The sequence below is a fragment of the Brevundimonas sp. genome, from assembly GCF_046295775.1.
Classification (GTDB): domain Bacteria; phylum Pseudomonadota; class Alphaproteobacteria; order Caulobacterales; family Caulobacteraceae; genus Brevundimonas.
Window position 1 is genome coordinate 1 of the sequence record NZ_JBKBML010000006.1, and the last position, 52,632, is coordinate 52,632.

Here is a 52,632-nt window from a genome sequence, read left to right on the forward strand (position 1 = left end):
AGGAGCACAAATACACTGTTACCGTCGGCCGCTCGCACGGCATCCACGCCGAACCGGTGACTTTTGGCCTCAAGCTGGCCGGCTACCACGCCGAGTTCCAGCGCGCCCGTCGACGCTTGGTCACGGCGCGCGAAGAGATCGCCACCTGCGCCATCTCCGGCGCTGTCGGCACTTTCGCCAACGTCGATCCGGCGGTGGAAGAGTATGTCGCCGACAAGATGGGCCTGGCCGTGGAGCCGGTCTCGACTCAGGTCATTCCGCGCGATCGCCACGCCGCCTATTTCGCCGCCCTCGGCGTCGTGGCTTCGTCCATCGAGCGCCTGGCCACCGAAATCCGCCACCTGCAGCGCACCGAGGTGCTGGAGGCCGAGGAGTTCTTCGACAAGGGTCAGAAGGGTTCGTCGGCCATGCCGCACAAGCGCAATCCGATCCTGACCGAGAACCTGACCGGCCTGGCGCGCCTGGTGCGTTCGGCCGTCACGCCGGCGATGGAGAACGTGGCCCTGTGGCATGAGCGCGACATCAGCCACTCGTCGGTCGAGCGCGGCATCGGGCCGGACGCGACCATCCATCTGGACTTCGCCCTTCACCGTCTGGCCGGCGTGGTCGAGCGGCTGAACATCTATCCCGAGAACATGCAGAAGAATCTGGACCGCCTGGGCGGCCTGGTCTTCTCGCAGCGGGTCATGCTGGCCCTGACCCAGGCCGGGGTGAGCCGCGAGGACGCCTATGCCGCAGTGCAGGAGAACGCCATGAGGGTCTGGCGCGGCGAGGGTCGGTTCATCGACTTCCTCAAGAGCGACGATCGCGTGACCCTTGGGGACGACGACCTCGAGGCCTTGTTCGACCTCGGTTATCACACCAAGCACGTCGACACCGTATTCCGGCGCGTCTTCAGGGCCGAATAGGGCCGGCAAGATGGCGGCGTGTCACGGCGACGTGATCACAATTGTCGCGGTCATGCATCTTTTTCGGCGCTGAGGGGTAACTGCTGCGACGTCGCGATCAAGCCGGCGTTACAGGAGAGAAACACGCCATGAAGATCACCCGCTTCGGCGCCGCCGCCGTATCCACCGCCGCCCTGCTGGCCCTGGCCGCCTGCGGCGACAACAACGAGACGCCCGCCACGGACGCCGCGCCGGCAAATGACATGGCCATGGCTCCGGCCACGACCGATCCCATGGTCGGCGGCGCCGCCATGAGCCCCAGCGACAACATCGTCGCCAACGCCTCCAAGGCCTCGAACCTGACCACCCTGGTCAGCGCCGTACAGACGGCCGGCCTGGTCGAGACCCTGCAGGGTCCTGGCCCCTTCACCGTCTTCGCCCCCGACAACGCCGCCTTCGAAAAGATCCCGGCTGCTACCCGTGAAGGCCTGATGCAGCCGGCGCAGCGTGACGCCCTGCGCGGCATCTTGACCTACCACGTCGTCCCGGGTCGTCTGACCGCCGCCGACATCGCCGCCCAGGCCCAGGCCAATAACGGCGTGGCGACCCTGACCACCGTCCAGGGCGAGACCCTGACCGTCCGCGACGCCGGCGGCGGCCGCTGGACGATCACTGACGGCGCCGGCGGAACGTCTACGATCACCCAGGCCGATGTCGCCCAGTCGAACGGAATGGTGCACGTCATCGATACCGTGCTGATGCCCGAGTAAAACTCGGTTGCAACCAAACGCCCCCTGATGGGTTTTCAGGGGGCGCGAGACGCAAATCCCGGGACCCCTTTTCCCCCCAAGGGCGAACGGAAGAAGGGCCGCACTTCCCCGAGTGCGGCCCTTTTAATTTGTCCGAAATCGTGTGTTGGAAAGCGCCTATTCGCCTGCGCGGATCGAATCCCGGGCCATGGAGGCGAACTCGTCCATCTTGGACAGGATTTCGCCCTCGGACACGCTCAGGCCCGAGCCCTTTATGTCGCCGGCGATCTTGCGGAACACGTCGTCGTCGCCCGGCTGCTCGAAATCGGCGCGGACCACGGCGTTGGCGTACTGCTCGGCGCTGTCGGCCGACAGGCCCATCTTCTCGGCGGCCCAGAGACCCAGCATTTTGTTCCGGCGCGCGATAGCCTTGAACTCCTGCTCTTGATCGAGGGCGAACTTGGCTTCGAAGGCCTTTTCCCGATCGTCGAAGGTGGTCATAGGCGTCATAGGCTCCGCATCGGCGCCCGGTCTCGGCGCCGCCGCCGTCTATAGACCGCTGCCGTCCGAACGCAACACGTTCCGTTATCCGCCGGTAAGCCTTTGGGCTTGCGTGTCGTTTGTGTCGCGTGCGCCCTTCGGCTAAGAAGGCGGCAATCCATTTCAGCGTCGACCGATTCCGAGATCGCGCCGCCCGGACCTTCCTCCGGCCGCGCGTTTTTTGTTTCTGGCAGGCGCGCCCACCGCTCCCCCGGGGCTACGATGAACGTCAAGCGCAAGAAGATCTACGAAGGCAAGGCCAAGATCCTTTACGAAGGACCCGAGCCCGGCACCCTGATCCAGTACTTCAAGGACGACGCCACCGCCTTCAACGCCCAGAAGAAGGCGACGCTGGAAGGCAAGGGCGTCATCAACAATCAGATCAGCGAATTCATCATGTCGCGCCTAAACGGCATCGGCGTGACGAACCATTTCATCAAGCGGCTGAACCTGCGCGAGCAGCTGATCCGCGAGGTCGAGATCATTCCGCTGGAAGTCGTGTGCCGCAACATCGTCGCCGGCTCAATGAGCCAGCGCCTGGGCATCGAGGAAGGCACGCCCCTGCCCCGCTCGATCATTGAATTCTATCTCAAGAAGGACGAGCTCGGCGACCCGATGGTCACCGAGGAGCACATCACCGCCTTCAATTGGGCCTCGACCCAGGAGCTGGACGACATGCTGGCCATGACGGTTCGCGTGAACGACTATCTGTCGGGCATGTTCGGCGCCGTCGGCATCACCCTCGTGGATTTCAAGATCGAGTTCGGCCGGGTGTGGGAGAACGACTTCGCCCGCGTCCTGCTGGCCGACGAGATCAGCCCCGACAGCTGCCGTCTGTGGGACGCCACGACCGGCGAGAAGCTGGACAAGGACCGCTTCCGCCGCGACATGGGCAATGTAATCGAGAGCTATACAGAGGTCGCGCGCCGCCTGGGCATCATGAAGGGCATGCCGACCGTCATCCAGGGAGGACTGCACTGATGGCCCCCATTCCTGCCAAAAAGGTCAAGGTTCACGTCTTTCTCAAGCCCGGCGTTCTGGACGTGCAGGGCAAGGCCGTCGAAGGCGCCCTCCAGGGCCTGGGCTGGGCCGGTGTCGCCAACGCCCGCGTCGGCAAGCTGATCGAGTTCGACCTGACCGGCGCCGAAGACCCGGCCGCCGAGGCCAAGCGCATGGCCGAAACCCTGCTGGCCAACACCGTCATCGAATCCTACCGGATCGAGGTCGAGTAGGGCCATGAAACGGCTGATGAAGCTGTTCGTCGCCCTGTTCGTCATCATCGGCGTGGCGGTTTTCGCCACCGCCATGGCAGGCGGTCTGATGGATGACAGCGCCTTCACCGAACAGGCGCAGGGCCACTAGTCGCCGAGGTCGGTCTCGTCGGCGTCGTAGCCCAGAAGATCCCCCGGCGCGCATTCCAGCACGAGGCACAGCTTGGCTAGGGTGTCGAACCGCACGCCCCTGACCTTGCCCGTCCTGAGAAGACTCAGCTGGGTCTCCGAGAGCCCTATCCGCTCACAGACGTCGCGCGCGCGCATCTTGCGCCGCGCCAGCATGACATCCAGCGTCACGCGCACCGGCATCAGACGAAGGCCTCGAGTTCGCCGCGCAGGGCCCGGCCGCGCCGCGCCAGAAGTATCAGCACGGCGCCCACGGCGGCGAGGGTCAGATTCTGAACCGTGTAGTTCAGCGTCACCCCGCGCGCTTCCAGAAAGCCGTTGCCGATCAGATGCAGCATCATGGGCTCGAACAGCCACGAGGCCCAAGCGCCCAGCAGCAGGCCGCCGCCAGTCCAGCTCATCGCGCGCGTCATGGCCGGATCGAAGTCGCGACCGCGATCCACGGCGGCGAACACGGATGTGGTCGCCCACAGGGCGAACAGAAACAGGGCCGGCGCCACAAGCCGCACCGCTAGCGCCTCCCACGACCCGTGCGTGTCCGTCGCCACCCTGGCGATCATCAGTCCCCCGACCACGAGCACGCCCCCTCGCACAAGCCGACTCCCAATTCGCGACGCCATCTAAAACCCTCCTGATTAAGTCGAAGAACAATTATTTTATGTTTTAATTAAATTCAAGCCCACGATCAGTTTTTCGCGCCGTTGGGCGACTCGCCTCCGATCTGGGCGTTACAGTGAGGCCGCAGCCCAAGGAGACGCAGATGGCCTTCACCCTGACCTCGACCGATTTCAACGACGGCGGCACGCTTCCCGACGCCCAGGTTCAAGCCAAGGGCAACAGCTCGCCGCATCTGGCGTGGTCGGGCGCGCCCGAAGGGACCAAGTCTTTCGCCATCACCTGCTATGACCCGGACGCGCCTACCGGTTCGGGCTTCTGGCACTGGACGGTGGCCAACATTCCAGTCGACGTGACCGAGATCCCGGCCGGCGGCCCGGTCCCGGCCAGCGCGGTCGAGGGCCGAACCGACTATGGCGAGCCCGGCTTCGGCGGCGCCGCCCCGCCCCCCGGCCACGGCCCGCACCGCTACATCTTCACCGTTTTCGCGGTCGACACCGAGAAGCTGGACGTCACGCCCGACAACTCCGGCGCCGTGTTCGGCTTCAACCTGCACTTCCACACGCTGGCCAAGGCCTCGATCACGGCGACCTACGAAAACAAAGGTTGATCGCCGACAGGCCCATGGGCGGTTGAAGCGTTTGCGCGCGGCACTATTTTGCAGCGCAGCAATTCCCGCATTTCTCGTCTGAAAGCGCCGCCCATGGCCGACGCCTCCTCCTGCCTCGACCCCGTCGAGTGCGGCGCTCCGCCCGCATCTCGCTCGCCCGCCCGCATTGCCCTGGTGCTGGCGGTGCTGGGCATGGGCGGGTTCGCCATCGGCGTGACCGAGTTCGCGGCCATGAGCGTGCTGCCCGCCTTCGCCGCAGGCCTGGGCGTCGATGAGCCGACCGCCGGCCATGTCATCAGCGCCTACGCCGCCGGCGTGGTGGTCGGCGCGCCGATCCTGGCGGTGCTGGGCGCCCGCGCGCCGCGCTGGCTGCTGCTGATCGGCTTTATGGCCCTGTTCGCCGTCGGCAACGGGCTCAGCGCCCTGGCTCCCACCTATGAGTGGATGCTGGTGTTCCGCTTCCTGTCGGGCGTACCGCACGGCGCCTATTTCGGCGTCGCCGCCTTGGTCGCCGCATCCCTGGTGCCGTTGAGATTGCGCAGCCGCGCGGTCTCGACCACCCTGCTTGGTCTGACCATCGGCACAGTGATCGGCGTGCCCGCCGTCAACGCCATCAGCCAGGCGCATGGATGGCGCTGGACCTTCGCCATCGTCGCGGGTCTGGCCGTCCTGACCATGAGCCTGGTCGCCATGTTCGCCCCGCGCGATCCCGCCCACCGAGACGCCACGCCCCTGCGCGAACTCGGGGCCCTGAAGAGCGGGCAGGTCTGGCTGACGCTGGGCGTCGGCGCGATCGGCTTTGGCGGCCTGTTCGCCGTCTACGCCTATCTGGCCTCGACGCTGACAGCGGTGACCGGCGCCGCGCCGGAAGTGCTGCCCTGGGTCTTCGGTGTCTTTGGTCTAGGCATGGTGGCCGGCAACCTGGTGGCGGGCTGGGCGGCGGATCGGTTCGGCATGCCGGCGGCCGGGGGCCTGCTGTTGTGGAGCGCCTTTGCGCTGGCGCTGTACCCCTTCGCCGCGCCACATCTGTGGGCCATGTTCGTCGTCGTCTTCCTGATTGGCGGCGGCGGCGGCCTGGGCTCGGTCTTGCAGACCCGGCTGATGGACGTGGCCGGCGACGCCCAGACCCTGGCGGCGGCGCTGAACCACTCGGCCTTCAACTTCGCCAATGCGCTGGGGCCGCTTATGGCCGGCATGGCGGTGGCGGCAGGCTGGGGCTGGGTTTCGACCGGCTGGGTCGGCGTGGGCCTGTCGCTGGCGGGCTTCCTGATCTGGGTTGTGGCTTGGCGCACCGGGCGGCCGTCGCGCACGGCCTGACATCGCCCGCGAGAGGTGCTAGACGCCCGCCCATGAGCGCAGCCGTCATCGTCTTCCCCGGTTCCAACTGCGATCGCGACTGCAAGGTCGCCGTCGAACGCTCGACCGGCGAGCGGGTCCACATGGTCTGGCACGCCGAGACCGAACTGCCCGACGACCTGGACCTGATCGTCCTGCCCGGCGGCTTCTCCTACGGCGACTATCTGCGTTGCGGCGCCATGGCGGCCCAGGCTCCTATCATGCAGGCGGTCAAGAAGGCCGCCGACGACGGCGTGGCCGTGGTCGGGATCTGCAACGGCTTCCAGATCCTGTGCGAAGCCGGCCTGCTGCCCGGCGCCCTGTTGCGCAACTCGGGCCTCAAATACGTCTGCAAGCCCATCAGCCTGACGGTCGCCAACGGCCAGACCCGCTTCACCTCGGGCTATCAGGGCCAGCGCGAAGTGATCATGACCCAGGGCAATGGCGACGGAAACTACTTCGCCGACGCTGAGACCCTGGCCCGGCTGGAGGGCGAGGGACAGGTCGTCTTCCGCTATGTCGACAATCCCAACGGCTCGGTGGCCGACATCGCGGGCATCCAGAACGCGCGCGGCAATGTGCTGGGCATGATGCCCCACCCCGACCGCGCCTTCGAGGCCGAACTGGGCTCCGTCGACGGCGCGACGCTTTTTCGCAGCATCTACGCGGCTGCCTGAAGCGACTGTTTTTCGGCCGCGCGCTAAGGCTCAGCCCTCTTCGTCTTCGCCTTGAACGGCGGTGTTGCGGTCCAGGGCGTCGTCCTCTTCCTCGCCCGGCTCTACGTCCTCGGTCACCACGCCGCCCGGCTCGCGCTGGGCGGCCAGTTCGCGGGCGCCGACTCCCAGGCCCTGTTCGATCGCCAGATTGGCGTCGACGGCGTCGGTTTCCAGGGCGGTTCCGTCCTGCGGGCGTTCGGTGTCGGCCATGATGTCGTCCTTTCGAAATCGAGACCTTCTGAACCGCGCGCCGCCGCCCCGGTTCCGTCGCCGCCGTTGAACCTCGCGCCCGCCCATGCGTAGTGAGGGCGAAGCTTCGCCGGAGACCCCAATGTCGTCTATCGTTCGACCCAATCCGCGCCAGCGGACCCGCCGCCTGCTGGTGCTGGTCGCGGCCGTCTTCGCCATCATGGTTCCCGTCGCCCAAAACCTGGCCGGGTGGGGCCTGACCCAGGCCGAGTTCGCCGCCGACGGCGATTCGACCCTGCGCGTGGCCGGTTACGCCTTTTCGATCTGGGGCCTGATCTATCTGGGCGTCATCGCCTACGCCCTTCGCCTGATGCTGCCGCAGACCGGCGAAAGCCCGCTGATCGGCCACATGGCTTTTCCGTCCATCGTGGCCTTCTTCGGCATCGGCATGTGGATCATCGTTGCGGCGCTGAACCTCAAGGTCGCCAGCGTCGGCGTGATCTTCGCCTCGCTGCTGGCTTTGCTGATCCCGCTGCTGCTGGCGTCGCGGGCTATTCGGTCGCTGCCCCTGCGAGATGGAGATCGGCTGTTCCTGGCCTGGCCCCTGGCCGCGCTGGCCGGCTGGCTGACCATCGCCGCGCCGCTGAACCTGCTGACCACCGCCACGGCCCTGGACGCCCTGCCGGCGATGCTGTCACCGACCGCCTGGGCCATTCTGGCCATCGTCGCGGTCGTGTTGGTCGCCCTGGCCGTGACCTGGGCGCTGCGGCTGATGGCCTATCCCCTGCCCATTGCCTGGGGCTTGATCGGCGCCTTCGTGGCCGAGCAGGAGCGCAATCCCACGGTCGGCTTCACCGCCCTGGCCGCCGCCGTGCTGCTGATCATCGGCGCGGTCATGTTGGTGTTCCGCCTTCAGCGCGGCGTCGACCGCGCCCGCTGAGCGAGGGGGTCAGACCCCCTCGCCGTCCTCTCCCTCTCCACTGTCTTCGCTCGCCTTCTGCAGGCGTTCGGCCAGAGCCGCGGCCCCGGCGTCGTCCGCGGCGATCTCGGGCGCGTCGTCGTCTTCGGGCGTGGCGGCGGGGTCGAAGGGCTGATCGGTCATGGCGCGTCTCCTGTTGTCGCCCTCGACAAGCGCGCACCGCGCCCGATGTTCCACGCCGAGGCTGACAGACGGCCCCGCGACGGCTAGAAGCGCGGCCCATGAGCGCGCCCGAAAAATCCATCGCCGAACTCGCCGCCGAATACGGCCTGGCTCCCAATGAGTATCAGGTCCTGCTGGACAGACTGGGCCGCGAGCCCAACCAGGTCGAACTGGGCGTCTTCTCGGTCATGTGGTCCGAGCACTGCTCCTACAAATCCTCCAAGACACAGCTGATGAAGTTCCCCGTCACGGGACCGCGCGTCATCTGCGGCCCGGGCGAGAACGCCGGCGTCATCGACATCGATGACGGCGACGCCTGCATCTTCAAGATGGAGAGCCACAACCACCCCTCCTACATCGAACCCTATCAGGGCGCGGCGACGGGCGTGGGCGGCATCATGCGCGATGTCTTCACCATGGGCGCGCGCCCGGTGGCCCTGCTGAACGCGCTGCGCTTCGGCGATCCCAGCCACGAAAAATCCAAGCGTCTGGTCAAGGGCGTGGTCGCCGGCATCGGCGGTTACGGCAACTGCGTCGGCGTGCCGACCGTCGCGGGCGAGACGAACTTCCACAAGGGCTACAACGGCAACATCCTGGTCAACGCCATGTGCGTCGGCCTGGCTCGCGCCGACGAGATCTATTACTCGGCCGCGCCGGAAGCCGGTCATGACGTGGTGTACTTCGGCTCCAAGACCGGCCGCGACGGCATCCACGGCGCGACCATGTCCTCGACCGAGTTCGACGACGAATCCGAGTCGAAGCGCCCCACCGTCCAGGTCGGTGATCCGTTCGCCGAGAAGCTGCTGATCGAGGCCACGCTGGAGCTGATGGCGTCGGGCGCCGTGGCCGCCATTCAGGACATGGGCGCGGCGGGCCTGACCTCGTCTTCCGTCGAAATGGCGGGCAAGGGCGGCGTCGGCGTGGAGCTGGACCTGGACAAGGTGCCTCAGCGCGAAACCGGCATGACCGCCTATGAGATGATGCTGTCGGAAAGCCAGGAGCGGATGCTGGCGGTCCTGAAGCCCGGCCGCGAGGCCGACGGCCACCGCATCTTCCAGAAGTGGGGCCTGGACTTCGCCGTCATCGGCAAGACCACCGACACCGGCCATCTGGTCCTCAAGCACCACGGCGAAACCGTCTGCGACGTGCCCCTGGCCCCGCTGTTCGACGACGCGCCGCTGTACGACCGGCCCTGGACGCAGCCCGAACTGCATCCACGCCTCGCCCCCGCAGACGTGCCCGCGCCAGAGAGCTGGGCCGACGCCGTGCTGAACGTCGTCTGCTGCCCCGACATGGCCTCCAAGCGCTGGATTTGGGAGCAGTACGACCGCCACGTCATGGCCGACACCCTGCACGACTCGGCCACCGGGGCCGACGCCGGCATCGTGCGCGTCCACGGCACCGACAAGGGCCTGGCCGTCACCTCGGACTGCACCCCCCGCTATGTCCAGAACGATCCCTACGAGGGCGGCAAGCAGGCCGTGGCCGAGGCCTGGCGCAACCTGACCGCCGTGGGCAGCCGTCCCGTCGCCATCACCGACAACCTGAACTTCGGCAATCCGCAGCGCCCCGAGATCATGGGCCAGATCGTCCGCGCCACCGACGGCATGGCCGAGGCCTGCCGGGCGCTGGACTTCCCCGTCGTGAGCGGCAACGTCAGCCTCTATAACGAGACCAACGGCGTCGCCATTCCGCCGACCCCGACGGTCGGCGCCGTGGGCCTGCTGCCCAACTATGACGTGGCGGCCGGCTTCGGCGGCCTGGCCGAGGGCGAGGTCCTGGTCCTGATCGGCGAGACCCACGGCGAACTGGGCGCCAGCCTGTATCTGCGCGAGGTGCTGGGCCGCGAGGACGGCGCCCCGCCCCCTGTCGACCTGGCCCTGGAACGCAAGACCGGCGACTTCGTGCGCGACCTGATCGAGAGCGGCGACCTGACCTGCGTGCACGACCTGTCGGACGGCGGCCTGATCGGCGCGGCCGCCGACATCGCCCTGGCGTCGGACGTCGGCGTCGAGCTGGACGCCACCAGCGCAACCCACGCCCACATCTTCCTCTTTGGCGAGGACCAGGCCCGCTATCTGGTCGGCGTCTCGGACCCGACCGACCTGATCGCCCGCGCCCAGGCCGCCGGCCTGCACGCCTCGGTCGTCGGCCGCGCCGTCGGCCGCGACTTTTCGTCCGGCGAGCTGTTCCGCATCCCGCTGGATCATCTGCGCGAGATGCACGAAAGCTGGATGCCGAACTGGATCGAAGGATGACCATGCGCCGTCTGCTTCTGACCGCCGCCCTGCCCCTGATGCTCGTCGCCTGCGATGGCGGCGGTGATCCCGTTCAGCAGGCCCTGCGCGACGCCTCGGCCGAGCGCCAGGCCGCGACGGTCACCGATGGCGAGATCTCCGGCCCGGCTCCGGTCGACCACGCCGCGATGGGGCATGGCGCGGCCGGCGGCCCCACGCCCGGCGACCAGGCCTTCGCCGCTTCGGAGGCCGAAATGCACCGCCTGATGGCCGAGGCCTCGGGCGAGACGGTGGACCAGTCCTACATCGCCAAGATGATCGCCCACCATCAGGGCGCCGTCGCCATGGCCGAGGTCGCGCTGCGCGACAGCCGCGACCCCGAAATCCGCCGCATGGCTCAGGCCGTCATCGACGCCCAGACTCGCGAGATCGCCGAAATGCGCGCCTGGCGGCCGGCCGGCTGAGCCAACCCAAGTGAAGGTCGCCGTCGTCCTGCCGATCGGCGCTCGCTTCTCCGTGACGCAACCGAACTCCATGGAGACCGTCGTCCGCACCCTGGCGGCGGCCGATCCTACGGATTTGCGTATCTTCTGCGACGAGGGGGCGGAAGATCACGGCGACCTGCCGGTCCACCCCCTGCCGGCCCAGGGCCGGATGGGCGTGCTCGCCAAGGCGCTGCGGGCCTTCGCTCCTGACATCATCGAATGTCATCAGCAGTCACCCCAGGCGGTTGAGCTGTCCCGGCGCTTCCCGACGACGCCGGTGACCCTTTACCGTCACAACGCCGCCAAGGCCCCGCGCAGTCCGATCGATCGCTGGCGGCACAACCGCCGCTATGACCAACTCGCAGGCCTGATCTTCGTCAGCGAGGCCAGCCGGCGACAGTTCCTGATCGACTTTCCGCGTCAGGCCGCCAAGGCTTATGCGATTACCAACCCCATAGACGCCGCCCTGTGGACCGCCGCGCCGGAGGACCGCGACCCGCTGATCGCCTTCGCCGGGCGCGCCATGCCGGAAAAGGGCGTGGATCTGCTATGCGCCGCCCTGCCCTTGGTGCTGGACCGCCACCCTGACTGGCGCGCCGTCCTGATACTGAATGACTGGCAGGCCCACGCCGCCTGGGCCGCGCCCCACCTGACGCCGCTGGAGCGGTTCGGCGGCCGGGTCGAAGTCCTGCGTTCCGCGCCTCTGGCCGAGGTGCAGCAGTGGATGAAGCGCGCCGCCATCGCCCTGACCCCGTCTGTCTGGGATGAGCCCTTAGGCCTGACGGCGCTGGAGGCCCATGCGGCGGGCGCGGCCCTGATTTCGTCCGGGCGCGGCGGCCTTCGCGAAGCCAGCGGCCCGCACGCCCTCTATGTCGATGATCTGACACCAACAGCTCTGGCCGAGGCGATGGAAGCCCTGATTCAGGATCCCGCACGCCGCCTGGCCCTGGCCAAGGCCGCCCAGGCCCATGTCCTGAGCGATCACACGCCCCAGCGCCGTTTGGCCGAACTGCGCGCACTGCGCAGCCGCCTGATCGGCGCGTCTTGAGGCTTAGACGACCGGCACCGCCTGGCTCAGGCGGCCGCCCATGCGGATCGGCTCGACCCGCGTCGCCAGGCCCGTCCTGTCGTCGGTCTCGACATAGACGCCGCAGATCGTGGCTGGTCCTGAAGCAGGCGTATAGCGTCCGCCGGAAATCCGCGTGGTGAAGCGCCGCAGCGGCTCTTCCTTCTCGTTGCCGATGACGCTGTCATAGTCGCAGCACCCGCCGGCGTCGGTCTGATAGGCCGTGCCGCCCGGCAGGATCTGGCAGTCAGCAGTCGGCACATGGGTGTGGGTGCCCACCACCAGCGACGCCCGGCCGTCGCAGAAATGGCCCATCGCCATCTTCTCGCTGGTGGCCTCGCAGTGCATGTCCACGATGACGGCGTCGGCCACGGCGCCCAGGGGCGCGGCGGCCAGTTCGCGCTCCACGGCGCCGAACGGATCGTCCATCGGGTCCATATGCACCCGGCCCAGCACGTTCATGACCAGGACGGTGCGGCCCGTGTCCGTCTCGAACAGATTGGCGCCGGCGCCCGGCGCGTCCATCAGGCGGGGATAGTTGGCCGGGCGGATCAGGCGCGGCTCGCGCACGATATAGGTCAGGGCCTCGCGCTGGTCCCAGCTGTGGTTGCCCAGCGTCAGGCAGTCGGCGCCGGCCATGAACAGCTCGCGCGCCGTATTCTCGGTGATGCCGAACCCGCCCGCGGCGTTCTCGGCGTTGACCACCACGAAGTCGAGCTTCAGGTCCCGCTTAAGCCCCGGCAGGTGGTCGCTCAGACCATCCCGCCCCGACTTGCCGACCACATCACCGAAAAACGCCAATCTCATGGGAAGGCGGTATAGCCGGTCTCGGTCAGAACGCCATGCAGGCGGATGTCATGCGCCTCGATCTCCAGCCGCTCGACCCGCTGACCCGCGTAAGCCAGACCTATGCGGGCGATCTCCGGCAGGGCGGCGAAAGTCCGATCGTAATAGCCCCCGCCCTGCCCCAGCCGCCCGCCCGAGCCGTCGAAGGCCAGCAGCGGCGTGACGATCAGATCGGGGATGACCGTGGCCGCCAGCGGCAAGGGCGCTGGACAGCCCGCCTCGTCCATCTCCAGCGGCTCGCCGGGCGACCAGGCGCGAAAGACCATCGCCGCGTCGCGCTCAATCACCACCGGCAGACACAGCGTCCGCCCCGTGGCCAGGAGCGCCCGAGCCAAGGGCTGCGGGTCCATCTCCGACCCCATGGCGCGATACAGGGCCACCCAGGCGCCTTGGGGCAGGTCGCCGGCATGATCCGCCAAGCGCTCGCCCGCCAACGGATCCGCCGCCGCCAGCCGCTTTCGCAGGCCGCGCATCTCCGCACGCAGTTCGGATTTGGAGGTCATGAGATTGTGGTGACGCACCAACGGCCGTCCCTCAAGCCGCGAGCGACCGCGTCGCGAGCATAGGGACCAGAAAAAAGGGGTTGGCGGCGCCGCAAGAACCGTGGAGGACTGTTCAATCCTCTCGACCTGGGTAGCCAGGTGGGCGCCGTGTGCCCAGGCCCTCGAGCCCAGTCAGGGACAGCTCCCTTCGAGTGAATTAAGGTCGCGAGGATAAGTCGCCTCCGACGAGAGCCGCAGCAGGACCCGCCACCTGACAAGATAGGCCTTCGCAGGCCCCCGCTCAATGGGTCAGCCGATCAGCACCCGCGCCGCCGCACGGGCCTCGTCGGTGATCTCGGCGCCGGACAGCATGCGGGCGATCTCTTCGCGCCGCGCGCCCTCGTCCAAGGCATCGACGGTGGTGTGAGTCTGGCCGTCGCGATCGGCCTTGCGGACCTTCCAGTGGGCATGGCCCCGCGCCGCCACCTGAGGGCTGTGGGTCACGACCAGGACCTGGGCTCCGCGCGACAACCGCCCCAGCCGGCCGCCCACCGCCTCGGCCACCGCGCCGCCGACGCCCTGATCGACCTCGTCGAAGATCATCACCGGTTGACGCTGGTCCTCGCGTCCCGCCAACGCTGCCTTCATCGCCAGAGCAAAGCGCGCCAGCTCCCCGCCCGAGGCCACGGCGTCCAGCGGGCCGAAGTCCTGGCCCGCGTTGGTGGCGATCTGGAAGCGGGCGGTTTCGACCCCCTGCGGCCCGCGCCGGCCGTCGGCCACGGGCTCCAGCGCCACGCGGAACCGCGCGCGCTCCAGCTTCAGAGGCGCCAGTTCGGCCATCACGGCCTCGGTCAGCCGTTCGGCGGCCGCCTCGCGGCCCGAGCTCAGCATCGCGGCCGCCACGTCATAGGCCTCGGTCGCTGCGGCTGTGGCGCGGGCCGCCTCCGACAAGGCGTCCTCGCCGTCCTCGATCAGGCGCAACTGCTCGCGGTAGCGCAGGCGCAGGGCCGGCAGGGCGGCCACGGTCGTGTTCAGCTTGCGGGCGGCGGCGCGCAGAGCGAACAGCCGCTCCTCGGCCTTGTCCAGCCGACCAGGCTCGAAGTCGAAGGCGTCTGCGGCCGCGTCCACGGCGGCGACCGCCTCGGTCGCCTCGACCAGGGCGCGATCCACGGCCTCGGCAGCGGCGCCCAGGCGCACGATCACCGGGTGGTCGGCTTCGGCTCCTGCCTGAACCGCGCGCTGGCGGGCGTGTTCGACGGCTCTCAGCGCGGCGGCCAGTTTCTGGCTCAGCTTGTCGCCGCCCAGCGACTGGCGCGCATCGGCGAGGTCGGCGATGCCCTTTTCGGCGGCGCCCAGAATGGCCCGCTCGCCGGCCAGCTCGGTCTCTTCGTCCTCGCGCGGGTCCAAGTCGTCCAGATCGGCCAGATTCAGCGCGATCTCCTGGGCGCGAGCGCGGGCGTCGGCCGCCTGGGCCTTCAGCTCGGCCAGCTTCGCCTCCGCCGCCTTCAGCCGCTCGGCCGCCTGGGCCACGCCCTTCAGCTGCGGCTCGAGCCCGCCATAGGCGTCCAGCAGGCCGCGATGGGTTTTCCAGTCCAGCAGGCCCACGGTCTCGTGCTGGCCGTGCACTTCGACCAGCTGCGCCCCGATCTCGCGCAGCACTCCGACGCCGGTCGGCTGATCGTTGACGAAGGCGCGGCTGCGGCCGTCGGCGGACACCACCCGGCGCAGGATCAGGTCCTCGCCCGGCCGCACCTCGACGCCGCGCTCGCTCAGCAGCTCGATCAGGTCGGGATCGTCCGGCGCCTCGAACACGGCCGTGGCGGTTCCCTGACGCGCCCCGGCCCGCACCAGGCCCGCGTCGCCCCGCCCGCCCAGCGCCAGGCCCAGCGCGTCGAGGATGATCGACTTGCCCGCCCCGGTCTCGCCGGTCAGCACGGTCAGACCGCCCTGAACCTCCAGGTCCAGAGCGTCCACCAGCACGATGTCACGGATGAATAGGGCGGTCAGCATGGGGCGCGGTGATTCGAGTACCGGCCCATCCTAGCTATGTTCAGCCCGGAATGATCCGACGCAGCCAGCTTTCGCGCTGTCCGGTCGGCGCCACCTCGGGCGTCTGCCCGCGCTGGGCCAGAAGCGCATAGGCCTCGGCGTACCAGGGGCTGCCCGGATAGTTGTGGCCCAGCACCGCGCCATTGCGCGTCGCCTCTTCGGTCAGGCCCATCATCAGATTGACCTCGACCAGGCGATACAGGGCCTCTGCCGTATGCGACGTGCGCTGGAAGTCCTGATTGTCGATCACCGCCTTGTAGCGGTTCACGGCCGCCAGGGGCTGGTTGGCGCGCTGATAATAGCGGCCGATGTTCATTTCCTTGCCGGCCAGCTGGTCGTTGACCATGTCGATCTTGACGCGGGCGTCGGTGGCGTAAGGGGTGCCGGGATAGCGGCGGATCACGTCGCGCAGCCCCAACAGGGCCGCCTCGGAATAGGCCTGGTCGCGACCCACATCGACGATCTGCTCGAAGTTGCAGACCGCGCGCATGTAGAAGGCGTAGGCCGCCGAGGGATTGCCCGGGAACAGCTGGATGAAGCGGTCGGACGCGGCGATGGCGTCGGTGTAGGCCCCATTCTGATAGTGGGCGTAGATCTGCATCAGGATCGCCCGACGCGCCCATTCCGAATAGGGGTGCTGTCGTTCGACTTCCTGGAAGTAATCGACCGCGTCGGACCAGCGCCGGCTCTCCAGCCGCTGATAGCCGGTATTGTAGAGCAGCTCGACCGGACGCTCTTCGTAGGCCAGCTTGGTCCTGTTGCGCGTGCCCGAACAGGCCGAGACGCCCATGACGACGACCATGGTCAGAACCGCGACCGAAACGACGGACTTGGAAGAGCGCAAGCGAGAACCTCGTGACCTGTCGCCGGGACGCCTCCGACGATGAGCGGCGATCTCTAGCACCGCCGGGACGATCACGCCAAGGCGGGCGGAAAACCGCGCCGCGCGGGTGGACGTCGCCCCGGCCGCTGCATAAAGAGCGCCGCAGGAAGAGCTCACCGTCATTGGCAGCGATGACGGCGAAAGGATGACCGGCCATGAAACTGCTCGCAGGCAATTCCAACCGGACCCTGGCCCAGGCCATCGCCGATCATCTGGACATGCCGTTGACGCGCGCTCAGGTGAAACGCTTCGCCGACAACGAGGTCTTCGCCATGATCGAGGAGAACGTCCGCGGCGAGGACGTCTTCGTGATCCAATCGACCTCCTATCCGGCCAACGACAATCTGATGGAGCTGCTGATCATGATCGACGCCCTTGTGCGGGCGTCGGCCAAGCGGATCACGGCGGTGATGCCCTACTACGGCTATGCGCGTCAGGATCGAAAGACGGACGGGCGCACGCCGATCTCGGCCAAGCTGGTGGCCAATCTAGTAACACGCGCGGGCGCAGATCGGGTTCTGACCATGGATTTGCACGCCGGTCAGATTCAGGGGTTCTTCGACATCCCCACGGATAATCTGGTCGCCACGCCGGTTCTGGCGCGCGACATCAAGCAGCACTACGCCAAGGGCGCCGAGCTGATGGTGGTGTCGCCCGACGTCGGCGGCGTGGTGCGCGCACGGTCTCTGGCCAAGCGCCTGGACGCGGATCTGGCCATCGTCGACAAGCGCCGCCCCCGTGCGGGGGAGAGCGAGGTCATGAATATCATCGGCGACGTCGAAGGCCGCCGCTGCATCCTGTTCGACGACATCGTGGATTCCGGCGGCACCCTGGTGAACGCGGCGCGCGCCCTGATCGATCGCGGCGCGGTCGAGGTTTCGGCCTACATCAGCCACGGCGTCCTCTCGGGCCCGGCGGTCAGCCGCGTGGCCGGCGGTCCGCTGAAGGAACTGGTGATCACCGACTCCATCGAGCAGCCTGACGAAGTTTTGAACTGCTCAAAAATCCGTCGCGTTTCAGTGGCTCCGCTGATTGGAGAAGCTATCCGTCGGATCGCGAACGAAGAATCGGTCTCGAAGCTGTTCGATTAACCATCGAATAACCATTCCGGCCGCGATATAAGCGCCTCTATCAAGTGCCCGGCGCGGCCGCGCCGAGATTACCTATGAGGGACGCCTCCATGCGCCACGAAACGCTGCGCCGCGGTCTTACCGCAGCCGCCTTCGCCGCCGCCGCCGTGCTCGCCGCCTGCTCCACGCCGGAGCCTGAAGCGCCCCCCGCACCGCCGCCGCCGCCGCCGCCGCCCGCCGTGTCGCTGAACGACAGCGTGGCGCAGGCCGCCTCAATATACGTCACCTTCATGCGCGAGGCGCGCACCCTGTCGGCGCCGTTCGCCGATGCGGAATCCATCCAGTCCGCGCTGCGCAAGGGCGCAGCCTATGACGCGCCGCAGCTGTCGCGCGGCATGATCGCCTATGGCGCCATTCTAGCCCTGCAGTCGCCGGAGTTCGTGGCCGGCGTGCGCACCTATGCGGCCGATCCGACCCAGCGTCAGGAGATCGTCAACCGGATCATCGCCGACCCCGCCTACGCCGCCACCTTCCCCGGCGCAGCCTCGGCCGCAGGCCTGATCTCGGACGTTCTGGGCGGCGACGCCATCGCCATGACCGCCATCGCCGAGGCGATCGAGAACGACGCCTATACGATCCAGGAGCGCAACGACCCTCGCCGGCGCTGGGCGATAGCGCACGTGGCCAACCGCGAGGATCGCCTGGCGCGCGTCAAGGTCCTGTCGGAAGACGACCTGCTGCCCTCGGCCGAGGAATCGGCGCGCCTGTTCGCCGCGGCTCACAGCGGAACGGGTCTTGGCGTGACATCGGCCACCGGAGCCCCGCCCTATACGCCGGCCACGGTTCGTTCGCTGGCCTTGGCGGCTCTGGCGGCGCTTGGCGCGGCCGGCGACAACGCGCGGGTCAACACCGACGCCCTGCAGGTCGAGCTGAACAGCGAATCCTGCCTGACCATGTCCAAGCTGATGCTGTTCCAGTGCCTGGCGGCCTCGCGTCCCAGTTATGAGGACATCTTCTGCGCCGGCCGTCACGTCGCTCGCGATCTTGGAACCTGCGTGGCCCAGGCCGCCGGTCCGGCGCCGACCCGTCTGCAGCCGATCAGCGTGACGCTTCCGACCGCCGCCGTGGCGTCCGCCGCCCCGGCCACGCCTGCGCCGGCGGCGAACTGAGCGCGTATCTGGGCGGGGCGGTTGCGCCCCGCCGCTGATGCGTGTAATAGCCCGCGCTCTTGAATTCGAGGGTGAACACCCCGCCGCGCGGGCCCTTTCGTTGGCGCGGCGTTTTCTGTTGTTGAGGCGAGCCAGATGGCCGAGATCATTCTGAACGTCGACGTCCGTGACGGCGTAGGCACCGGCGGCGCCCGCGCCGCGCGTCGCGCCGGCATGGTGCCCGGCATCCTGTACGGCGGCGACAAGGCCCCGGTGGCCATCTCGGTTAACGAGAAGGACTTCCGCAAGAACCTGTACACCGGCAAGCTGCTGGGCCACCTGGTCACGCTGAAGTACGGCGACGAGACCCAGCCGGTCATCGCCCGCGATGTGCAGTTCGATCCGGTCTCGGACCGTCCGATGCACTTCGACCTGATGCGCGTCGACGAGAAGCAGACCATCAAGATCGAAGTGCCGGTTCACTTCATCAATCAGGATGAGTGCAAGGCTTTCCGTCAGGGCGGTTCGCTGGAAATCGTTCGCCACACCGTCGAGATCTCGGTCCGCGCCGACCACATTCCGGAAGACCTGGTCGTCGATCTGGCCGGCCACAAGCTGGGCGATTCGATCCGCATCTCGGACATCAAGCTGCCCAAGGGCGTCGAGCCGACCATCACCGACCGCGACTTCATGATCGCCTCGATCAAGGTCTCGTCGGCCGCCCTGTCCGAAGCCGCCGACGAAGCCGCCGACGCCGAGGCCGCCGAGGCTGAAGCCGCCGCCGCCGATGAAGTGCCCGCCACCGAGCAGGCCGACGGCGAAGAGGCCGCCGCCGAGGGCGAAAAGTCCGAAGGCTGATCGCCCGAAGGCTGACTGTTTCGAGACGGCCCCTCCGGCGACGGACGGGGCCGTTTCTTTTTCGGAGGGGCCATGATCATCATCGCCGGCCTGGGTAACCCCGGCCCGAAATATCAGAACAACCGCCACAACATCGGCTTCATGGCGGCTGACGCCATCGCCGACCGCTGGCGCTTCGGCGCCGCGCGCGCGAAGTTCCAGTCCGTCGTGGCCGAGGGCGAGGTCCAGACGCCCGCTGGCGCGCAGCGCGTCCTGCTGATGAAGCCCCAGACCTATATGAACGAGAGCGGTCGCGCCGTCGGCGAGGCCGCGCGCTTCTACAAGGTCGATCCCTCGCAGGTGATCGTCTTTCACGACGAGATCGACCTGGCGCCCGGGCGTTTCCGCATGAAGCTGGGCGGCGGGGCTGCCGGTCAGAACGGCGTCCGGTCGCTGATAAGCCAGCTGGGGCCTGATTTTCGCCGCGCGCGCATGGGAATCGGCCATCCGGGCGAGAAACACCTTGTCATGCCGCACGTGCTGGGCGACTTCCATAAGGCCGAGCTTGGTTGGCTGGAGGCGATGCTGAACGCCTGCGCCGACGCCCTGCCCTTCGCGGTCGCCGGCGACGACGAACGCTATCAGGCCGAGGTCATGCGTCTGGCCCCGGCCCCCAAATTCAGTCCGCGCCAGGCCGCGCGCGGCGAGTGACGACGAGGAGCCGATCGATGTCCCTGTCCCGTATCCTGCCTGTCGCCCTGGCCGGTCTGGCCCTGTCGGCCTGCGGTCGCGACGCCGCGACGCCGACGACCGAGCAGGACGTCGAAAAAACCGGCGCCGCCGTAGCCGTCACCGAGGCCTGGTGCCGCCCCACGCCGAACGGCGTCGCCGTCGGCGCCTGCTATGTCAGTCTGACCGCGCAGAGGAAGGACCGTCTCGTAGACGTCCGCTCGCCCGTCAGCGATGACATCCAGATCCACGAGATGCGCACCGAGGGCGACATGATGCGGATGGGCGTCCTGCCCGACGGGCTTGAGCTGCCCGCCGGCCGCACCGTGACCCTCCGCCCCGGCGCTGAGCACCTGATGCTGATGGATCTCAGCCAGCCCCTGGCGGCCGGCGAGACCGCCGAACTGACGCTGGTGTTCCAGAACGCTCCGGACGTCACCGTCCAGGCCCAGGTCCGAGAGCCGGTCGCGCCCGCGCCGGCGGCGGTTCCTGCTCCCGCGGCCTGACGCCCGACCATAGATCACACCGGCCGCCGCAGCGGCTTCAAGGAACACCATGGCTCTGAAAGTCGCGATCGTCGGCCTGCCCAACGTCGGCAAGTCCACCCTGTTCAACGCCCTGACCAAGACGGCGGCGGCCCAGGCGGCCAACTATCCGTTCTGCACGATCGAGCCGAACACCGGCGACGTGGCCGTGCCCGAGGCGCGACTGAACGTGCTGGCCGAGATCGCGGGCTCCAAGGAGATCATCCCCGCCCGCATCACCTTCGTGGACGTCGCCGGCCTGGTGCGCGGCGCGTCGAAGGGCGAGGGCCTGGGCAACCAGTTCCTGGCCAACATCCGTGACTGCGACGCCGTGGCCTTTGTCGCCCGCTGCTTCGTGGACGACGACATCACCCACGTCGAGAACCGCATCGATCCGATCGCCGACCTCGAGATCATCGAGACTGAGCTGATGCTGGCCGACCTGGAGAGCCTGGAACGTCGCCGCGTCCAGACCGAGAAGCGCGCCAAGGGCGGCGACAAGGAAAGCCAGCTGAATCTGAAGCTGATCGACCTGGCCCTGGCCCAGCTGAACGCCGGCAAGCCCGCGCGTCTGGCCGAGGTGTCCAAGGAGGACCGCAAGGCCTGGGACATGCTGCAACTGCTGACCGCCCTGCCCGCCCTCTACGTCGCCAACGTCGAGGAGGCCTCGGCCGACAAGGGCAATGAACTGTCAGCCCAGGTCGCCGAACGCGCCAAGGCGGACAACGCCGAGACGGTCGTGATCTCCGCCCAGATCGAGTCGGAGATCGCCGTTCTGGACGACGCTGAACAGGCGGAGTTTCTGGAGACCCTGGGCCTGGAGGAGCCGGGCTTGAACCGCCTGATCCGCGGCGCCTACAGCCTGCTGGGCCTGCAAACCTACTTCACCGTAGGCCCCAAGGAAGCCCGCGCCTGGACCATTCCCGTGGGCGCCACGGCCCCCCAGGCGGCCGGCGTGATCCACACGGATTTCGAGAAGGGCTTCATCCGCGCCGAGACCATCGCCTATGACGACTATGTCGCGCTGAAAGGCGAAAGCGGCGCCAAGGCCGCCGGCAAGATGCGCGCCGAGGGCAAGCCCTATGTCGTCAAGGATGGCGACGTCCTACACTTCCTCTTCAACACCTGAAGCCTGCGGCCGCCGCCGCTATCGCTTGGGCGCGGCCGTGATCCGGGGAGTGTCAGCCAGGGTCGTACAGCGGGTCAGGGCGACCTGGCGGCGGCCCCGGTCCAGGTAGGTGAGGGTCATGGTCTGATCCTCGACCACCATGCGCACGCGCTCATTTGATGTTTGGCCCTCGGCCACGCAGCTCAGAGCGGCCTCATAGCCGCCGTCGCGCTGATCGATGCGCGTGATGTCGCAGCTGTTCTCATAGCCCTCGAACCGCGTCGTGCTGATCTCGATGGGATGCTGATCCCCCTGCGGCGCAGCGCACCAAGCGACATCCGCCGACCAGCGCCCGACGAAGTTGGCCGGCCCGGCGCCCGGCAGGTTCGCCGGCACCGAGGAGGGACCGGCCGATGGCGCGGTCGATCCCCGTTCAAGCGGACGAGCAGGCTCGGTCGGCGGATTGACGTCGGTGCGCTCGCCGCAGGCGCCGGCAAGCAGCAGAATGGACAGGGCGGGGATAAGCGATCTCATCCTTGCCGAACGCCTGGGATCGACGCCGGTTCGCCCTACCGGCGCGCCTCGTCCGAGCGTGCCCGCACCTGACCGAACTCGGACGTCGGCTTCCAGCCCGGCCAGTCGCTGCTGTTGGCCAGTTCCAGGCCCAAGCGATAGAACAGCGTCAGGTTCTCGACTGCCGAGGTCAGGTCCCAGTCGGCCGACCACTCGTCACTGGGACGGTGATAGTCGGCGGCGAACTTGGCCTGCCAGGCCGCCAGGCCCGCCTCGCGTCCGCCCTCGACCCAGTCCACGCCGTGCCACGGCATCAGGGCCGGCACGCCGGCGCGAGCGAAGGGGAAGTGGTCCGAGCGATAGTAGAAGTTCTGCTCCGGCTGGCGGTCGTCGGTGACGTAGCGGCCTTGCGCCTCCGCCAGCACGGCCAGCCGGTCCTCCAGCTCGTTCTGGCCCTTGCCGAAGATGGCCACGTCGCGGGTCGAGGGCGACAGGGGCAGCATGTCGATGTTGATGTTCGCCACCGTCGTCTCCAGCGGCCAGACCGGATCGGCGGCATAGGCGTAGGCGCCCAGCAGGCCCATCTCCTCGGCCGCCATGTGGGCGAAGACGAAGCTGCGCTCGGCCGGCCCGGCGGCCTTCAGCTGGCGCGCCATCTCCAGCACGCCGATGGTGCCCGAGGCGTTGTCCCAGGCGCCGTTGAAGATCTTGTCGTCGCCGGGCGCATCCTCGTTGACGCCGACGTGATCCCAGTGGGCAGAATAGACGATGCTCTCGTTCGGCCGCGCCGTGCCGGGGATGCGGGCCAGCAGGTTGTGGGTACGCAGGCTGTCGATGGTCTCGGCCGTCGCGACCGACAGGGTGACCCCCTCGAGCGCCGTCGCCTTGAACTGGCCCGACGCCGCCTGGGCGCGCAGAGCCGCCAGGTCCAGCCCCGCGGCCGCGCCCAGCGCCTGCGCCGTGTCGCGGTTGATCGCGCCCGTGAACTCCAGATCGGCCGCGCCCGGCGTCATGGTGCGCTGGCGAGCGTTGAACTGGGCCTGGCGCGTCCAGGCGGCGTCGCCCGCGCCCGCGTCGACCACGGTGATGACGCCGACGGCGCCCCGGCGCTTGGCCTCATCGGCCTTGTAAGCGGCGGACTGATAGTTGGTGGCGTAGGCGCCGTTGAACAGCTCGCCGTCAGGCTCGCCCGCCAGGACCAGGACGATCTTGCCAGTGACATCGACGCCGCCATAGTCGTCCCAGTTGCGCTCGGGCGCGCTGATCCCATAGCCGGCGAAGATCAGGCCGGCGTTCTCGATCGCGGCGCGGCCATCGTTCGATACGGCCCGCAGATTGATGTCGGCGCCCGGCGTCAGGGCCTTGGCGGCGCCGTCCGGTCCGCTCCAGCTGGCCGACGTCGAGCCCTCGACGGGGGTGAAGCGTTTCAGGTCGATGGGCTGCAGCCACTGACCGTTCGGGCCGCCGGGCTCGAGCCCCATGGCCTCGTACTGGGCTTGCAGGAACGCCAGCGTCTTGCGCTCGCCCTCGGTGCCCGGATAGCGGCCCTGAAAGTCGTCGGCGCTGATGGTGCGGATTTCGTCGCCAATGCGCTGGGCCGAGAAGTCCTGGGCCGAGACCGCGCCGGCGGCGAACAGCAGGGCGACGGCGGCGGCGCCGGCGCTGAGACGGCGGGCGAAGGTGGTGCGGGGCATGACGTCGGTCTCCGGGGCGATAAGCGGCCGCAAACCTTCTAGGGCGAGGCCGCCTGACCCCGCCCCTTACTTTTTCGTCATGTTCGCTCTTGGATCAGCGGCGTGCGGCGGCGCTGACCTCACGCGCCGGGCCGAACTCCGAACCCGGCTTCCAGCCCGGCCAGTCACGGCTGTTGGCCAGGGCCAAGCCCAGGTCGTGGATCAGTTGCAGATCCTCGACCTGCCCGCTCAGATCCCAGTCGGCGGACCATTCGTCGGCGGCCTGATGATAGCGGTTGGCCCCGTATTCCTGCCGCGCCGCCTGGCGCTGGGCGATCGGCTCGTCACGGAAGTCGCCCGCCGATCCGGTGTAGGCCATAGGCACGCCTCGCTTGGCCAAGGGGAAGTGGTCCGAGCGGAAGTAGCCGCCGCCCGCGCCGCTGTCGGGCGCGACGGTTCGACCCTGCGCCGCCGCGGCCGCCGCGACGCGCTCGTCCAGTTCGCTCTGGCCCTGGCCCACGGAGCTGACCGACACGGTGCGGCCGTAGACATTCATGGAGTCGACGTTGAAGCCGCCCGCGGTCGTCTCCAGCGGATAGATCGGGTTGGCGGCGTAATATTCCGAGCCCAGCAGGCCGCTTTCCTCGGCGGTGAAGCTGATCATCACAATCGATCGCTCGGGACGCGGCCCGGCGGCGAAGACACGGGCCAGCTCCAGCAGGCCGGCCGTGCCCGTGGCGTTGTCCACCGCGCCGTTGAAGATGCGGTCGCCGGTCTCGTCGGGATCGCCCACGCCGATGTGGTCCCAGTGGGCGGTGTAAAGAATGGTCTCGTCCGGATGAGTACGGCCCGGCAGGCGGGCGATGACGTTGCGCGTCGTGATCTGCGAGGTGGCCACGTCCATGCTGGCGTCCAGCGTGGCGTTCGCCAGGGCGACCGGCTGGAAGTCGCGGCTGCGCGCCTGGACCTTCAGCTGCTCGAAGTCCTGGCCGGCGCGGCGGAACAGTTCGACCGCCAGATCGCGCTGGATCCAACCTTCCAGCGGAATCCGTTCGGCCGAGGCGTTCTGGCGCAGGATGTCGAACTGCGGGCCCGACCAGGAATTGTTGACCGTCTGCCACCCGTAGGAGGCCGGGGCCGTTTCATGGACGATCAGGACGCCCGCGGCCCCCTGGCGCGCGGCTTCCTCGTACTTGTAGGTCCAGCGGCCGTAGTAGGTCATGGCCCGGCCGTTGAAGGTGTTCAGCTCGGGCTGTTCGAAATCGGGGTCGTTGACCAGGACGACAAGGATCTTGCCCCGCATGTCTTGGCCCTTGAAGTCGTCCCACTGGCGCTCGGGCGCCTTCACGCCATAGCCGACGAAGACCAGCGGCGCGTTCGTCAGATTCACCGAGGCGCCCGGCAGGCGGGTCGAGAACACGGCCTCGCGGCCCTGGGTCAGGTCCTGTGACCAGCCGCCGACCGTCAGACGACCACGCGCGTTCGAGGAGGTGAAGCGGTTCAGCGTCACGTCCTGGGTCCAGCCGCCATTCTCGCCACCAGGCTGGAAGCCGGCCGCCGCGTACTGTTCGCTCAGATAGGCGACCACCTTGTCCTCGGCCGGCGTGGCGATGCCGCGGCCCTCGAAGCTGTCGTCGGACAGGATGCGGGCGTGCTCGGACAGGCGTGCGGCGTCGAAGGCGGGCGACTGGCCCGATCCGGGGCCGGTGGCGCAGGCCGCCAGCAGCAGACTGGACGCCAAGGCGGCGACGGTGAAACGCATGAGGACCCTCACGGACGGCGAAGACGAGGCTGCGACCCTAGCCCGTTTTCCTCCCCTGTCGATGCGCTACGGGCACGAAAAACCCGCCGGAGCGGGCTCCGGCGGGTTGATCGTTCAGCGGTCGGGGTTGGCTAGTGCGCCACGCCCTTCCAGATGCGGCGGTAGCTGGCGTAGGTCAGGCCCGCGAACAGGAACAGGAAGATCAGCACGCCAATCCCGGCCTGCTTGCGCTCGACCATGCGGGGCTCCGACGACCAGGCGATGAAGGCGGCGACGTCCTTGGACATCTGATCCACGGTGGCTTCGGTCCCGTCGTCGTAGGTGACCTGACCGGCCGCAAGCGGATTGGGCATGGCGATGAAACCGCCGTAGGGGACGGGGCCCTCGCCTTCCCAGAAGGGCGTCATGTCGCCAGCCATATAGGGATTGTAGTGCTGGCCAGGGGCCATCTGCAGGCCCGCGGGCGGGTCAACATAGCCCGACAGCAGCGAGTAGATGTAGTTGGCGCCGTCATGGCGCGCCTTGGCCATGACCGAGAGGTCCGGCGGATGCGCCCCGCCGTTCGCGGCGGCCGCGGCCGTGGCGTTCGGATAGGGGTTGGGGAAGCGGTCAGCGGTCGTGCCGTCGCGCATCATGGCTTCGCCGGTCTCGCTGTCGATGTCAGCGATCTGGGCCTCGGCCGCCAGGGCCTTCACGACCGGGTTGTCGTTCGGGTTCGGGTAGCTGGAGTTCCAGAACGGCCCGTGCTTGTCGCCCAGGTTGCGGAAATACAGCATGTCCATGCCGTGGCAGGACGCGCAGACCTCGCGATAGACCTTGTAGCCGCGCTGCAGCTGGCCCTGATCGAAGGTGCCGAAGGGACCTTCGAAGCTGAAGCCGGCGTGACGCGGGTGCTTGGCGGCGCCGGCGGCCATGGCCGGGGCCGAGACCGCCAGCACGCCGGCGGCGGCCACGAGGGAGACGATGATCTTGCGCATGGTCGAAGCGGTTTTGGTGACAGTCATCGCGCTCAGACCTTCTCGGCGGCGACAGGGTCGGAGCCCGGCAGGACCGGCTCGGATATGGTCGCGGGTATCGGCAACGGTTTCTCCCTCAGTCCGACCACCGGCATGATGATCAGGAAGAAGGCGAAGTAGTAGATCGTCAGGAAGCGCGTGGCCCACAGATAGGTGTTCAGGTCGCCGTCGATCAGGGTGAAGGTCGTGAAGTTGCCGATCACCGGGGCGTCCGGCAGCTGGGCTCCGCACCAGCCGAGGCCGAAGCAGACGAACAGGAAGATGATGAAGAAGGTCTTCATCGTCGGCCGGTAGCGCATCGAACGCACCTTGGACGTATCCAGCCAGGGCAGGATGAACAGCACGCCGATCGCCGCGAACATGGCGACCACCCCGCCGAACTTGTCCGGCACCGCGCGCAGCACCGCATAGAAGGGCAGCATGTACCACTCGGGCACGATGTGCGCCGGCGTCTGCAGCGGGTTGGCCGGGATGTAGTTGTCGGCGTGGCCCAGGGCGTTCGGCATGAAGAAGACGAAGATCGCGAACAGGATCAGGAACAGGATGATCGCGAAGCCGTCCTTGACCGTGAAGTACGGGTGGAACGGGACCATGTCCTTCTTGGCGCGATCCTTGGGGATCAGGATGCCGACGGGGTTGTTCTGACCGGCGTGGTGCAGGGCCCACAGGTGCAGCACCACGCAGCCGGCGATGACGAACGGCAGCAGATAGTGCAGCGAGAAGAAGCGGTTCAGCGTGGCGTTGTCGATGGCCGGGCCGCCGCGCAGCCAGATCAGGATCGGCTCGCCGACGAAGGGCACCGCCCCGATCAGGTTGGTGATCACCTCGGCGCCCCAGAAGGACATCTGACCCCAGGGCAGAACGTAGCCAAGGAAGGCGGTGGCGATCATCAGGAAGAAGATCAGGCAGCCGACGATCCAGATCATCTCGCGCGGCGCCTTGTAGGAGCCGTAGTACAGCCCCCGCAGCATGTGCAGATAGACCGCGATGAAGAACATCGAGGCCCCGTTGGCGTGGACGTAGCGGATCAGCCAGCCGCCGTTGACGTCACGCATGATGCGCTCGACCGAGGCGAAGGCCATGTCGACGTGCGGCACATAGTGCATGGCCAGAACGATGCCGGTGACGATCTGCGTCACCAGGCACAAGGCCAGTATGCCGCCGAAGGTCCACCAGTAGTTCAGGTTCTTGGGAGTCGGCAGCGACATGTAGTCGGCGCCGAAGCGGACGATCGGAAGACGGCTGTCCAGCCACTTCTCGACGCCGGTCTTGGGAACGTAGGTGCTCTCGTGATCGCTCATGTGTCTCGCGTCCGTCCTCAGCCGATCCGCACGCGGGTGTCGGAGACGTAGTCGTAAGTCGGAACCACCAGGTTCAGCGGCGCGGGGCCTTTACGGATCCGGCCCGAGGCGTCGTAGTGCGAGCCGTGGCAGGGGCAGAACCAGCCGCCGAACTCGCCGGCGTTGAAGGTGGGCACGCAGCCTAGGTGGGTGCAGGAGCCGATCACGACCAGATAAGGCTCGTGGCCGGGCTTGGTGCGGGCTTCATCGGTTTCCGGCGGGCTGCCCACGGCGCCTTCGGCGGCGACACGCTGAACCTCGGCCGGGGTGCGATAGCGCACGAACACCGGCTTGCCCTGCCACTTCAGAACGACCTGCTGGCCTTCCTGGACCTTGGTCAGGTCGAATTCGATCGACGCCAGGGCCAGGGTGTCGGCCGCCGGGTTCATCTGATTGATCAGCGGCCAGACGGCCATGGCGCCGGCGCCGACGGCGGCGGCTCCCGCGGCGATATGAATGAAGTCCCGGCGCGTGGCTTCGGGCCCTTCGCCTTCAGGATGAACGACCGATTCGGCCACGTCTCACCTCATCAACGCCGTGGAGGCGTCGAAAGGGACGCCTGCCGGAACGGCACGAAACATCTGCGGACCTTGCTGGAGCACCGTCCCGGCCCGCGCCGCGCCCATCAATGCAAGCGGCTGACGCCACTTGCGAAACGGTCGCAATTTAGGCCGCGACAAGCCCCCGGGCCGCGCGTATGAGGGCCTTAGAATGCGTCTCGCCCTTTTTCAACCGGCCATTCCCCAGAACGTCGGCGCCTGCATCCGTCTGAGCGCCTGTTTCGGGGTCGAATTGAACATCATCGAACCCACCGGCTTCGCCTTCGACGACCGGGCGATGAAGCGTGCGGCGCTGGATTACGGCCCCTTGAGCCATATGCGCCGCCATGCGGACTGGGACGCCTTCCAGCGCGATCGCGGCGCGGGGCGGCTGGTGCTGTTCACGACGCGCGGCGCCGTGTCGCTGCCCGACTTCGTGTTTCAACCCGACGACGTGCTGCTGTTCGGCCGCGAGGATGCGGGCGCGCCCGACCATGTCCACGAGGCCGCCGATGCGCGGGTGGTGATTCCCCTGAGGCCCGAGGCGCGGTCGCTGAACCTGTCGGTCAGCGCCGGCATCGCCCTGTTCGAAGCCCTGCGTCAGACCAGCCGCCTGCCAGGCTCATAGCCGGCTGACGCTGATCCCCTGAACCGTCAGGGCTGCGGTCAGTTCGCCCACAGCCTCTTCCACCGCCGGCGCGTCGCGTCCGCGCACCACCAGCTGGGTCCCGATCTCGCCGACCGAGCCGTGGCCGAACGGGTAGCTGCCGAAGCTGAGGTCGCGCCGCGCGCGCGCCGCCTGGCCCAGGACGTCCGCCACCGCCCCCTCGCCCACGCCCGCCACACGCAGCGTCACGGCGTGCACTACCGCGCCGGTGCGCAGACGCGGAGCTACGTCCTCGAGCATGGCCTGCATGATCTTGGGCACGCCCGCCATGACGAAGACATTGCCGATCTGGAAGCCCGGCGCGTCGGTCACCGGATTGGCGATCAGCGTCCCGCCCTGCGGAATGCGCGTCATGCGACGCCGCGCGACGTTGAAGTCGTCGCCATAGCGCCGCTCCAGGATGGCCACTGCCTCGGGATGTTCCGGCAGGGCGACGCCAAAAGCCTTGGCAACGCAGTCGGCGGTGATGTCGTCATGCGTCGGCCCGATGCCGCCGGTGGTGAAGACATAGTCGTGGGCGGCCCGTAGGGTGTTCAGCGCCTCGACGATCTGACCTTCGCGGTCGCCGACGACGCGGGCCTCAAGCACGTCGATCCCCAGGGCGCCGAGGAAGCGGGCTAGGGTGCTCAGATTGGTGTCCTGGGTGCGGCCGGACAGGATTTCATCGCCGATGATCAAGACGGCGGCGGTGGGCGGTGCAGACATGCCGAACCGATAGCCTAGTCCTGCGGCCGCGTCGCCGGGGTTGAGCTTCCGTGCTAGACTGACCATCTGACGGGGCTTCGCCGCCCGCCAAAAGCCGCCCCGAGAGCCGATATGTACGAGAGCCAGGATCTGGACACCGAGACCTTCACCCGTTCGCACGCCATCCGCGTCCATGACGCCGAGGGCTTCGAGGGCATGCGCCGCGCCGGCCGCCTGGTGGCCGAGGCGCTGGACATGATCGCCGCCCACGTTCAGCCGGGCGTGACCACGGGCCAGATCGACGACCTGGTGCGCGAGTTCACCCTGGACAACGGCGGCCTGCCCGCCTGCCTGGGCTACAAGGGCTATGAGAAGACCGTCTGCACCTCGATCAACCACGTCGTCTGCCACGGCATTCCCGGCGACCGCGTCCTGAAGGACGGCGACATCGTCAACATCGACCACACTGTCATCGTGGACGGCTGGCATGGCGATTCCAGCCGGATGTATGCGGTCGGAAACATCAATGCGCGGGCCAGGAAGCTGGTCGACGTGACCTATGAATCCCTGCGCCTGGGTCTTGAGCAGGTGAAGCCCGGAAACACCTTCGGCGACATCGGCTACGCCATCCAGAAATACGTCGAAGCCCAGCGCATGAGCGTGGTGCGCGACTTCTGCGGTCACGGGATCGGCCGGCTGTTCCACGACAGCCCCAACGTCCTGCACTACGGCCGTCGCGGTGAGGGCGCGGTGCTGAAGCCGGGCATGTTCTTCACCGTCGAGCCGATGGTGAACCTCGGCAAGCCGGCGGTGAAGGTGCTGTCCGACGGTTGGACGGCGGTCACTCGCGACAAATCCCTGTCGGCCCAGTGCGAGCACACCATCGGCGTCACCGAAGACGGCATCGAAATCTTCACCGCCTCGCCGGCGGGACTATTCCGCCCGAACTGATCCGCGCCCCTTGATCTCTGTTCGGTCCGCAACGCAATGTTGCATCGGATCGGATGCTCGCCTGCGCGAGGACCGCGCGGGAGAGGGATTTGACGGACATTGCGCCCAGGACGCCGCCCCGCCATTCCGGCCACCGGGACCGGCTGCGTGAGCGGGCGGCCAAGGGCGGGCTGGACGCCCTGCCCGACTATGAGCTGCTGGAGCTGCTGCTGTTCCGTAGCGTGCCGTACAAGGACACCAAGCCGCTGGCCAAGGATCTGCTGGCGCGCTTCGGCGGGTTGGAGGGGATAGGCGCGGCCAGCCACGAAGCGGTCGAGGATCAGGTCGCGCGCTCGATGGGCTATCAGCCCGGCAAGGCGACGCGCGCCGTTGCGCTGGATCTGCAGCTGATCTTCGACGTCACGCGGCGCATCGCGCGCGAGCCGGCGGCCAAGCGGCCGGTGATCTCCTCGTGGAGCGCGCTGGTGGCCTATGTGCGCGTCGCCCTGCAGCACGAACCGCGCGAGCAGTTCCGGTTGCTGTATCTGGACCGGTAGAGTGTGTTCTACAGAACGATTGAAGGCTCTGGATGCGACTGGACGGCCTCTTTGCCCTCCCCAGTCAGCCGCTGCACTTCATCGGCCGAACCAAGGATCACGGCGACACGCTCATGAAGACTGCTCGGCACGACATCCAAAACAGAGCGATCCCCCGTCGTGGATAGGCCACCCGCGCGTTCAATCAGAAGAGCCATCGGGGCACCTTCATAAAGCAGCCGCAACTTGCCGGGCCTAAGCGGTTCTCGGCGGTCCCAAGGATAGAGGAAGACTCCCCCCCGCATCAGGATGCGATGAACGTCGGCCACCATCGAACCCACCCAACGCATATTGAAATCTTTGCCCCGAGGCCCCTCACGCCCCATCAAGCACTCGCCAATGTAATCCTGCGTGGTCGTTGACCAATGTCGTTGATTCGACATGTTTATTGCAAATTCCCTTGTCTCAAAAGGAACCGAAATATCGCTCTGAGTCTGAGTCCAGACGCCGTGGGCATCGAGCGTGAAAGCTACAACCGCGTCGGTTATCGTCAGGACGAGTTCGGTTTGAGGGCCATAGATGGCGTAGCCTGCTGCCAGTTGGTGTCGGCCCGACCGGAGGAAGTGGGCAAGGTTAGGAACCTCCAAGATTGGCGCATCCATTATCGAGAAGATGGTGCCGACCGACACGTTCACGTCGATATTGCTTGAGCCATCGAGGGGGTCGAAGAACACCAGCACCCCGCCCGTTCGGCCAGTGGTTTGGATAGACTCCCTCTCCTCAGAAGCAAAGCCAGCAACCGAGGGAGATGAAGTGAGAGCCTTTGCGATAACCTTGTCCGAAATCACATCAAGCTTCTGCTGGGCTTCGTCTTGAATATTCACGCCACCAGCCAGACCACGATGGCCGTTCAGCATCCCCAGCCGGATGAGCGCGCTGATCTCCGCACAGGCAGCGGCGATATCGCGGATCGCGTCGCCTACGTCAGAGCGTTGGCAGGTATGATCGAGGTAGGATTGCAGAGAAACGGGAGGTGCCATACCCGCAGGCTATACGGCCCGCTTCAAAAAGTCTGGAGCCGCGACCCATTTTGGGTAGCGAGACGACCAGAGATGGGGATGAAAACGTCTCGCTGATCGCCCGCCGCCATTTTAGAGAAGGTGCCTATGACCATCCTTCTCTACATTCTGGCCGCGTTCGCAGAGATCGCGGGATGCTTTGCCTTTTGGGCATGGCTCCGTCTCGACAAGTCCATTTGGTTGCTCGCGCCGGGGGTGGCTCTCCTCGTTCTGTTCGCCTACCTGCTCACCCGAGTTGAGGCCGACATGGCGGGTCGAGCCTATGCCGCCTACGGCGGGGTCTACATCGTCGCGTCGCTGGCATGGCTCTGGATGATTGAGGGCGCCCGTCCTGACCGCTGGGACGTGCTTGGAGCCGCCCTCTGTCTTGTGGGGGCCGGGGTGATCCTGTTCGGCCCCAGAGGCTTGGTGGCGCACTGAAGAGGGGCGCAGCCGCGCCACCGGTCATCGTCGTTGATCGGGATCAGGGCCAGATAATCATCTGAACGGCGACAGCGATCAGCAGGAAGCTCACGACCCGTTCGAACAACACTTTGGGCATCTTCTCGACGACGCGCTTGGCCGCCCAAGTGCCCGCGAACATCGCCGCGCCCATGCCCAAGGCCAAGGGCCAGAACGCGCGCCCCAAGCTCAACTGCTGCTGGTAGATCGCGATCTTGGTCAGGTGAATGCCGACCGCCGTGACGGCCTCGGTCGCGATGTAGGCGACGGGAGGAAGACCGAGGGACAGGAAGATCGCCGCGCCCAAAGGCCCTGCGCTCCCGACGACACCCGACAAGAAGCCGACCCCGGCGCCGCCTATGATCAGCACCGGAGGACTGGCGCGGAACTTCAGCACACCCGTCAGACGAAGGCCGACGAACAGTAGGATCGCAATGCCCACAAAGCGCACGATCAAAGCCGTAGGCAGTTCGGCGAAGACTAACGCACCCAACCCGGCCGCCGGGATCGCCGCGCCGAGGAACAGAGCCGCTGGCCGCCATTCGATGACCCGCCAGCCCAGCCCAACGCGCGACAGGTTGCCGATGATCTGGGCGACGGTCAGCATCGGCACGGCCTGTTCGATCCCGACTGTGCGGGTCAGAAGCGGCAGCAGCAGAAGCGCGCCGCCGAACCCTGCGGCACCGGAAATGGCAGCAGCGAAAAAAGCCCCTACAAGGAGGAACGCGACCATCAGCATTGGGTCTGATCGGCTTCAAACGATGTCGAAGCGACTTCACACATCCCACCCCTTTAGGAGAAGGTCGGGTTGCCGGATACAAAGTGGCACAATTTCCGCGAGGGCAGCTTGCTATAGCTGTCGCCCACGGGAGCGGCAGTGATGGCTCCCGGCTACCACCTATAGCACCCACAAAATCCGGCGGCACTATATGGACCGTTAGTGTGCGATTTACGGAACTTGTTTTTGCTCTCTGAACGAGTGATCCTCCATCTCGCACTTGCGTAATCGTTGTGATGCGGGCAAGTAGCCCGACATCACCTCGGACACGCTTCCTGTTCGCAGTAGGGCGGTGGCTATCCTGACCGCCAATCCGTCAGGAAATCGAGCCGCGATGCGGCTCATCCAGATGAAAACTCAATGTCCATTATTGCTTCCGCGCGCCAGCAATGGCTCGCTAATCCTCGTCGCGAACTGCTCGCCGGGACCGTCGTCGCGCTGGCTCTGATCCCAGAAGCCATCGCCTTCTCCATCATCGCTGGCGTTGATCCGGCGGTCGGTCTCTACGCCAGCTTCATCATCGCAGTGACAATCTCGTTCGTGGGTGGACGCCCTGCCATGATCTCGGCAGCTACCGGCGCGATGGCCCTTCTTATGGTCACGCTGGTTCGTGACCATGGCGTAGAATACCTCTTCGCCGCGTCGCTTCTAACTGGCGTCTTTCAGATCATCGTCGGGCTTCTCAAACTCGGACGCTACATCAAGTTCGTCTCACGTTCGGTCATGACCGGGTTCGTGAACTCACTGGCAATCCTGATCTTCCTCGCCCAGCTTCCCGAACTCATCGGCGCGAACTGGCAGACGTTCGCGCTGGTAGCGGCCGCGCTCGCCATCATCTACGGCCTTCCGAGGATCACGAAAGCCGTGCCATCGCCTCTCGTCGCCATTGTGCTCTTGAGCGGGTTCGTCATTTGGAGCGGCCTCGATGTTCGCACTGTCGGCGACATGGGTCAGATGCCCTCTGCTCTGCCAACCTTCCACATCCCAGCCGTGCCGCTGACGTGGGATACGTTCATGATCATCGCGCCGATCTCGGCGACGTTGGCATTCGTCGGTCTATTGGAAAGCCTCCTGACGGCAAATCTGATTGACGACATCACTGACACGCCTTCCGACAAGGATCGTGAGACGCGGGGCCAAGGCATCGCAAACATCGCTTCTTCGCTGTTCGGCGGCATGGCTGGCTGCGCCATGATTGGCCAATCCATCATCAACGTCACTTCCGGCGCGCGCGGCAGATTATCTTCGCTGTGGGCTGGCCTGTTCCTTCTGTTCCTGATTCTCGTCCTTCAGGATTGGGTCGCCCAAATCCCAATGGCCGCGCTCGTCGCCGTCATGATCATGGTCGCTATCGGCACCTTCGACTGGGGTTCAATCAAAAGTCTCTGCTCAACGCCGATCCAATCGTCGGTCGTCATGATCGCGACAACGGCGACCGTCGTGGCGACGCACGACCTCTCCAAGGGCGTGGTGTTGGGCGTCCTACTGTCTGCGATCTTCTTCATGCGGAAGGTGGGAAAGACCATAGTGGTTGAGAACATCCCAACCGACGCCGAGGGCGTGCTTCGCTACCGCGTTCTCGGTCAACTGTTCTTCGCATCCGCTGATGTGTTCACCGCAGCATTCGAACACCACGGCCATCCTGTGGAAGTCGAGATCGACATGACCGGAGCGCACCTTTGGGATTTGACCGGTGTGGCGGCCGTGGACAAAGTTGTGTTCCGATACCGGCGTCAGGGTGCCGTCGTGAATCTCATTGGGATGAACGAGGCGAGCCAGACTTTGATCGACAAGGTTGGCAAGCACGACAAGGGACATCTACCTGACGGTGTTGGCGCACACTGATGGACGCTATCAGTCCAGCATCTGCGAAGCGGTTTCAGATAGTCGTTTCAGGTCTTGCCGCGCTGCTGCGGGAGGATCGCCGAATCGTTCGGGTTGCTCTGGCGGATCGGAAGCGACCCACGGCGGTCCGAGGTCTTAGTCTGGAGACCGGGAGGCTGCTGGATTGCGCTGGGGGTTTCGATGTCATCATTCTTGATAGCGATGCCGCCCGGCGGCTCCCCGCCGAAAGCCTCGGTATCCTTGTCCCCCTTCTCGACCATGACGGGTTGATCGCGATCCGAATGCGAACCTCGCTTTTCCCGTTCATCCGACGACTCAAGCTTCGGCGGTCAGATGACATAGGCGCAAACCCGTTTCTGCGCGGCTTGCCTCGATCAGAGGCTATCCTTCAACAAGCTCGTTTTCATTCGGCGATGCTTCAGGTGAAGGTAGATAGAATAAGGACCGAAGGGTGGTTGATCGGAAGTCGCGCGCCGCTCCGAGATGATCGCTTTAGGGATCACATCGGGCGGGTAGCAACTGACTATCTAAAGGTTGTCGGCCCAATCGTAGGAGCCGTCCACCTTCCCGGTTGGTAGCTTAGCACAGTGCTTGTTAACCGTGTTCGGGGTGATCGACTTGGACCGCAAGAACCAGCTGATCCTGGACGAGGTGCAGAACCGCGGCACGGTCGATCATGCGCCGGTCTATCCGCGCGAAGTGGTGCGCCGGGCGCTGGAGCTGTCGGCCAGCTCGCTGATCCTGGTGCACAATCACCCGTCGGGCGATCCCACGCCCAGCCGCGCCGACGTGGACATGACCAAACAGGTGGTGGAGGCCGCGCGGCCCCTGAACGTCACCATCCATGACCATCTGGTCGTCGGGCGCGACGGGGTGGCCAGCTTCAAGCAGCTGGGCCTGATGTGACGGTGTAGCCGGGCGTTAAGGTTTACGGCCCATGCTGGGGCGAAACTTCGCCGCACCTCGACGAGCCGCCCCATGCCCATGTCCGCCGAGACGCTTCGCGCCCACCTGGTCGAGGCCTTTCCCGACGCCGAGATCGAGATCACCGACCTGGCCGGGGACGGCGACCACTATCGCGCCCGCATCGTGTCCGAGGCCTTCGCCGGCCTGCCCCGCGTGCGCCAGCATCAGAAGGTCTATGCCGCGCTGAAGGGTCAGATGGGCGGAGAGTTGCACGCCTTGGCGCTGGAGACCCTGGCCCCTGCGGGAGGAAACTGACATGCGCTATCGCCCACTAGGCGCCTCTGGCAACGCCGTCTCCAACCTGACCCTCAGCCTAGGCGCCCACACCCTGGCGCGCGGTCCCGGCGCGGCCCGAGAGTTGATCTATTGCGCGCTGGAGGCTGGCATCAACAGCTACCGCCTCGAAAGCGCAGACCCGGTGCTGGCGGAGGTGGTCGGCCAGGCGCTGTCGAACCTGGACCGCAAACTGGTCGGAGTCAGCCTGACCCTGGGGCGTGGCGACGGGCGGCGCGGGCCCCAGCGCGACTTTTCCGCCGAGGGCATGACCGCCGCCATCGACCGGGCCCTGCATGTTTCCGGCCTGGGCTGGATCGACATGGCCCTGCTGGAGGAGCCGGGCGAGGATGAGTTGCCGCAGTCATCCCTGAACGCGCTCAAGGCCCTGCGTGCGACCGGACGCGTCCAGTTGCTGGGCGTGTCAGGCGAGGGCGAAGTCATGGACGCCTATGTCTCGACCGGCGCCTTCGACATCCTGGCGACGCCCTACCACGCCAACTCGGACTGGCGGATTCGCTCGCGCATCCGCGCGGCGCGCGAGCGCGACATGGCCATCTTCGCCTACGATTATTTCCCCGAAAGCCTGTCCAGCGAGAAGAAGGCGCTGGAGGCCGCCGGCGGCAAGAAGAAGCGCGGCCTGTTCGGCTTTGGCGGCGGAACCAAGAACGATCCGCTGGCCGGCGCCGGCACCTTCGCCTTCCTGCACCGGACGCCGGGCTGGACGGCCGAAGAGATCTGCCTGGCCTACGCCATGACCGAGCCCTCCATCGCCAGCATCATCATCGCCGCCGACAACGCCGAGCGGCTGAACGCCCTGGCCGCCGTGCCCGAGCGCGACATGCCCCCCGGCCTGGCCGCCCAGGTCGAAATGGCCCGCGTCGGAAAGGCCGAGAAGGCGGCTTAAGGTCGCTTGCGCCTTGACCCGGCCATAGGAGCTTCCTAGCTGACGGCCTTCTGCAAAGAGGCCCGCCCCATGACCGATCAAGCCGCCGCCGATCCCGTCCACGCCTTCATCGGCCAGACGGTCGCCGAGCACGACGTCGTCCTGTTCATGAAGGGCACGCCCGATTCGCCGCGTTGCGGCTTCTCCTCCCTGGCTGTCCAGATCCTGGATCACGTCGGCGCGCCCTTCGTCGGCGTGGACGTGCTGCAGGACGAGGCGCTGCGCGAAGGCGTGAAGAGCTTCACCGACTGGCCGACCATTCCCCAGCTTTATGTGAAGGGTGAGTTCGTCGGGGGCTCCGACATCGTGCGCGAGATGTTCCAGGCCGGCGAGCTTCAGGCCCTGATGGCCGAGAAGGGCGTGGCCCTTGGTGAAGCCTAAGCAGGGCGAGGTCTGAGCCGCGCCATGGCACGCACTCAGCTGACCCCGCCGGACGACCGCGAGGTCTTCGTCGTCCCGCTGGACGTGCGGCCCGAGCACATCGACGACAACGGCCATGTCAACAATGTGGTCTATGTCGGCTGGCTGCAGCAGGTCGGCACGCAGCACTGGAACGCGCGCTTCGACGAAGCGACGCGCACGAAGTGGTCCTGGGTCGCCCTGCGCCACGAGATCGATTACCTGCGCGGCATTGCGCCCGACGCAACCGGCGTTGTCGCCCGCACCTGGGTCGGCACGCCCCAGGGCCCGCGTTTCAATCGCTATGTGCGCATCGAGGACGGCGAAGGCCGTCTGTGCGCGCAGGGCGTTTCGGAGTGGTGCCTGGTCGACGCCGCCACCCTTCGCCCCGCGCGCATCCCGCCCGACATGGTCGTGGCGTTCAGCCGATAGACGGCGTTCAGGACGCGGCGGGCAGCCGGATCGGATTGCGGATGCGCACCGCCTGGCCGGCGTCCAGACCCAGTTCTTGATAGGTCCAGCTGATCACCGCGCCGTCCGCGACCAGGGCCTTGCACAGGTCCGGCGAGCGGCGCTTCAGCGTCAGTTCGGCGGGATCGCCGTCCTGGATCGCCACTTCGAAGGTCGAGGTTTCAGTGCAGCCGTTGGAATCGACCCGCACCGACAGCCCACGGCCGTCAAAGGCGACCGAACGGATGGCTTCCAGCGGCTCGGCCGCGACCGTGGCGGCGTCCCCGCCCGAGCGGACCGTGATCTTCTCGCCTGCCTCGTTGGAATAGATCACGCAGCCGGCCAGCAGGGGCGCGAGCGCGCCCGCCAGGACCAGCCCCTTGAGCGCCGCCTTCACCGGGGCGCTTCCGTCGACGACGAATGGATCACCCGCGTGGTGGGCTTTTCGCTGGAGATGATGATGCAGCCGCTGAGCAGCGGCGCGGCGATGGCGAGGGCGATGACGAAACGAACCATTGGATGTGTCCCCTTTGTGGCTTGGCCATAAGCTGCCTTCCCGACCGGCAGGGTTCACGTGAATAATCGGAAAGGCGGATGACAAATCGGCAAGGATCGCCCTTGCGCCGATCTGCAACAGACATAGCTACGCTCGATCCGAATGCATCGATTGGTGATCGCCGATGAGCCTGCTGTTCTCGCCCCACACGATGGGCCCCCTGACCCTGAAGAACCGGATCATGGCGGCGCCCATGTGCCAGTACTCCGCCGTCGACGGCGTGCCCCAGCCCTGGCACGCCCAGCACTGGGGCCGGCTGGCCCTGTCAGGCGTGGGCCTGGTGGTTATCGAGGCGACGGGCGTCGAGGCCGCCGGGCGCATCAGCCCCGCCGACACCGGCCTGTGGAACGACGAGCAGGAAGCGGTCTACGCCCGGCTGATCCGCGATCTGCGGACCTACAGCGACACGCCGATCGGCGTGCAACTGGCCCACGCCGGCCGCAAGGCCTCGACCACGCCGCCGTGGATCGATCGCGGCCGGGCGCTGACCGCCGAAGAGGGAGCCTGGGAGACCTTCGCCCCGTCGGCCGTGGCCTTCAAGGACGACTGGCACACGCCCACAGCCCTGGACGAGGCCGGCATGGAGCGCGTCGTCCAGGCCTTCGTGCAAGCCGCCAAGCGCGCGGAGCGGGCCGGCTTCGACGTGGTGGAGCTGCACGCGGCCCACGGCTATCTGCTCAGCGAATTCCTGTCGCCGGTCTCGAACCAGCGGGAAGACGAATACGGCGGCTCGGCCGAGAACCGCATGCGCTTCCCGCTGCGGGTGGCCCAGGCGCTGCGCGACGCCTGGCCGCGCGACCGGGCGCTGGGCGCGCGGTTCAACGGCTCGGACTGGGTCGAGGAGGGCGTGTCGGCCGATGAGGTCCATACCTTCGCCCGCGCCCTGCACGCCATGGGCTATGACTATCTGCACCTGTCCAGCGGCGGCAATGTCGCCACGGCCCAGATTCCGGGCCGCGAGCCGGGCTATCAGCTGCCCTTCGCCGAGGGGGTGAAGCAGGCCGTGCCCGAGGCGACCGTGGTGGCCGTCGGCATGATCGCTGATCCGCATCAGGCCGAGGCGGTGCTGCAGGCGGGTCAGGCCGACATGGTCGCCGTCGCCCGCGCCCTGCTGGATGATCCGAACTGGGGTCACCACGCGGCCGTCGTCCTGGGGGCGGACGAAGACCTGCCGCGTCAGTACCAGATGGCGTCGCAGAAGATCTGGCCGGGCTACGTCTTGGCGCGCAAGGGCTGACGCCGGCGCGTCAGCCTTGCGGCGGCAGCTGGTAGGGGTTCTGCACCGTCACCGACGAGCCTGGGCGCAGGCCCAGCTCGTCGAACGACCATTGCAGCTGGACGCCGTCGCGCAGAGGGCGCGTGCAGCGGTCTTCCTCAAGCCGGCGGAGCGTGATGACGACCTCGCCGCCTCGACGCTGGACCATCGGCGTAACATCCTGCTTGGAGGTGCAGCCGTTCGAGCTGACCCAGAAGACGGCCTGGTCGCGCGTGATGGCGGCGGCGTGGATGGGCTCGACCTGTCCGGGCATGACGGCGGGCGCCGACGCCTCGACGGGCTCCGATTTAAGCGACAGATGGCTGCAGGCGCCCAGGGCCGCAAAAACGGCGACGACGCCCAGCGTATGAATGCGACCCATGGCCCGGTTCCTTCCGGCGAGGCGTTCACTATGCCTCATTTCGGGCGCCGCCGCACCCCTTGAGCGCCTCAACTGGCGTTACGGCATAACAAAAAGGCTCCGGGTTTCCCCGGAGCCTCGTTGTCTGATTTCAAGCCGTCGGCTTAGGACGAGTAGTATTCCACGACCAGGTTCGGCTCCATCTTGACCGGGAACGGCACGTCGGCCAGTTCCGGGACGCGTACGTAGCGAACCGAGAAGCCGCGGTCACCCAGCTCGAGGTAATCCGGCACGTCGCGTTCCGACGACTGCTGGGCTTCCAGGACCAGGGCCATGTTGCGGCTCTTTTCCTTGACCTCGATGACCTGGCCCGGCTTCACGCGGTACGAACCGATGTCGACCTTCTTGCCGTCTACGGTCACGTGGCCGTGGCTGACGAACTGGCGAGCGGCCCAGACGGTCGGGACGAACTTGGCGCGATAGACGATCGCGTCCAGGCGCGATTCCAGCAGGCCGATCAGGTTCTCGGAGCTGTTGCCCTTGCGGCGGGCGGCTTCGGCGTAGGTGGCCGAGAACTGCTTCTCGGTGATGTTGCCGTAGTAGCCCTTCAGCTTCTGCTTGGCCTTCAGCTGCAGGCCGAAGTCCGAGACCTTCTGCTTGCGGCGCTGGCCGTGCTGGCCGGGGCCGTAGGAGCGCTTGTTGACCGGGGACTTGGAGCGACCCCACAGGTTTTCACCCATGGCGCGGTCGATCTTGTATTTGGCGCTGTGGCGCTTGGACATTCTATTCTCTTTTCACTGATGCGGCCCGGTCCCTCCCCGAATGGAGAGACGATCTCAACGGCGGTCCACGCATCGTCCGTGTAAATCTGCGCTTCCGGCCGAGGCTGGAGGCGTGAAGGGCGCGCTTATGACGGCGGCCGGCGACTGAGTCAATGTCGCAGCCCCCTTGCCCGATAGCCATTCAATGGCCTAAGCGCCGCCGTGATGACCCGCAGCCGTTGCGAGACATGGTCGACCGCAAAGTCGCTGGCCTTCCTGGCCGCCGTCTTCGCCATGACGCTCGCCGTCCTGCTGCCCACGGCCGCCGCTGCGGCGCGCGGCCCGGGCGAGGCGGTCATCCTGTGTTCGGGCGATCAGCTCCAGGTCGTCTACGTCGGCGGTCACGCCGAGAAGAAGTCCGACCACGACCAGCCCGTCCAGTGCGCCCAGTGCATTCTGCACGCCCAGGCCGCCCTGCCGGCCGGCCCTGGGCCGGCCCCTGCCCCGCGCATCCGCACCCCGTCGGCCCAGCCCGCGCCCCTGTGGGCCGAGCGCCGCCTGCCGCCGTCGACCGCCCCGCCGCGCCCGCCCTCCACCGCCCCGCCCCTGACCGTCTGACGCGTGCCCGCGCGGCCTATCCGGCTGCGCTTCATTCCGTTTCAGACTTCAGGACACCCATGTCTTTCAGAACCTGCACAGCGCCGATGGCGCTGCTGGCCGCCGCCTGCGCGGCCGCCCCCGCCTTCGCCCAGAGCGCCGATCAGACCGTCACCACGGTCGACAGCATCATCGTCACCGGAACCCGCAACCCCGATGAACCGGCCGTGGTGGCCGAGGCCCGCGCCCGCCTGTCGCGCACGCCCGGCGCCGTCGCCGTCGTCTCGGCGGAGAGCTATGAGGACCGCTACGCTTCGGCCCTGTCCGACACCCTGCGCGCCGTGCCCGGCGTCTTCGCCCAGCGGCGGTGGGGCGAAGAGGTCCGCCTGTCGATCCGCGGCTCGGGCATCGGCCAGTCGCTGCATCTGCGCGGCGTGCTGCTGGCCCAGGACGGCGTGCCGATCAACGGGCCTGACGGGTTCGGCGACTTCCAGGAGCTGGACCCGCTGATCGCGCGCTACACCGAGGTCTACAAGGGCGGCAACGCCCTGCGCTTCGGCGGCGCGGCGCTGGGCGGCGCCATCAACATCCTGACGCCCACGGGCCGCAACGCCCCGTTCGACAACCTGCTGCGGCTTGAGGCCGGCTCCTTCGCCACGCGACGGGCTCATCTCGCCATAGCGCGCGAACAGGGGGACTGGGACGTCTACGCCGCCGCCACCTGGGCCGGCAGCGACGGCTTTCTCGATCACCAGGACGCCGACAGCAAGCGCCTGACGCTCAGCCTCGGCCGTCAGTTCGGCCAGGATCGGGAAGTCCGCCTGATCGTCCAGGCCAACGACCTGGACCTCGACATTTCCGGCACGCAGTCGCTCGACAAGGCGTTGAACCGGCCCCGTGATCCGGACCCTGAGGTGCGCCGGCTCGACTACGGCCGTGACGTCGATTCGGTTCGTGTGACCGCCCAGACCCGCTGGCGGCTGAGCGACGGCGTGGTGTTCGAAGGCGGCGCCTATATCGCGGACAAGCGGCTCTATCACCCGGTGCCCGTGGTGCTTCAGAACGACTACCGCTTCTGGGGCGGCTTCGGGCGGCTGGACTGGAACGGGCAGGTCGCCGGCCTGCGCGCCGACGCCTTCGCGGGCGCCTATTTCCGCACGGGCGACAATGACAGCTCGGTGTTCCTGAACATCGGAGGGGGCAATCCCGGCTTCCACATCGGCGACACCCTGCAGACTGCAACGGGCGTCGACGTGTTCGCCGAGGGCCGCCTGTTCGTCACCGACAATCTGGCCGTCATCGGCGGCGGCTCATGGGGCCGGGCCGAGCGTGATGTGGAGAACCGGCTTGCGCCCGCCAATAGCGCAAACCGCGACTACGACTGGTTCGCGCCCCGCGTCGGCCTGCTGTGGGAAGAGGCGGATGGCTCGCAAATCTACGCCAATGTGACCCGTTCGGTGGAGCCACCCACTTTCCTGGAGCTGGTTCAGAGCCCCGTGCCTCAGTTCGTCGATCTGGACGCGCAAAAGGCCTGGACCGCCGAGATCGGCGCGCGGGGCCAGCGGGGTCCGTTCCGCTACGACATCGCGGCCTATCGCGCCCACATCAAAGGGGAGTTGCTGAACTACGTCGTCATCCCGGACGTGCCCCCGCTCAGCTTCAACGCCCATGACACCGTGCATCAGGGGATCGAGGCCGGTCTGGACTGGCGGCTGATGGAGGGCGTCGCCGGCCGCCTGACGCTGCGTCAGACCTGGACATGGTCGGACTTCTTCTTCGACGGCGATGCGGTCTATGGCGACAACCGCCTGCCCATCATCCCCGAGCACGCCTATCGCGCGGAGCTGAAGTTCGAGCACCCAGCCGGCTGGTTCATCGCTCCGTCGATCGAGTGGGCGCCCCAGGACATCTTCGTCGATTACGCCAATACGCTGAAGTATCCCGGCTATACGGCCGTGTCGCTGAATGCGGGGATCGACCTGAATGACGGGCTGTCGCTGTTCGCGGACCTGCGCAACCTGACGGACGAGCGCTATGTCTCCAACGCCAATGCGGTGGGCGACGCCCGCAGGGACTCGACCAATGTCTTCACCCCCGGCGAAGGCCGCGCGGCCTACGTCGGCCTGCGTCTGAAATACTGATGGAAAGGAGCCGGGGCGGCCTTGGCCGTCCCGGCGTCGTCACATGAGCCAGACTCCTTCCAAGCCCGCCCGAAACGGTCTGTCGGACGCCTATCGCGCCGTGTGGCGGTGGCATTTCTACGCCGGCCTGTTCGTCATGCCGGTGCTGATGCTGATGGCCCTGACCGGGGCTATGTATCTGTTCAAGCCCGAGATCGAGGACGCGGTCTATCGCGACATGGCGGTGGTCCAGCCGGGCGCGCGCACCGTGTCGCCCGACCGCTGGGTGGCCTCGGCCGAGCGGAACGGCGGCACAGCCTCGTCCGTGCTGGTCTCGGACCGACCCGACCGGGCGGTGCGGGTGACGGTGCGTCAGGACGGCGAAAGCCGCATCGCCTTCGTCGATCCCTACAGCGCCGCGCTGAACGGCACGGTCCAGGGCGACGGCGTGATGGGCGTGGTCAAGGGCCTGCACAGCCTGACGCTGCTGGGCAAACCCTTCAACATCCTGGTCGAGATCGTGGCCGGCTGGGCGATCATCCTGGTCGCGACGGGAATATTCCTGTGGTGGCCGCGATGGCGCGATGCGGCGGTGGCCGTGCCCCGCGCGGGCGATCCGGCCCGCCGACCCTTCTGGCGCGACCTGCACGCCGTGACGGGCCTGTACGCGGGGGGCGTCATCGTCTTCCTGGCGCTGACGGGAATGCCCTGGTCGGCGGTCTGGGGCGACAAGTTCCTGAACGTCGTGCGCGAGAGCGGCCTGGGCCGCCCCGCCGCGCCGCCGGCCGCCAGCCCCTGGGCACACGGGGAGGGCCACGACGCCCCGGCCGGCGTCGGCTGGACCATGGAGAACGCGGTGATGCACGCCAATGGCGACCACTCCGGCCACGTCATGCCCAGCCTGTCGCGCGTGATCCGCACGGCGCGGGCCGAGGACATGCCCCTGCCCTACACAGTCTCGATCCCGTCGGACCCGACCCTGGCCTACACCGTGGCCCACGCCGCCGTGCGGGCCGAGGACGCGCGCAGCCTGTATGTCGACGGCGTCACCGGCGCGGTGAAGGCCGACATCCGGTGGAGCCAGTTCGGCGTCGGCGCCAAGGCCTTTGAATGGGGCATCGCCGTGCACCAGGGCACGCAGTACGGCTGGGCCAACCGGATTGTCATGCTGTCGGGCTGCATCGCCGTCTGGCTGCTGGGCATCAGCGGCCTGATCATGTGGTGGAAGCGTCGCCCCTCGCGCGGCGGCCTCGGCGCGCCGACGGCTCCGCCCGGACCTAGGGCGCGGGCGGCGGTGCTGGGCATCGTGCTGCCGCTGGCGGTGCTGTTCCCCCTGACGGGCCTCAGCCTGATTGCGGCGCTGGCTCTGGACTGGACGATCCGGCGCGTGCGTCGCTGACGGCTCAGGCGGCGGCGCGCCCCGGCAGGACCTCTTCGATCAGGGTCCGCCCCCGGTGCGCGTCGGCCGTCGGCCGGCCCAGCAGATAGCCCTGGGCCTCGTCGCAGCCCTGGCCGCGCAGGAAGTCGAGCTGGCTTTCGGTCTCGACCCCCTCGGCCAGGACCGGGATCTCCAGGCTTTCGCCCAGGGCCAGGACGGCGCGGATGATGGCCCGCGCCTGCTCGTCGCCTTCCAGCTCGGGCATGAAGGACCGGTCCAGCTTGATCTTGTCGAACGGGAAGGCGCGCAGGGTGGACAGCGAGGAATAGCCGGTGCCGAAGTCGTCCATGGCGATCGTCACGCCCAGCGCCTTGAGCTGGCGCAGCACATGGGTGGTGCGCACCATGTCGGCGATCATGGCCGTCTCGGTGATCTCAAGCTCCAGACGGCTGGGCGACAGCCCGGTCTCGACCAGGATCTGATGCACCAGGCGCGGCAGGTCGACGTGCGACAGCTGCACCGGCGACAGGTTCACCGCGATCTTGTGCGGCTCGGTCCAGGTGGCGGCCTCGGCGCAGGCGTGGCGCAGCACCCATTCGCCGATCGGCAGGATCAGGCCGGTGTCTTCGGCCAGAGGAATGAACTCGGCGGGCGAAACCTGAACCCCGTCCTCGCGCCGCCAGCGCAGCAGCACTTCGAAGCCGGTAAGCCGGCCCGTGCGCAGCGAAGCCTGCATCTGATAGTGCAGCTCGAACTGATCCTCATCCAGCGCCTCGCGCAGCTCCTGGGCCATGCGGCGGCGGCGGCGCACTGCATCGTCCATCGCCTCTTCATAGAAGCAGACGTCCTGGGCCAGCGAGGCCTTGGCGCGGTACATGGCCAGGTCGGCGTTGTTGATCAGGGCCGAGGCCGCGCGGGCGTCCTCGGGCCACATGGCGATGCCGATGGCGGCGCCGCAGGCGATTTCGGCGTGGCCCAGGTCCAGCGGCGTCATGATGGCGGCGCGCAGGCGCTCAGCCGCCTCCATGGCCTCTAGGCGGCCCGATACGGGGGTCAGGCCGATGAACTCGTCGCCGCCCAGCCGCGCTACGAAGTCGCCCGCGTCGCGCGTGTCGAACATCCGGCGCGCGACATGGACCAGCAGGTCGTCGCCTACGGCGTGGCCATGCACGTCGTTGACCTCCTTGAACCGGGTCAGGTCGATGGAAAACAGAGCAAAGCCCTGCGCCTCGTCCGCCTGTTCGATCTGGGCGTCCAGCGCCTCCAGGAAGGCGGCGCGGTTGGGCAGTCCGGTCAGGCTGTCGGTGGTCGCCAGGCGCGTGATGCGGCGCTCCTGCTCCTGACGCGCGCGCAGGTCGCGCACGGCGAAGATGCGGTAGTGGCCGTCGCCGTCCTCGCGCCGGGCGCGGCGCACCAGGATCTCGACCGGCACCGACGGGCCCTGGATCGGGCGAACCTGGCTCTCGACCAGCACGCCGCCGTCCAAGGCCTCGGCCTCGGCGATGAAGCTTGCGACGGGCTGGCCGCTCATTTCGTTGGGGTCCATGCCGCACAGCACGCCCATGGCGGCGTTGGCGACCAGCACCTTGCCGTCGCCCTCGACCAGCATGCCGTCGACGCTGCCCTCGATCAGCTGATGCAGGCGCACCCGCGACAGCTGCTGGGTCTGCTCTTCCAGCGCATGGCTGGCGACGGCGGTGCCCAGGATCAGGAAGCCCACAGCCGCCACGCCCATGGCCAGCAGCGCCTGGGCGGCGTCGGCGTTCAGCGCGCCGTCGGCCGCCGCCAGCGGCAGAACCGTCAGGGCGCCCATGCCCGTGAAGTGCAGGGCCACAATGGTGATCACCAAACCGATGGCCGCCAGCAGCGGCGCGCGCCTATCATCCTCGCCCGCGCCCAGATGGAAGGCGGCCGCCCCGCCCAGCACCGCCGCGACCAGCGACGCGGCCACATAGACCGGATGCCAGATCAGCAGCGCCTCGGCGGTGAAGGCTGACATGCCGACATAGTGCATGCCCGCAACGGTCAGGCCGAACATCACGCCGCCCACAGCCGGCGCCAGGCGATGACGCCGCGAGGCCGTCCACATCGCCAGCGCGCTGCCGACCACCGCCACCAGCAGCGACAGGCCGGTCATCATCGGCTCATAGGTGGCGGCCACGCCGGGGCGATAGGCCATCATGGCCACGAAATGGGTGCACCAGATGGTCGCCCCGCCCGACACCGCCGCCATGAACAGCCAGGCCAGATGCGCGTCACGCCGGCTGATCAGCACTTTTCGATAAAGCCGCGCCGTGACCACGCTGCCCGCCGTGCCGACCAGCGCCGCCAGCAGCGTCAGGAACAGGTCATGCTGCTGGGTCAGGCAATCGAGAATACGCATGTAAGGATACACATCCGGCGAACTGGACGACGGCCTTAACCGTCCGCCTATGTCCGGGTGGTCAACGGACAGGCTTAACCGGCCTTAACGCGCAACAAAAAAGGGGCCGGGCGCTGGGCCCGACCCCCTGTTTGTTCGGTTGACCGTGCGATCAGCCCTGGCGGGCCTTGTCGAACAGCGCGTTGACCTTGTTCCAGTTCACGACCGACCAGAAGGCCTTCAGATAGTCGGCGCGGCGGTTCTGGTACTTCAGATAATAGGCGTGCTCCCACACGTCGGCGCCCATGACGACCGCGCCCTTTTCGTCGGCCACGTCCATCAGGGGGTTGTCCTGGTTGGGGGTCGAGGTGACCTTCAGCTTGCCGTCCTGCCAGATTAGCCAGGCCCAGCCCGAGCCGAACTGGCCGGCGCCAGCGGCGTTGAAGTCTTCCTTGAACTTGTCCATCCCGCCCAGGTCCTTGTCGATCTGGGCCGCCAGCTCAGCCGAGGGCTCGCCGGCTTCGGCGGAGGGCGCCAGCAGCTCCCAGAACAGGGCGTGGTTCCAGTGCCCGCCGCCGTTGTTGCGCACGGCCTTGGGCAGTTTCGACATGCCGGCAAACAACTCTTCCAGCGACTTGCCCTGCAGGCTCTCGTCGGCGTCGACGGCCTTGTTCAGGTTGTCGACATAGGTCTGGTGGTGCTTGTCGTGGTGGAAGGTCATCGTCTCCTTGTCGATGGCCGGTTCCAGCGCGTCATAGGCGTAGGGAAGGGGGGGCAGGGTGAAGGCCATGTCTGTCTCCTTGGACGTCTGCTCAAGCTTGGCCTTCATCTAGGGAAGGCCGTCGGTCGATCCAAGCCTTTGGGGCCGCGATTGTTCCCCGAAGCCCGACGTCATGCGCCCGGCTGAAGGTGCGCCTTGATGCAGTCCCTGACGGCCTTCTTCAAATCGCCCGGCGCATTGGGCTCGTCTACGCCCTCGGCCGCCAGCACGGCGCGCATGGCGGCGTCCAGACCCTTGGGCAGGGCTTCCAGCACGCGCTTCTGACCCTTCTCATGCAGACAGAAGCCCACCTCGCTGCACAGGGAGGCGAACAGAGCGTCCGGATCGGCGACGGTGCTCATGCGGGGGGGCCTTTCAGGCGTTCGGCGTGGAAGGCCAGGTGATCGGCCACGAAACTGGCCATGAAGAAGTAGGAGTGATCATAGCCCGGCTGCATCCGCAGCGTCAGCGTCTGACCCGACGCCTTGGCCGCCTCGACCAGCAGCTCGGGCTTAAGCTGTTCGGTCAGGAAGGGATCGGCGTCGCCCTGATCCACCAGGATGTCGTCATAGACGCCGCGCGCTGCGCCCGCCTCGATCAGCAGCGCCGCATCATGGCGCGCCCAGACCGCGCGGTCGTCGCCCAGATAGGCGCCCAGCGCCTTCTCGCCCCAAGGGCACCGGGTCGGCGAGGCGATGGGGGCGAAGGCCGAGACCGACTGGAACAGCTCGGGATGGTTCAGCGCCAGGGTCAGGGCTCCGTGGCCGCCCATCGAGTGGCCGAAGATGGAGCGGGTCTTCGTCGTCGGAAACTCAGCGTCGATCAGATCGATCAGCTCGCCGGCGACATAGCTCTCCATGTGGAAGTGCGGCGACCAGGGCGCCTGGGTCGCATCGACATAGAAGCCAGCCCCCTGCCCCAGGTCATAGGCCGGATCATCGGCCACGCCCTCGCCGCGCGGCGAGGTGTCGGGCGCCACGACGATCAGGCCCAGCGCCGCCGCCGCGCCATAGGCCCCGGCCTTGGTGGTGAAATTGTCCTCGGTGCAGGTCAGTCCCGACAGCCAGATCACCACCGGGAACGGCCCCTCCCCCGTCGGCGTGAACACCGACAGGGTCATGGGCGTGCCGGTCACCGCACTGTCGTGCTTCAGATAGCGCAGGGTTCCGCCGTGGACGGCGTGCTGTTTGACAGTTTCCATGCGCCCTTCCCTAGCGGTCGGGCGCAGGGCGGGTCCAGTCACCCTGGGCGGTGCAGGGCGCAGATCTTGTTGCCCGACGGGTCGCGCAGATAGGCCAGATGCAGGGCGCCGAACGGCCCCTGACGCGGGCCGGGTGGGTCTTCGATGGACGTGCCGCCGGCCGCGACGCCGGCGTCGTGAAACGCCTTCACCGCCTCCGCATCCCGCGCGCCGAAACCGATGGTGCCGCCGTTGGCGTGGCAGGCGGGCTCGCCGTCCAGAGGCCGGGTGATGGCGAAGGCGCCGCGCGGCGTGCGCCACCAGACCCGGCCGCTGCCGTCTTCCGTTCCCGGCGGCACGCCCAGAGCGCCCAGAGCCGCGTCGTAGAATTTGCGCGACGCCTCGATGTCGTTGGCCCCGACGGTCATGTGCGTAAACATGGCGATCTCCTCCGATCAGGTCCGTTGCTTTAAACAACGCACAGAGCGACGCAAGTCTCTAGAACACCACCACGCTGCGGATGCTCTTTCCTTCGTGCATCAGGTCGAAGGCCTCGTTGATGCGCTCCAGCGGCAGGGTGTGGGTGATCATGGGGTCGATCTCGATCTTGCCGTCCATGTACCAGTCCACGATGCGCGGCGTATCGGTGCGGCCGCGCGCGCCGCCGAAGGCCGAGCCGCGCCAGACGCGGCCGGTGACCAGCTGGAACGGGCGGGTGGCGATCTCCTTGCCGGCTTCGGCCACGCCAATGACGATGCTTTCGCCCCAGCCGCGATGGCAGGCCTCCAGCGCCTGACGCATGACGGTGGTGTTGCCGGTGCAGTCGAAGGTGTAGTCGGCGCCGCCGCCGGTCAGCTCGACCAGATGGGCGACCACGTCCGAGACCTGCTTCGGATTGACGAAATGGGTCATGCCGAAGCGGCGGCCCCACTCTTCCTTGTCGTAGTTGATGTCCACGCCGACGATCATGTCGGCGCCGACCATCTTCAACCCCTGGATGACGTTCAGGCCGATGCCGCCCAGGCCGAAGACGACGCAGTTGGCGCCCGGCTCGACCTTGGCCGTGTTGACCACGGCGCCGACGCCCGTCGTCACGCCGCAGCCGACGTAGCAGGCCTTGTCGAACGGCGCGTCCTTGCGGATCTTGGCGAGCGCGATCTCGGGCAGGACGGTGTAGTTCGAGAAGGTCGAACAGCCCATGTAATGGGCGATGGTCTGGCCTTTGTAGGAAAAGCGCGAGGTGCCGTCCGGCATCAGGCCTTTCCCTTGCGTGCCCCGGATGGCGGTGCACAGGTTGGTCTTGCGGCTGAGGCACGACTTACACTGGCGGCATTCCGGCGTGTACAGCGGGATCACATGGTCGCCGACCTCGACCGAGGTCACGCCCGGCCCGACCTCGACGACGACGCCCGCGCCCTCGTGGCCCAGGATCGAGGGGAAGATGCCCTCGGAGTCCAGGCCGTCCAGCGTGTAGGCGTCGGTGTGGCAGATGCCGGTGGCCTTGATCTCGACCAGCACCTCACCGGCGCGCGGGCCTTCAAGGTCGACCTCGACGATCTCCAGCGGCTTCTTGGCCTCGAAGGCGACGGCGGCGCGGGTTTTCATCGGGAGCTCCTTCAGGACGACTTGGGCGAGGGGTCGCGCAGACGCCGCGGCATTTCAAGCCTTGATCGACCCGAGACGCCGGGTCGCAGCCGTTTTACGGCAACGCTGAGGCCCCACAGGTGTTACGCCGCGCAATGATGCAGTCGCTTCCGCCCCCGCCTCCGCCCGTTCCCGTCGTTCAGGCCGCCCCGACGACCGTGTCCGATGTGATCGTCACCGCCGCGCGTCTGCCGCCGGCGGCCGGCGAGGCCGCGTTTTCCGTGGTGAGGATCGGCGAGGAGACGTTGCAGCGGTCGGCGCGGCTGGACGAGGCCTTGGGCGGCGTGCCGGCGGTGTCGCTGTTTCGCCGGACCTCGAGCCTGGCGGCCAATCCGACCACCCAGGGGATTTCGCTTCGCGCCATCGCGCCGTCGGGGGCCGGCCGGACGCTGGTGACCCTGGACGGCGTGCCGTTGAACGATCCCTTCGGCGGATGGGTGATCTGGTCCCAGGTCGCGCCGGAATCGCTGGAGGGTCTGGACATCACGCGCGGCGCCGGGGCCGGTCCCTATGGCGCGGGGGCCCTGACCGGCGTCATCGGCCTGCGCGAGCGGGCGTCGGGCGGCGTGCTGGACGCCTCGGTCGCCGAGCGGGGCGGACTGCGCCTGGCCGGTTCGGCCTCGGAACAGATCGGCGCGGCGCGCCTGACCCTGTCGGCCCTGCACGATCGGTCCGACGGCTACGTCCCGGTGCGCGGTGAAGCGGCCGGCGCGGCGGACACGCCGCTGGATCTGGAGGCCAGCTCGGCCGCCCTTCGCGCCGACCTGCCTCTGGGCGACGCCGCCCTGTCGCTGCGGGCCGGCATCTGGGACGAGGATCGCGGCGCGGGCCTTGCCGGCGCACGCGCGACGGCGTCGGGCCATGTGCTCAGCGCCACCGCCGCGCGGGCGCCGTCGGGCGACGCCGCCGGATGGCGCTTGCAGGCCTGGCGCCGCGAGAGCGAATTCGCCAACACCTCGGCCGCCGTCGCCGCCGACCGCAGCGCGACCACCCCGGCCAACGACCAGTTTGAGACGCCGGCGACCGGCTGGGGCGTCAACGCCGCCGTGCGCCAGGCGCGCGAGGCGCTGGGCGGCCGACTGGAAGGCGAGTTGGGCCTGGACGCGCGCTTCAATGAGGGCGAGACGCGCGAGCGGTTCCGCTTCATGGAGGGGCAGTTCACGCGCGGCCGGGTC

The 52,632-nt window shown here is 67.5% G+C and carries 58 protein-coding genes, 1 other RNA gene, 3 pseudogenes and 1 other annotated feature (1 of these 63 only partly in view); of the genes and pseudogenes, 32 read left to right on the top strand and 30 right to left on the bottom strand.

All coding sequences use genetic code 11. The features are described 5' to 3' along the window. Both purB and ACK4I0_RS05420 read left to right on the top strand, forming a co-directional pair. Positions 1-908, top strand: a 908-nt coding sequence (gene purB / locus ACK4I0_RS05415) for an adenylosuccinate lyase (protein ID WP_409608767.1), incomplete at its 5' end; no start/stop codon positions are given. Positions 909-1,036: 128 nt separating this feature from the next. Then, positions 1,037-1,657 carry a fasciclin domain-containing protein gene (locus ACK4I0_RS05420; RefSeq protein WP_409608769.1) on the top strand — a complete coding sequence of 207 codons (621 nt, stop codon included), beginning with the start codon at positions 1,037-1,039 and terminating at the stop codon, positions 1,655-1,657. 156 nt (positions 1,658-1,813) lie between these two features. Here ACK4I0_RS05420 and ACK4I0_RS05425 read toward each other — a convergent pair whose 3' ends face one another. Continuing rightward, complete coding sequence (locus ACK4I0_RS05425; RefSeq protein WP_409608771.1) at positions 1,814-2,137, bottom strand: DUF1476 domain-containing protein; 324 nt, start codon at positions 2,135-2,137, stop codon at positions 1,814-1,816. Positions 2,138-2,398: 261 nt separating this feature from the next. Between ACK4I0_RS05425 and purC the strand changes: the two genes are divergently transcribed. Continuing rightward, a complete protein-coding gene (gene purC, locus ACK4I0_RS05430; RefSeq protein WP_409608773.1) occupies positions 2,399-3,157 on the top strand; it encodes a phosphoribosylaminoimidazolesuccinocarboxamide synthase in 759 nt (252 codons plus the stop codon). Next, a complete protein-coding gene (purS, locus tag ACK4I0_RS05435; RefSeq protein WP_409608775.1) occupies positions 3,157-3,408 on the top strand; it encodes a phosphoribosylformylglycinamidine synthase subunit PurS in 252 nt (83 codons plus the stop codon). Before purC ends, purS begins: the two co-directional genes overlap by 1 nt. A 126-nt stretch (positions 3,409-3,534) precedes the next feature. On the opposite strand, the gene ACK4I0_RS05440 is transcribed toward purS, so the two are convergent. Both ACK4I0_RS05440 and ACK4I0_RS05445 read right to left on the bottom strand, forming a co-directional pair. Next, the gene (locus tag ACK4I0_RS05440; RefSeq protein WP_409608777.1) at positions 3,535-3,759 is read right to left on the bottom strand and encodes a helix-turn-helix domain-containing protein; all 225 of its coding nucleotides are present in this window, start codon (positions 3,757-3,759) and stop codon (positions 3,535-3,537) included. Further along, entirely contained in the window at positions 3,759-4,196 is a 438-nt protein-coding gene (locus tag ACK4I0_RS05445) for a DUF2975 domain-containing protein (RefSeq protein ID WP_409608779.1), read from the bottom strand. The genes ACK4I0_RS05440 and ACK4I0_RS05445 overlap by 1 nt, the downstream gene beginning before the upstream one ends. A 140-nt stretch (positions 4,197-4,336) precedes the next feature. Here ACK4I0_RS05445 and ACK4I0_RS05450 point away from each other — a divergent pair, with 140 nt between their 5' ends. The 3 genes from ACK4I0_RS05450 to purQ all read left to right on the top strand — a co-directional run bounded on the left by ACK4I0_RS05450 (position 4,337) and on the right by purQ (position 6,813). Further along, on the top strand, positions 4,337-4,801 hold the full coding sequence (locus ACK4I0_RS05450) for a YbhB/YbcL family Raf kinase inhibitor-like protein (protein ID WP_409608781.1): 465 nt from the start codon (positions 4,337-4,339) through the stop codon (positions 4,799-4,801). Positions 4,802-4,894: 93 nt separating this feature from the next. Beyond that, positions 4,895-6,118, top strand: a complete 1,224-nt coding sequence (locus tag ACK4I0_RS05455; RefSeq protein WP_409608783.1) for an MFS transporter — start codon at positions 4,895-4,897, stop codon at positions 6,116-6,118. A 32-nt stretch (positions 6,119-6,150) separates the two neighbouring features. Further along, positions 6,151-6,813: a phosphoribosylformylglycinamidine synthase subunit PurQ gene (gene purQ, locus ACK4I0_RS05460; RefSeq protein WP_409608785.1), complete on the top strand. Its 663-nt coding sequence runs from the start codon at positions 6,151-6,153 to the stop codon at positions 6,811-6,813. Positions 6,814-6,843: 30 nt separating this feature from the next. Here purQ and ACK4I0_RS05465 read toward each other — a convergent pair whose 3' ends face one another. Next, the gene (locus ACK4I0_RS05465; RefSeq protein ID WP_409608787.1) at positions 6,844-7,062 is read right to left on the bottom strand and encodes a hypothetical protein; all 219 of its coding nucleotides are present in this window, start codon (positions 7,060-7,062) and stop codon (positions 6,844-6,846) included. A 121-nt stretch (positions 7,063-7,183) separates the two neighbouring features. On the opposite strand from ACK4I0_RS05465, the gene ACK4I0_RS05470 reads away from it, so the two are divergent. Continuing rightward, positions 7,184-7,981 carry a hypothetical protein gene (locus ACK4I0_RS05470; protein WP_409608789.1) on the top strand — a complete coding sequence of 266 codons (798 nt, stop codon included), beginning with the start codon at positions 7,184-7,186 and terminating at the stop codon, positions 7,979-7,981. 9 nt (positions 7,982-7,990) lie between these two features. Here the strand turns inward: ACK4I0_RS05470 and ACK4I0_RS05475 are convergent, their stop codons facing one another. Further along, a complete protein-coding gene (locus ACK4I0_RS05475; protein ID WP_409608791.1) occupies positions 7,991-8,143 on the bottom strand; it encodes a hypothetical protein in 153 nt (50 codons plus the stop codon). A 98-nt stretch (positions 8,144-8,241) separates the two neighbouring features. On the opposite strand from ACK4I0_RS05475, the gene purL reads away from it, so the two are divergent. From purL to ACK4I0_RS05490, 3 genes are read left to right on the top strand one after another with little or no spacing between them, the layout of a single operon-like run. Next, positions 8,242-10,440: a phosphoribosylformylglycinamidine synthase subunit PurL gene (gene purL / locus ACK4I0_RS05480; protein WP_409608793.1), complete on the top strand. Its 2,199-nt coding sequence runs from the start codon at positions 8,242-8,244 to the stop codon at positions 10,438-10,440. A gap of 2 nt (positions 10,441-10,442) precedes the next feature. Next, entirely contained in the window at positions 10,443-10,883 is a 441-nt protein-coding gene (locus ACK4I0_RS05485) for a DUF305 domain-containing protein (protein WP_409608795.1), read from the top strand. 10 nt (positions 10,884-10,893) lie between these two features. Continuing rightward, entirely contained in the window at positions 10,894-11,952 is a 1,059-nt protein-coding gene (locus tag ACK4I0_RS05490) for a glycosyltransferase family 4 protein (RefSeq protein WP_409608797.1), read from the top strand. Between the two features lie 3 nt (positions 11,953-11,955). Here the strand turns inward: ACK4I0_RS05490 and ACK4I0_RS05495 are convergent, their stop codons facing one another. The 5 genes from ACK4I0_RS05495 to ACK4I0_RS05515 all read right to left on the bottom strand — a co-directional run bounded on the left by ACK4I0_RS05495 (position 11,956) and on the right by ACK4I0_RS05515 (position 16,191). Then, a complete protein-coding gene (locus ACK4I0_RS05495; RefSeq protein ID WP_409608799.1) occupies positions 11,956-12,777 on the bottom strand; it encodes a YmdB family metallophosphoesterase in 822 nt (273 codons plus the stop codon). Continuing rightward, positions 12,774-13,319 (bottom strand): 5-formyltetrahydrofolate cyclo-ligase, encoded by a 546-nt coding sequence (locus ACK4I0_RS05500; RefSeq protein WP_409608801.1) that lies wholly within the window; start codon positions 13,317-13,319, stop codon positions 12,774-12,776. The genes ACK4I0_RS05495 and ACK4I0_RS05500 overlap by 4 nt, the downstream gene beginning before the upstream one ends. An 82-nt stretch (positions 13,320-13,401) precedes the next feature. Continuing rightward, a non-coding RNA gene (gene ssrS / locus ACK4I0_RS05505) (6S RNA) lies at positions 13,402-13,562 on the bottom strand. A gap of 45 nt (positions 13,563-13,607) precedes the next feature. Further along, a complete protein-coding gene (gene recN, locus ACK4I0_RS05510; protein ID WP_409608803.1) occupies positions 13,608-15,308 on the bottom strand; it encodes a DNA repair protein RecN in 1,701 nt (566 codons plus the stop codon). A gap of 40 nt (positions 15,309-15,348) precedes the next feature. Then, positions 15,349-16,191, bottom strand: a complete 843-nt coding sequence (locus ACK4I0_RS05515; RefSeq protein ID WP_409608805.1) for an outer membrane protein assembly factor BamD — start codon at positions 16,189-16,191, stop codon at positions 15,349-15,351. 194 nt (positions 16,192-16,385) lie between these two features. Between ACK4I0_RS05515 and ACK4I0_RS05520 the strand changes: the two genes are divergently transcribed. From ACK4I0_RS05520 to ychF, 6 genes and pseudogenes are all read left to right on the top strand, one after another. Continuing rightward, positions 16,386-17,321 (top strand): ribose-phosphate pyrophosphokinase, encoded by a 936-nt coding sequence (locus ACK4I0_RS05520; protein WP_409608807.1) that lies wholly within the window; start codon positions 16,386-16,388, stop codon positions 17,319-17,321. Between the two features lie 74 nt (positions 17,322-17,395). Beyond that, positions 17,396-18,469, top strand: coding sequence for a hypothetical protein (locus ACK4I0_RS05525; protein ID WP_409608809.1), 1,074 nt, complete (start codon positions 17,396-17,398; stop codon positions 18,467-18,469). Between the two features lie 135 nt (positions 18,470-18,604). Further along, a pseudogene (locus ACK4I0_RS05530) lies at positions 18,605-19,198 on the top strand (50S ribosomal protein L25/general stress protein Ctc); the annotation flags it as partial. A gap of 180 nt (positions 19,199-19,378) precedes the next feature. Further along, the gene (pth, locus tag ACK4I0_RS05535) at positions 19,379-19,996 is read left to right on the top strand and encodes an aminoacyl-tRNA hydrolase (protein WP_409608811.1); all 618 of its coding nucleotides are present in this window, start codon (positions 19,379-19,381) and stop codon (positions 19,994-19,996) included. Between the two features lie 17 nt (positions 19,997-20,013). After that, positions 20,014-20,520 carry a copper chaperone PCu(A)C gene (locus ACK4I0_RS05540; RefSeq protein ID WP_409608813.1) on the top strand — a complete coding sequence of 169 codons (507 nt, stop codon included), beginning with the start codon at positions 20,014-20,016 and terminating at the stop codon, positions 20,518-20,520. Positions 20,521-20,569: 49 nt separating this feature from the next. Continuing rightward, positions 20,570-21,667, top strand: coding sequence for a redox-regulated ATPase YchF (gene ychF, locus ACK4I0_RS05545; protein ID WP_409608815.1), 1,098 nt, complete (start codon positions 20,570-20,572; stop codon positions 21,665-21,667). An 18-nt stretch (positions 21,668-21,685) separates the two neighbouring features. On the opposite strand, the gene ACK4I0_RS05550 is transcribed toward ychF, so the two are convergent. From ACK4I0_RS05550 to petA, 6 genes are all read right to left on the bottom strand, one after another. Then, the gene (locus ACK4I0_RS05550; RefSeq protein ID WP_409608817.1) at positions 21,686-22,180 is read right to left on the bottom strand and encodes a hypothetical protein; all 495 of its coding nucleotides are present in this window, start codon (positions 22,178-22,180) and stop codon (positions 21,686-21,688) included. Between the two features lie 35 nt (positions 22,181-22,215). Further along, the gene (locus ACK4I0_RS05555; RefSeq protein WP_409608819.1) at positions 22,216-23,853 is read right to left on the bottom strand and encodes a M28 family peptidase; all 1,638 of its coding nucleotides are present in this window, start codon (positions 23,851-23,853) and stop codon (positions 22,216-22,218) included. Between the two features lie 94 nt (positions 23,854-23,947). After that, positions 23,948-25,594, bottom strand: a complete 1,647-nt coding sequence (locus tag ACK4I0_RS05560) for a M28 family metallopeptidase (protein ID WP_409608821.1) — start codon at positions 25,592-25,594, stop codon at positions 23,948-23,950. A gap of 131 nt (positions 25,595-25,725) precedes the next feature. Continuing rightward, a complete protein-coding gene (locus tag ACK4I0_RS05565; RefSeq protein ID WP_409608823.1) occupies positions 25,726-26,598 on the bottom strand; it encodes a cytochrome c1 in 873 nt (290 codons plus the stop codon). Positions 26,599-26,603: 5 nt separating this feature from the next. Next, entirely contained in the window at positions 26,604-27,911 is a 1,308-nt protein-coding gene (locus ACK4I0_RS05570) for a cytochrome b (protein WP_409608825.1), read from the bottom strand. 17 nt (positions 27,912-27,928) lie between these two features. After that, positions 27,929-28,468, bottom strand: a complete 540-nt coding sequence (gene petA, locus ACK4I0_RS05575) for a ubiquinol-cytochrome c reductase iron-sulfur subunit (protein WP_409608827.1) — start codon at positions 28,466-28,468, stop codon at positions 27,929-27,931. 193 nt (positions 28,469-28,661) lie between these two features. Here petA and ACK4I0_RS05580 point away from each other — a divergent pair, with 193 nt between their 5' ends. Further along, positions 28,662-29,117 carry a tRNA (cytidine(34)-2'-O)-methyltransferase gene (locus tag ACK4I0_RS05580; protein ID WP_409608829.1) on the top strand — a complete coding sequence of 152 codons (456 nt, stop codon included), beginning with the start codon at positions 28,662-28,664 and terminating at the stop codon, positions 29,115-29,117. On the opposite strand, the gene ACK4I0_RS05585 is transcribed toward ACK4I0_RS05580, so the two are convergent. Next, a complete protein-coding gene (locus tag ACK4I0_RS05585; RefSeq protein ID WP_409608831.1) occupies positions 29,112-29,861 on the bottom strand; it encodes a competence/damage-inducible protein A in 750 nt (249 codons plus the stop codon). The genes ACK4I0_RS05580 and ACK4I0_RS05585 overlap by 6 nt on opposite strands. 111 nt (positions 29,862-29,972) lie before the next feature. Between ACK4I0_RS05585 and map the strand changes: the two genes are divergently transcribed. Together map and ACK4I0_RS05595 are read left to right on the top strand one after the other, a co-directional pair. Beyond that, positions 29,973-30,791, top strand: a complete 819-nt coding sequence (map, locus tag ACK4I0_RS05590; RefSeq protein ID WP_409608833.1) for a type I methionyl aminopeptidase — start codon at positions 29,973-29,975, stop codon at positions 30,789-30,791. 53 nt (positions 30,792-30,844) lie between these two features. Then, positions 30,845-31,324, top strand: a pseudogene (locus tag ACK4I0_RS05595) (hypothetical protein); the annotation flags it as partial. Between the two features lie 11 nt (positions 31,325-31,335). Here the strand turns inward: ACK4I0_RS05595 and ACK4I0_RS05600 are convergent. Beyond that, positions 31,336-32,346: a class 1 fructose-bisphosphatase gene (locus ACK4I0_RS05600; RefSeq protein ID WP_409608835.1), complete on the bottom strand. Its 1,011-nt coding sequence runs from the start codon at positions 32,344-32,346 to the stop codon at positions 31,336-31,338. 126 nt (positions 32,347-32,472) lie between these two features. Here ACK4I0_RS05600 and ACK4I0_RS05605 point away from each other — a divergent pair, with 126 nt between their 5' ends. After that, positions 32,473-32,805: a YnfA family protein gene (locus ACK4I0_RS05605; RefSeq protein WP_409608837.1), complete on the top strand. Its 333-nt coding sequence runs from the start codon at positions 32,473-32,475 to the stop codon at positions 32,803-32,805. Between the two features lie 43 nt (positions 32,806-32,848). Here ACK4I0_RS05605 and ACK4I0_RS05610 read toward each other — a convergent pair whose 3' ends face one another. After that, the gene (locus ACK4I0_RS05610; RefSeq protein WP_409608839.1) at positions 32,849-33,565 is read right to left on the bottom strand and encodes a sulfite exporter TauE/SafE family protein; all 717 of its coding nucleotides are present in this window, start codon (positions 33,563-33,565) and stop codon (positions 32,849-32,851) included. A 300-nt stretch (positions 33,566-33,865) separates the two neighbouring features. Next, positions 33,866-33,930, top strand: a sequence feature (sul1 is cis-regulatory element that is thought to sense ions involved in sulfur or methionine metabolism; They are found in Alphaproteobacteria). A 40-nt stretch (positions 33,931-33,970) separates the two neighbouring features. Between ACK4I0_RS05610 and ACK4I0_RS05615 the strand changes: the two genes are divergently transcribed. Further along, positions 33,971-35,449, top strand: a complete 1,479-nt coding sequence (locus tag ACK4I0_RS05615) for a SulP family inorganic anion transporter (protein WP_409609016.1) — start codon at positions 33,971-33,973, stop codon at positions 35,447-35,449. A 47-nt stretch (positions 35,450-35,496) separates the two neighbouring features. Here the strand turns inward: ACK4I0_RS05615 and ACK4I0_RS05620 are convergent, their stop codons facing one another. Further along, positions 35,497-35,709: a hypothetical protein gene (locus ACK4I0_RS05620; protein ID WP_409608841.1), complete on the bottom strand. Its 213-nt coding sequence runs from the start codon at positions 35,707-35,709 to the stop codon at positions 35,497-35,499. A 343-nt stretch (positions 35,710-36,052) separates the two neighbouring features. On the opposite strand from ACK4I0_RS05620, the pseudogene ACK4I0_RS05625 reads away from it, so the two are divergent. From ACK4I0_RS05625 to ACK4I0_RS05645, 5 genes and pseudogenes are all read left to right on the top strand, one after another. After that, a pseudogene (locus tag ACK4I0_RS05625) lies at positions 36,053-36,355 on the top strand (RadC family protein); the annotation flags it as partial. Positions 36,356-36,427: 72 nt separating this feature from the next. After that, positions 36,428-36,670 (top strand): BolA family protein, encoded by a 243-nt coding sequence (locus ACK4I0_RS05630; RefSeq protein ID WP_409608843.1) that lies wholly within the window; start codon positions 36,428-36,430, stop codon positions 36,668-36,670. A 1-nt stretch (position 36,671) separates the two neighbouring features. Next, positions 36,672-37,595 carry an aldo/keto reductase gene (locus tag ACK4I0_RS05635; RefSeq protein WP_409608845.1) on the top strand — a complete coding sequence of 308 codons (924 nt, stop codon included), beginning with the start codon at positions 36,672-36,674 and terminating at the stop codon, positions 37,593-37,595. A 69-nt stretch (positions 37,596-37,664) separates the two neighbouring features. Beyond that, positions 37,665-38,015 (top strand): Grx4 family monothiol glutaredoxin, encoded by a 351-nt coding sequence (gene grxD / locus ACK4I0_RS05640; RefSeq protein WP_409608847.1) that lies wholly within the window; start codon positions 37,665-37,667, stop codon positions 38,013-38,015. A 24-nt stretch (positions 38,016-38,039) separates the two neighbouring features. Continuing rightward, the gene (locus ACK4I0_RS05645; RefSeq protein ID WP_409608849.1) at positions 38,040-38,465 is read left to right on the top strand and encodes an acyl-CoA thioesterase; all 426 of its coding nucleotides are present in this window, start codon (positions 38,040-38,042) and stop codon (positions 38,463-38,465) included. Positions 38,466-38,472: 7 nt separating this feature from the next. On the opposite strand, the gene ACK4I0_RS05650 is transcribed toward ACK4I0_RS05645, so the two are convergent. Beyond that, a complete protein-coding gene (locus ACK4I0_RS05650) occupies positions 38,473-38,880 on the bottom strand; it encodes a hypothetical protein (RefSeq protein WP_409608851.1) in 408 nt (135 codons plus the stop codon). Beyond that, entirely contained in the window at positions 38,877-38,999 is a 123-nt protein-coding gene (locus ACK4I0_RS05655) for a hypothetical protein (RefSeq protein WP_256359956.1), read from the bottom strand. Before ACK4I0_RS05655 ends, ACK4I0_RS05650 begins: the two co-directional genes overlap by 4 nt. Before the next feature lie 164 nt (positions 39,000-39,163). On the opposite strand from ACK4I0_RS05655, the gene ACK4I0_RS05660 reads away from it, so the two are divergent. Continuing rightward, a complete protein-coding gene (locus ACK4I0_RS05660; RefSeq protein WP_409608854.1) occupies positions 39,164-40,276 on the top strand; it encodes an NADH:flavin oxidoreductase/NADH oxidase in 1,113 nt (370 codons plus the stop codon). Between the two features lie 10 nt (positions 40,277-40,286). Here the strand turns inward: ACK4I0_RS05660 and ACK4I0_RS05665 are convergent, their stop codons facing one another. Together ACK4I0_RS05665 and rpsD are read right to left on the bottom strand one after the other, a co-directional pair. Further along, on the bottom strand, positions 40,287-40,676 hold the full coding sequence (locus ACK4I0_RS05665; RefSeq protein WP_409608856.1) for a hypothetical protein: 390 nt from the start codon (positions 40,674-40,676) through the stop codon (positions 40,287-40,289). Between the two features lie 143 nt (positions 40,677-40,819). Further along, positions 40,820-41,437: a 30S ribosomal protein S4 gene (gene rpsD, locus ACK4I0_RS05670; protein WP_135065618.1), complete on the bottom strand. Its 618-nt coding sequence runs from the start codon at positions 41,435-41,437 to the stop codon at positions 40,820-40,822. A 204-nt stretch (positions 41,438-41,641) separates the two neighbouring features. Here rpsD and ACK4I0_RS05675 point away from each other — a divergent pair, with 204 nt between their 5' ends. From ACK4I0_RS05675 to ACK4I0_RS05685, 3 genes are read left to right on the top strand one after another with little or no spacing between them, the layout of a single operon-like run. Next, a complete protein-coding gene (locus tag ACK4I0_RS05675) occupies positions 41,642-42,034 on the top strand; it encodes a DUF2946 family protein (protein ID WP_135065621.1) in 393 nt (130 codons plus the stop codon). A 59-nt stretch (positions 42,035-42,093) separates the two neighbouring features. Continuing rightward, a complete protein-coding gene (locus tag ACK4I0_RS05680; protein WP_409608858.1) occupies positions 42,094-44,154 on the top strand; it encodes a TonB-dependent receptor family protein in 2,061 nt (686 codons plus the stop codon). Positions 44,155-44,197: 43 nt separating this feature from the next. Next, complete coding sequence (locus ACK4I0_RS05685; protein WP_409608860.1) at positions 44,198-45,532, top strand: PepSY-associated TM helix domain-containing protein; 1,335 nt, start codon at positions 44,198-44,200, stop codon at positions 45,530-45,532. A gap of 4 nt (positions 45,533-45,536) precedes the next feature. Here the strand turns inward: ACK4I0_RS05685 and ACK4I0_RS05690 are convergent, their stop codons facing one another. From ACK4I0_RS05690 to ACK4I0_RS05715, 6 genes are all read right to left on the bottom strand, one after another. Further along, positions 45,537-47,894: an EAL domain-containing protein gene (locus ACK4I0_RS05690; RefSeq protein ID WP_409608862.1), complete on the bottom strand. Its 2,358-nt coding sequence runs from the start codon at positions 47,892-47,894 to the stop codon at positions 45,537-45,539. 151 nt (positions 47,895-48,045) lie between these two features. Beyond that, positions 48,046-48,663, bottom strand: coding sequence for a superoxide dismutase (locus ACK4I0_RS05695; protein ID WP_409608864.1), 618 nt, complete (start codon positions 48,661-48,663; stop codon positions 48,046-48,048). Between the two features lie 101 nt (positions 48,664-48,764). Further along, positions 48,765-48,995 carry a hypothetical protein gene (locus ACK4I0_RS05700; protein ID WP_409608866.1) on the bottom strand — a complete coding sequence of 77 codons (231 nt, stop codon included), beginning with the start codon at positions 48,993-48,995 and terminating at the stop codon, positions 48,765-48,767. Beyond that, complete coding sequence (gene fghA / locus ACK4I0_RS05705) at positions 48,992-49,834, bottom strand: S-formylglutathione hydrolase (protein WP_409608868.1); 843 nt, start codon at positions 49,832-49,834, stop codon at positions 48,992-48,994. The genes ACK4I0_RS05700 and fghA overlap by 4 nt, the downstream gene beginning before the upstream one ends. Before the next feature lie 38 nt (positions 49,835-49,872). Continuing rightward, positions 49,873-50,253 carry a VOC family protein gene (locus ACK4I0_RS05710; protein WP_409608870.1) on the bottom strand — a complete coding sequence of 127 codons (381 nt, stop codon included), beginning with the start codon at positions 50,251-50,253 and terminating at the stop codon, positions 49,873-49,875. Between the two features lie 58 nt (positions 50,254-50,311). After that, positions 50,312-51,418 (bottom strand): S-(hydroxymethyl)glutathione dehydrogenase/class III alcohol dehydrogenase, encoded by a 1,107-nt coding sequence (locus tag ACK4I0_RS05715; protein ID WP_409608872.1) that lies wholly within the window; start codon positions 51,416-51,418, stop codon positions 50,312-50,314. A gap of 137 nt (positions 51,419-51,555) precedes the next feature. Here ACK4I0_RS05715 and ACK4I0_RS05720 point away from each other — a divergent pair, with 137 nt between their 5' ends. Further along, positions 51,556-52,632: the 5' portion of a TonB-dependent receptor gene (locus tag ACK4I0_RS05720; protein ID WP_409609018.1), read on the top strand. It continues 972 nt past the right edge of the window; the window shows 1,077 of its 2,049 coding nt (coding positions 1-1,077); the start codon lies at positions 51,556-51,558; the stop codon falls past the right edge of the window.

Excerpts from the sequence above, each read along its gene's own strand:
- ACK4I0_RS05420 (WP_409608769.1), top strand. The coding sequence starts at position 1,037 with ATGAAGATCACCCGCTTCGGCGCCGCCGCCGTATCCACCGCCGCCCTG.
- ACK4I0_RS05425 (WP_409608771.1), bottom strand. The coding sequence starts at position 2,137 with ATGACCACCTTCGACGATCGGGAAAAGGCCTTCGAAGCCAAGTTCGCC.
- purC (WP_409608773.1), top strand. The coding sequence starts at position 2,399 with ATGAACGTCAAGCGCAAGAAGATCTACGAAGGCAAGGCCAAGATCCTT.
- purS (WP_409608775.1), top strand. The coding sequence starts at position 3,157 with ATGGCCCCCATTCCTGCCAAAAAGGTCAAGGTTCACGTCTTTCTCAAG.
- ACK4I0_RS05440 (WP_409608777.1), bottom strand. The coding sequence starts at position 3,759 with ATGCCGGTGCGCGTGACGCTGGATGTCATGCTGGCGCGGCGCAAGATG.
- ACK4I0_RS05445 (WP_409608779.1), bottom strand. The coding sequence starts at position 4,196 with ATGGCGTCGCGAATTGGGAGTCGGCTTGTGCGAGGGGGCGTGCTCGTG.
- ACK4I0_RS05450 (WP_409608781.1), top strand. The coding sequence starts at position 4,337 with ATGGCCTTCACCCTGACCTCGACCGATTTCAACGACGGCGGCACGCTT.
- ACK4I0_RS05455 (WP_409608783.1), top strand. The coding sequence starts at position 4,895 with ATGGCCGACGCCTCCTCCTGCCTCGACCCCGTCGAGTGCGGCGCTCCG.
- purQ (WP_409608785.1), top strand. The coding sequence starts at position 6,151 with ATGAGCGCAGCCGTCATCGTCTTCCCCGGTTCCAACTGCGATCGCGAC.
- ACK4I0_RS05465 (WP_409608787.1), bottom strand. The coding sequence starts at position 7,062 with ATGGCCGACACCGAACGCCCGCAGGACGGAACCGCCCTGGAAACCGAC.
- ACK4I0_RS05470 (WP_409608789.1), top strand. The coding sequence starts at position 7,184 with ATGTCGTCTATCGTTCGACCCAATCCGCGCCAGCGGACCCGCCGCCTG.
- ACK4I0_RS05475 (WP_409608791.1), bottom strand. The coding sequence starts at position 8,143 with ATGACCGATCAGCCCTTCGACCCCGCCGCCACGCCCGAAGACGACGAC.
- purL (WP_409608793.1), top strand. The coding sequence starts at position 8,242 with ATGAGCGCGCCCGAAAAATCCATCGCCGAACTCGCCGCCGAATACGGC.
- ACK4I0_RS05485 (WP_409608795.1), top strand. The coding sequence starts at position 10,443 with ATGCGCCGTCTGCTTCTGACCGCCGCCCTGCCCCTGATGCTCGTCGCC.
- ACK4I0_RS05495 (WP_409608799.1), bottom strand. The coding sequence starts at position 12,777 with ATGAGATTGGCGTTTTTCGGTGATGTGGTCGGCAAGTCGGGGCGGGAT.
- ACK4I0_RS05500 (WP_409608801.1), bottom strand. The coding sequence starts at position 13,319 with ATGACCTCCAAATCCGAACTGCGTGCGGAGATGCGCGGCCTGCGAAAG.
- recN (WP_409608803.1), bottom strand. The coding sequence starts at position 15,308 with ATGCTGACCGCCCTATTCATCCGTGACATCGTGCTGGTGGACGCTCTG.
- ACK4I0_RS05520 (WP_409608807.1), top strand. The coding sequence starts at position 16,386 with ATGAAACTGCTCGCAGGCAATTCCAACCGGACCCTGGCCCAGGCCATC.
- ACK4I0_RS05525 (WP_409608809.1), top strand. The coding sequence starts at position 17,396 with ATGAGGGACGCCTCCATGCGCCACGAAACGCTGCGCCGCGGTCTTACC.
- pth (WP_409608811.1), top strand. The coding sequence starts at position 19,379 with ATGATCATCATCGCCGGCCTGGGTAACCCCGGCCCGAAATATCAGAAC.
- ACK4I0_RS05540 (WP_409608813.1), top strand. The coding sequence starts at position 20,014 with ATGTCCCTGTCCCGTATCCTGCCTGTCGCCCTGGCCGGTCTGGCCCTG.
- ychF (WP_409608815.1), top strand. The coding sequence starts at position 20,570 with ATGGCTCTGAAAGTCGCGATCGTCGGCCTGCCCAACGTCGGCAAGTCC.
- ACK4I0_RS05550 (WP_409608817.1), bottom strand. The coding sequence starts at position 22,180 with ATGAGATCGCTTATCCCCGCCCTGTCCATTCTGCTGCTTGCCGGCGCC.
- ACK4I0_RS05555 (WP_409608819.1), bottom strand. The coding sequence starts at position 23,853 with ATGCCCCGCACCACCTTCGCCCGCCGTCTCAGCGCCGGCGCCGCCGCC.
- ACK4I0_RS05560 (WP_409608821.1), bottom strand. The coding sequence starts at position 25,594 with ATGCGTTTCACCGTCGCCGCCTTGGCGTCCAGTCTGCTGCTGGCGGCC.
- ACK4I0_RS05565 (WP_409608823.1), bottom strand. The coding sequence starts at position 26,598 with ATGACTGTCACCAAAACCGCTTCGACCATGCGCAAGATCATCGTCTCC.
- ACK4I0_RS05570 (WP_409608825.1), bottom strand. The coding sequence starts at position 27,911 with ATGAGCGATCACGAGAGCACCTACGTTCCCAAGACCGGCGTCGAGAAG.
- ACK4I0_RS05580 (WP_409608829.1), top strand. The coding sequence starts at position 28,662 with ATGCGTCTCGCCCTTTTTCAACCGGCCATTCCCCAGAACGTCGGCGCC.
- ACK4I0_RS05585 (WP_409608831.1), bottom strand. The coding sequence starts at position 29,861 with ATGTCTGCACCGCCCACCGCCGCCGTCTTGATCATCGGCGATGAAATC.
- map (WP_409608833.1), top strand. The coding sequence starts at position 29,973 with ATGTACGAGAGCCAGGATCTGGACACCGAGACCTTCACCCGTTCGCAC.
- ACK4I0_RS05600 (WP_409608835.1), bottom strand. The coding sequence starts at position 32,346 with ATGGCACCTCCCGTTTCTCTGCAATCCTACCTCGATCATACCTGCCAA.
- ACK4I0_RS05605 (WP_409608837.1), top strand. The coding sequence starts at position 32,473 with ATGACCATCCTTCTCTACATTCTGGCCGCGTTCGCAGAGATCGCGGGA.
- ACK4I0_RS05610 (WP_409608839.1), bottom strand. The coding sequence starts at position 33,565 with ATGCTGATGGTCGCGTTCCTCCTTGTAGGGGCTTTTTTCGCTGCTGCC.
- ACK4I0_RS05620 (WP_409608841.1), bottom strand. The coding sequence starts at position 35,709 with ATGGTCGAGAAGGGGGACAAGGATACCGAGGCTTTCGGCGGGGAGCCG.
- ACK4I0_RS05630 (WP_409608843.1), top strand. The coding sequence starts at position 36,428 with ATGCCCATGTCCGCCGAGACGCTTCGCGCCCACCTGGTCGAGGCCTTT.
- ACK4I0_RS05635 (WP_409608845.1), top strand. The coding sequence starts at position 36,672 with ATGCGCTATCGCCCACTAGGCGCCTCTGGCAACGCCGTCTCCAACCTG.
- grxD (WP_409608847.1), top strand. The coding sequence starts at position 37,665 with ATGACCGATCAAGCCGCCGCCGATCCCGTCCACGCCTTCATCGGCCAG.
- ACK4I0_RS05645 (WP_409608849.1), top strand. The coding sequence starts at position 38,040 with ATGGCACGCACTCAGCTGACCCCGCCGGACGACCGCGAGGTCTTCGTC.
- ACK4I0_RS05655 (WP_256359956.1), bottom strand. The coding sequence starts at position 38,999 with ATGGTTCGTTTCGTCATCGCCCTCGCCATCGCCGCGCCGCTGCTCAGC.
- ACK4I0_RS05660 (WP_409608854.1), top strand. The coding sequence starts at position 39,164 with ATGAGCCTGCTGTTCTCGCCCCACACGATGGGCCCCCTGACCCTGAAG.
- ACK4I0_RS05665 (WP_409608856.1), bottom strand. The coding sequence starts at position 40,676 with ATGGGTCGCATTCATACGCTGGGCGTCGTCGCCGTTTTTGCGGCCCTG.
- rpsD (WP_135065618.1), bottom strand. The coding sequence starts at position 41,437 with ATGTCCAAGCGCCACAGCGCCAAATACAAGATCGACCGCGCCATGGGT.
- ACK4I0_RS05675 (WP_135065621.1), top strand. The coding sequence starts at position 41,642 with ATGACCCGCAGCCGTTGCGAGACATGGTCGACCGCAAAGTCGCTGGCC.
- ACK4I0_RS05680 (WP_409608858.1), top strand. The coding sequence starts at position 42,094 with ATGTCTTTCAGAACCTGCACAGCGCCGATGGCGCTGCTGGCCGCCGCC.
- ACK4I0_RS05685 (WP_409608860.1), top strand. The coding sequence starts at position 44,198 with ATGAGCCAGACTCCTTCCAAGCCCGCCCGAAACGGTCTGTCGGACGCC.
- ACK4I0_RS05690 (WP_409608862.1), bottom strand. The coding sequence starts at position 47,894 with ATGCGTATTCTCGATTGCCTGACCCAGCAGCATGACCTGTTCCTGACG.
- ACK4I0_RS05695 (WP_409608864.1), bottom strand. The coding sequence starts at position 48,663 with ATGGCCTTCACCCTGCCCCCCCTTCCCTACGCCTATGACGCGCTGGAA.
- ACK4I0_RS05700 (WP_409608866.1), bottom strand. The coding sequence starts at position 48,995 with ATGAGCACCGTCGCCGATCCGGACGCTCTGTTCGCCTCCCTGTGCAGC.
- fghA (WP_409608868.1), bottom strand. The coding sequence starts at position 49,834 with ATGGAAACTGTCAAACAGCACGCCGTCCACGGCGGAACCCTGCGCTAT.
- ACK4I0_RS05710 (WP_409608870.1), bottom strand. The coding sequence starts at position 50,253 with ATGTTTACGCACATGACCGTCGGGGCCAACGACATCGAGGCGTCGCGC.
- ACK4I0_RS05715 (WP_409608872.1), bottom strand. The coding sequence starts at position 51,418 with ATGAAAACCCGCGCCGCCGTCGCCTTCGAGGCCAAGAAGCCGCTGGAG.